General features: G+C 41.9%; 63 protein-coding genes, 10 tRNA genes, 2 pseudogenes and 1 other annotated feature (1 of these 76 running past the window's edge). Of the genes and pseudogenes, 10 read left to right on the top strand and 65 right to left on the bottom strand.

From position 1 onward, the window contains the following. The 13 genes from ileS to typA form a co-directional block, all read right to left on the bottom strand. Positions 1-644, bottom strand: partial view of an isoleucine--tRNA ligase gene (ileS, locus tag I2F76_RS00370; RefSeq protein WP_195487006.1) — the 5' portion only. It extends 2149 nt beyond the left edge of the window; only the first 644 of its 2793 coding nucleotides appear in the window; its start codon is at positions 642-644; the stop codon falls past the left edge of the window. Between the two features lie 253 nt (positions 645-897). After that, positions 898-1725 (bottom strand): DivIVA domain-containing protein, encoded by an 828-nt coding sequence (locus tag I2F76_RS00365; protein WP_024055399.1) that lies wholly within the window; start codon positions 1723-1725, stop codon positions 898-900. A 9-nt stretch (positions 1726-1734) separates the two neighbouring features. Continuing rightward, positions 1735-2526: an RNA-binding protein gene (locus I2F76_RS00360; RefSeq protein WP_195487005.1), complete on the bottom strand. Its 792-nt coding sequence runs from the start codon at positions 2524-2526 to the stop codon at positions 1735-1737. Between the two features lie 6 nt (positions 2527-2532). Next, positions 2533-2796 carry a YggT family protein gene (locus tag I2F76_RS00355; protein ID WP_195487004.1) on the bottom strand — a complete coding sequence of 88 codons (264 nt, stop codon included), beginning with the start codon at positions 2794-2796 and terminating at the stop codon, positions 2533-2535. A gap of 1 nt (position 2797) precedes the next feature. Beyond that, positions 2798-3427, bottom strand: coding sequence for a cell division protein SepF (locus tag I2F76_RS00350; protein WP_195487003.1), 630 nt, complete (start codon positions 3425-3427; stop codon positions 2798-2800). Positions 3428-3436: 9 nt separating this feature from the next. Beyond that, on the bottom strand, positions 3437-4105 hold the full coding sequence (locus tag I2F76_RS00345; RefSeq protein ID WP_195487002.1) for a YggS family pyridoxal phosphate-dependent enzyme: 669 nt from the start codon (positions 4103-4105) through the stop codon (positions 3437-3439). A 2-nt stretch (positions 4106-4107) separates the two neighbouring features. Beyond that, entirely contained in the window at positions 4108-5373 is a 1266-nt protein-coding gene (gene ftsZ, locus I2F76_RS00340) for a cell division protein FtsZ (protein WP_003005955.1), read from the bottom strand. Between the two features lie 15 nt (positions 5374-5388). Next, the gene (gene ftsA, locus I2F76_RS00335; RefSeq protein ID WP_070589620.1) at positions 5389-6777 is read right to left on the bottom strand and encodes a cell division protein FtsA; all 1389 of its coding nucleotides are present in this window, start codon (positions 6775-6777) and stop codon (positions 5389-5391) included. Positions 6778-6910: 133 nt separating this feature from the next. Continuing rightward, positions 6911-8134: a cell division protein FtsQ/DivIB gene (locus I2F76_RS00330; RefSeq protein WP_070589622.1), complete on the bottom strand. Its 1224-nt coding sequence runs from the start codon at positions 8132-8134 to the stop codon at positions 6911-6913. Continuing rightward, positions 8118-9200, bottom strand: a complete 1083-nt coding sequence (locus tag I2F76_RS00325) for a UDP-N-acetylglucosamine--N-acetylmuramyl-(pentapeptide) pyrophosphoryl-undecaprenol N-acetylglucosamine transferase (protein ID WP_070589624.1) — start codon at positions 9198-9200, stop codon at positions 8118-8120. The genes I2F76_RS00330 and I2F76_RS00325 overlap by 17 nt, the downstream gene beginning before the upstream one ends. Before the next feature lies 1 nt (position 9201). Then, on the bottom strand, positions 9202-10551 hold the full coding sequence (murD, locus tag I2F76_RS00320) for a UDP-N-acetylmuramoyl-L-alanine--D-glutamate ligase (protein WP_195487001.1): 1350 nt from the start codon (positions 10549-10551) through the stop codon (positions 9202-9204). Positions 10552-10641: 90 nt separating this feature from the next. Further along, positions 10642-10890: a DUF3165 family protein gene (locus I2F76_RS00315; protein WP_195487000.1), complete on the bottom strand. Its 249-nt coding sequence runs from the start codon at positions 10888-10890 to the stop codon at positions 10642-10644. 23 nt (positions 10891-10913) lie between these two features. After that, positions 10914-12761, bottom strand: coding sequence for a translational GTPase TypA (gene typA / locus I2F76_RS00310; RefSeq protein WP_003017941.1), 1848 nt, complete (start codon positions 12759-12761; stop codon positions 10914-10916). A gap of 178 nt (positions 12762-12939) precedes the next feature. Here typA and I2F76_RS00305 point away from each other — a divergent pair, with 178 nt between their 5' ends. Beyond that, on the top strand, positions 12940-13665 hold the full coding sequence (locus I2F76_RS00305) for a 16S rRNA pseudouridine(516) synthase (RefSeq protein WP_195486999.1): 726 nt from the start codon (positions 12940-12942) through the stop codon (positions 13663-13665). A gap of 44 nt (positions 13666-13709) precedes the next feature. Here I2F76_RS00305 and I2F76_RS00300 read toward each other — a convergent pair whose 3' ends face one another. Next, positions 13710-14093 (bottom strand): rhodanese-like domain-containing protein, encoded by a 384-nt coding sequence (locus I2F76_RS00300; protein ID WP_195486998.1) that lies wholly within the window; start codon positions 14091-14093, stop codon positions 13710-13712. Then, complete coding sequence (locus I2F76_RS00295; protein WP_003017930.1) at positions 14093-14311, bottom strand: YqgQ family protein; 219 nt, start codon at positions 14309-14311, stop codon at positions 14093-14095. The genes I2F76_RS00300 and I2F76_RS00295 overlap by 1 nt, the downstream gene beginning before the upstream one ends. An 87-nt stretch (positions 14312-14398) precedes the next feature. On the opposite strand from I2F76_RS00295, the gene I2F76_RS00290 reads away from it, so the two are divergent. After that, positions 14399-15058 carry a prepilin peptidase gene (locus I2F76_RS00290; protein ID WP_195486997.1) on the top strand — a complete coding sequence of 220 codons (660 nt, stop codon included), beginning with the start codon at positions 14399-14401 and terminating at the stop codon, positions 15056-15058. Between the two features lie 6 nt (positions 15059-15064). Here the strand turns inward: I2F76_RS00290 and trpB are convergent, their stop codons facing one another. The 16 genes from trpB to asnA form a co-directional block, all read right to left on the bottom strand. Beyond that, positions 15065-16252, bottom strand: coding sequence for a tryptophan synthase subunit beta (trpB, locus tag I2F76_RS00285; protein WP_195486996.1), 1188 nt, complete (start codon positions 16250-16252; stop codon positions 15065-15067). A 122-nt stretch (positions 16253-16374) separates the two neighbouring features. Then, positions 16375-16615, bottom strand: a binding site (T-box leader). Positions 16616-16677: 62 nt separating this feature from the next. Next, on the bottom strand, positions 16678-17205 hold the full coding sequence (locus I2F76_RS00280) for a VanZ family protein (RefSeq protein ID WP_195486995.1): 528 nt from the start codon (positions 17203-17205) through the stop codon (positions 16678-16680). Further along, on the bottom strand, positions 17192-18280 hold the full coding sequence (gene rlmN / locus I2F76_RS00275) for a 23S rRNA (adenine(2503)-C(2))-methyltransferase RlmN (RefSeq protein ID WP_003005918.1): 1089 nt from the start codon (positions 18278-18280) through the stop codon (positions 17192-17194). Before rlmN ends, I2F76_RS00280 begins: the two co-directional genes overlap by 14 nt. A gap of 6 nt (positions 18281-18286) precedes the next feature. Beyond that, positions 18287-18862 (bottom strand): YutD family protein, encoded by a 576-nt coding sequence (locus I2F76_RS00270; RefSeq protein WP_049483935.1) that lies wholly within the window; start codon positions 18860-18862, stop codon positions 18287-18289. 147 nt (positions 18863-19009) lie between these two features. Beyond that, the gene (locus tag I2F76_RS00265) at positions 19010-20722 is read right to left on the bottom strand and encodes a cache domain-containing sensor histidine kinase (RefSeq protein ID WP_195486994.1); all 1713 of its coding nucleotides are present in this window, start codon (positions 20720-20722) and stop codon (positions 19010-19012) included. After that, a complete protein-coding gene (locus I2F76_RS00260; RefSeq protein ID WP_195487221.1) occupies positions 20719-21453 on the bottom strand; it encodes a response regulator transcription factor in 735 nt (244 codons plus the stop codon). Before I2F76_RS00260 ends, I2F76_RS00265 begins: the two co-directional genes overlap by 4 nt. A 58-nt stretch (positions 21454-21511) precedes the next feature. Next, the gene (msrB, locus tag I2F76_RS00255; RefSeq protein ID WP_195486993.1) at positions 21512-22633 is read right to left on the bottom strand and encodes a peptide-methionine (R)-S-oxide reductase MsrB; all 1122 of its coding nucleotides are present in this window, start codon (positions 22631-22633) and stop codon (positions 21512-21514) included. A 12-nt stretch (positions 22634-22645) separates the two neighbouring features. After that, entirely contained in the window at positions 22646-23206 is a 561-nt protein-coding gene (locus I2F76_RS00250) for a redoxin family protein (protein WP_031575891.1), read from the bottom strand. Positions 23207-23265: 59 nt separating this feature from the next. Next, positions 23266-23586 carry a hypothetical protein gene (locus I2F76_RS00245; RefSeq protein ID WP_031575889.1) on the bottom strand — a complete coding sequence of 107 codons (321 nt, stop codon included), beginning with the start codon at positions 23584-23586 and terminating at the stop codon, positions 23266-23268. Between the two features lie 26 nt (positions 23587-23612). Beyond that, the gene (gene ccdA2 / locus I2F76_RS00240) at positions 23613-24323 is read right to left on the bottom strand and encodes a thiol-disulfide oxidoreductase-associated membrane protein CcdA2 (RefSeq protein ID WP_031575887.1); all 711 of its coding nucleotides are present in this window, start codon (positions 24321-24323) and stop codon (positions 23613-23615) included. 99 nt (positions 24324-24422) lie between these two features. Continuing rightward, positions 24423-25373 (bottom strand): hypothetical protein, encoded by a 951-nt coding sequence (locus tag I2F76_RS00235; protein ID WP_195486992.1) that lies wholly within the window; start codon positions 25371-25373, stop codon positions 24423-24425. 55 nt (positions 25374-25428) lie between these two features. Beyond that, positions 25429-25818 (bottom strand): insulin activator factor, encoded by a 390-nt coding sequence (locus I2F76_RS00230; protein ID WP_229097467.1) that lies wholly within the window; start codon positions 25816-25818, stop codon positions 25429-25431. A 62-nt stretch (positions 25819-25880) separates the two neighbouring features. After that, positions 25881-26963 (bottom strand): SepM family pheromone-processing serine protease, encoded by a 1083-nt coding sequence (locus tag I2F76_RS00225; protein WP_155198936.1) that lies wholly within the window; start codon positions 26961-26963, stop codon positions 25881-25883. Beyond that, positions 26947-27435, bottom strand: a complete 489-nt coding sequence (coaD, locus tag I2F76_RS00220; protein WP_155168794.1) for a pantetheine-phosphate adenylyltransferase — start codon at positions 27433-27435, stop codon at positions 26947-26949. The genes I2F76_RS00225 and coaD overlap by 17 nt, the downstream gene beginning before the upstream one ends. Further along, positions 27425-27964: a 16S rRNA (guanine(966)-N(2))-methyltransferase RsmD gene (gene rsmD, locus I2F76_RS00215; protein ID WP_031575882.1), complete on the bottom strand. Its 540-nt coding sequence runs from the start codon at positions 27962-27964 to the stop codon at positions 27425-27427. Before rsmD ends, coaD begins: the two co-directional genes overlap by 11 nt. A gap of 247 nt (positions 27965-28211) precedes the next feature. Beyond that, positions 28212-29204 carry an aspartate--ammonia ligase gene (asnA, locus tag I2F76_RS00210; protein ID WP_003005888.1) on the bottom strand — a complete coding sequence of 331 codons (993 nt, stop codon included), beginning with the start codon at positions 29202-29204 and terminating at the stop codon, positions 28212-28214. A gap of 160 nt (positions 29205-29364) precedes the next feature. Between asnA and I2F76_RS00205 the strand changes: the two genes are divergently transcribed. The 4 genes from I2F76_RS00205 to I2F76_RS00190 are packed head-to-tail and all read left to right on the top strand — an operon-like array spanning position 29365 to position 32132. Next, positions 29365-30042 carry a helix-turn-helix domain-containing protein gene (locus I2F76_RS00205; protein ID WP_003011690.1) on the top strand — a complete coding sequence of 226 codons (678 nt, stop codon included), beginning with the start codon at positions 29365-29367 and terminating at the stop codon, positions 30040-30042. 2 nt (positions 30043-30044) lie between these two features. After that, positions 30045-31457 carry a Y-family DNA polymerase gene (locus tag I2F76_RS00200; RefSeq protein WP_195486991.1) on the top strand — a complete coding sequence of 471 codons (1413 nt, stop codon included), beginning with the start codon at positions 30045-30047 and terminating at the stop codon, positions 31455-31457. Further along, the gene (locus I2F76_RS00195; RefSeq protein ID WP_195486990.1) at positions 31454-31825 is read left to right on the top strand and encodes a hypothetical protein; all 372 of its coding nucleotides are present in this window, start codon (positions 31454-31456) and stop codon (positions 31823-31825) included. The genes I2F76_RS00200 and I2F76_RS00195 overlap by 4 nt, the downstream gene beginning before the upstream one ends. Further along, positions 31806-32132: a DUF5960 family protein gene (locus tag I2F76_RS00190; protein WP_070594369.1), complete on the top strand. Its 327-nt coding sequence runs from the start codon at positions 31806-31808 to the stop codon at positions 32130-32132. Before I2F76_RS00195 ends, I2F76_RS00190 begins: the two co-directional genes overlap by 20 nt. A gap of 52 nt (positions 32133-32184) precedes the next feature. Here I2F76_RS00190 and I2F76_RS00185 read toward each other — a convergent pair whose 3' ends face one another. The 13 genes from I2F76_RS00185 to I2F76_RS00125 all read right to left on the bottom strand — a co-directional run bounded on the left by I2F76_RS00185 (position 32185) and on the right by I2F76_RS00125 (position 42052). Beyond that, positions 32185-32901: a YebC/PmpR family DNA-binding transcriptional regulator gene (locus I2F76_RS00185; RefSeq protein ID WP_003005873.1), complete on the bottom strand. Its 717-nt coding sequence runs from the start codon at positions 32899-32901 to the stop codon at positions 32185-32187. Between the two features lie 174 nt (positions 32902-33075). Then, positions 33076-33330, bottom strand: coding sequence for a Txe/YoeB family addiction module toxin (locus I2F76_RS00180; RefSeq protein WP_006595728.1), 255 nt, complete (start codon positions 33328-33330; stop codon positions 33076-33078). A gap of 3 nt (positions 33331-33333) precedes the next feature. Continuing rightward, complete coding sequence (locus I2F76_RS00175) at positions 33334-33588, bottom strand: type II toxin-antitoxin system Phd/YefM family antitoxin (protein ID WP_003014291.1); 255 nt, start codon at positions 33586-33588, stop codon at positions 33334-33336. Between the two features lie 239 nt (positions 33589-33827). Continuing rightward, entirely contained in the window at positions 33828-34922 is a 1095-nt protein-coding gene (locus I2F76_RS00170; RefSeq protein WP_195486989.1) for a nucleotidyltransferase, read from the bottom strand. 21 nt (positions 34923-34943) lie between these two features. Further along, positions 34944-36707 carry an ATP-dependent nuclease gene (locus I2F76_RS00165; protein ID WP_195486988.1) on the bottom strand — a complete coding sequence of 588 codons (1764 nt, stop codon included), beginning with the start codon at positions 36705-36707 and terminating at the stop codon, positions 34944-34946. 27 nt (positions 36708-36734) lie between these two features. Continuing rightward, complete coding sequence (locus I2F76_RS00160; RefSeq protein ID WP_324250400.1) at positions 36735-37481, bottom strand: class I SAM-dependent methyltransferase; 747 nt, start codon at positions 37479-37481, stop codon at positions 36735-36737. Positions 37482-37765: 284 nt separating this feature from the next. Beyond that, a complete protein-coding gene (gene rsfS, locus I2F76_RS00155) occupies positions 37766-38119 on the bottom strand; it encodes a ribosome silencing factor (RefSeq protein ID WP_003005865.1) in 354 nt (117 codons plus the stop codon). Positions 38120-38133: 14 nt separating this feature from the next. Continuing rightward, positions 38134-38634 carry a cysteine hydrolase family protein gene (locus tag I2F76_RS00150; protein ID WP_118396855.1) on the bottom strand — a complete coding sequence of 167 codons (501 nt, stop codon included), beginning with the start codon at positions 38632-38634 and terminating at the stop codon, positions 38134-38136. After that, on the bottom strand, positions 38635-39231 hold the full coding sequence (yqeK, locus tag I2F76_RS00145) for a bis(5'-nucleosyl)-tetraphosphatase (symmetrical) YqeK (RefSeq protein WP_195486986.1): 597 nt from the start codon (positions 39229-39231) through the stop codon (positions 38635-38637). Then, entirely contained in the window at positions 39228-39860 is a 633-nt protein-coding gene (locus I2F76_RS00140) for a nicotinate-nucleotide adenylyltransferase (protein ID WP_003012335.1), read from the bottom strand. Before I2F76_RS00140 ends, yqeK begins: the two co-directional genes overlap by 4 nt. A 21-nt stretch (positions 39861-39881) precedes the next feature. Then, on the bottom strand, positions 39882-40193 hold the full coding sequence (gene yhbY, locus I2F76_RS00135) for a ribosome assembly RNA-binding protein YhbY (protein WP_003005853.1): 312 nt from the start codon (positions 40191-40193) through the stop codon (positions 39882-39884). Positions 40194-40415: 222 nt separating this feature from the next. Next, complete coding sequence (gene yqeH, locus I2F76_RS00130; RefSeq protein WP_031575855.1) at positions 40416-41522, bottom strand: ribosome biogenesis GTPase YqeH; 1107 nt, start codon at positions 41520-41522, stop codon at positions 40416-40418. A gap of 2 nt (positions 41523-41524) precedes the next feature. Next, positions 41525-42052: a YqeG family HAD IIIA-type phosphatase gene (locus I2F76_RS00125; protein WP_118095844.1), complete on the bottom strand. Its 528-nt coding sequence runs from the start codon at positions 42050-42052 to the stop codon at positions 41525-41527. A 182-nt stretch (positions 42053-42234) separates the two neighbouring features. Between I2F76_RS00125 and I2F76_RS00120 the strand changes: the two genes are divergently transcribed. Continuing rightward, positions 42235-42849: a TVP38/TMEM64 family protein gene (locus I2F76_RS00120; RefSeq protein ID WP_155200247.1), complete on the top strand. Its 615-nt coding sequence runs from the start codon at positions 42235-42237 to the stop codon at positions 42847-42849. Positions 42850-43002: 153 nt separating this feature from the next. On the opposite strand, the gene I2F76_RS00115 is transcribed toward I2F76_RS00120, so the two are convergent. From I2F76_RS00115 to rlmD, 11 genes and pseudogenes are all read right to left on the bottom strand, one after another. After that, positions 43003-43758 (bottom strand): DUF3883 domain-containing protein, encoded by a 756-nt coding sequence (locus tag I2F76_RS00115; protein WP_173019418.1) that lies wholly within the window; start codon positions 43756-43758, stop codon positions 43003-43005. 70 nt (positions 43759-43828) lie between these two features. After that, complete coding sequence (locus tag I2F76_RS00110) at positions 43829-46480, bottom strand: valine--tRNA ligase (RefSeq protein WP_070594362.1); 2652 nt, start codon at positions 46478-46480, stop codon at positions 43829-43831. Continuing rightward, positions 46473-47051, bottom strand: coding sequence for an AAA family ATPase (locus I2F76_RS00105; protein ID WP_070594361.1), 579 nt, complete (start codon positions 47049-47051; stop codon positions 46473-46475). The genes I2F76_RS00110 and I2F76_RS00105 overlap by 8 nt, the downstream gene beginning before the upstream one ends. After that, on the bottom strand, positions 47051-47611 hold the full coding sequence (locus I2F76_RS00100; RefSeq protein ID WP_195486985.1) for a GNAT family N-acetyltransferase: 561 nt from the start codon (positions 47609-47611) through the stop codon (positions 47051-47053). Before I2F76_RS00100 ends, I2F76_RS00105 begins: the two co-directional genes overlap by 1 nt. Beyond that, positions 47589-48176, bottom strand: a complete 588-nt coding sequence (locus I2F76_RS00095; protein WP_195486984.1) for a flavin reductase family protein — start codon at positions 48174-48176, stop codon at positions 47589-47591. Before I2F76_RS00095 ends, I2F76_RS00100 begins: the two co-directional genes overlap by 23 nt. A gap of 266 nt (positions 48177-48442) precedes the next feature. Beyond that, complete coding sequence (locus tag I2F76_RS00090) at positions 48443-48790, bottom strand: helix-hairpin-helix domain-containing protein (RefSeq protein ID WP_003011968.1); 348 nt, start codon at positions 48788-48790, stop codon at positions 48443-48445. A gap of 179 nt (positions 48791-48969) precedes the next feature. Then, positions 48970-49224: a DUF1912 family protein gene (locus tag I2F76_RS00085; protein WP_003005817.1), complete on the bottom strand. Its 255-nt coding sequence runs from the start codon at positions 49222-49224 to the stop codon at positions 48970-48972. Positions 49225-49226: 2 nt separating this feature from the next. Then, positions 49227-49730, bottom strand: a pseudogene (locus tag I2F76_RS10715) (PAS domain-containing protein); the annotation flags it as partial. A gap of 65 nt (positions 49731-49795) precedes the next feature. After that, positions 49796-50573 (bottom strand): annotated as a pseudogene (locus I2F76_RS10710) (DUF438 domain-containing protein); the annotation flags it as partial. Next, positions 50573-50806 carry a DUF1858 domain-containing protein gene (locus I2F76_RS00075; RefSeq protein ID WP_195486982.1) on the bottom strand — a complete coding sequence of 78 codons (234 nt, stop codon included), beginning with the start codon at positions 50804-50806 and terminating at the stop codon, positions 50573-50575. The pseudogene I2F76_RS10710 and the gene I2F76_RS00075, both read right to left, overlap by 1 nt. 32 nt (positions 50807-50838) lie before the next feature. After that, complete coding sequence (gene rlmD, locus I2F76_RS00070) at positions 50839-52191, bottom strand: 23S rRNA (uracil(1939)-C(5))-methyltransferase RlmD (protein WP_195486981.1); 1353 nt, start codon at positions 52189-52191, stop codon at positions 50839-50841. A gap of 55 nt (positions 52192-52246) precedes the next feature. On the opposite strand from rlmD, the gene I2F76_RS00065 reads away from it, so the two are divergent. The 3 genes from I2F76_RS00065 to I2F76_RS00055 all read left to right on the top strand — a co-directional run bounded on the left by I2F76_RS00065 (position 52247) and on the right by I2F76_RS00055 (position 54459). Further along, on the top strand, positions 52247-53023 hold the full coding sequence (locus I2F76_RS00065) for an aminoglycoside 3'-phosphotransferase (protein WP_049498318.1): 777 nt from the start codon (positions 52247-52249) through the stop codon (positions 53021-53023). A gap of 10 nt (positions 53024-53033) precedes the next feature. Next, a complete protein-coding gene (recX, locus tag I2F76_RS00060; RefSeq protein WP_195486980.1) occupies positions 53034-53816 on the top strand; it encodes a recombination regulator RecX in 783 nt (260 codons plus the stop codon). Between the two features lie 109 nt (positions 53817-53925). After that, entirely contained in the window at positions 53926-54459 is a 534-nt protein-coding gene (locus I2F76_RS00055) for a DUF402 domain-containing protein (RefSeq protein ID WP_195486979.1), read from the top strand. A gap of 82 nt (positions 54460-54541) precedes the next feature. On the opposite strand, the gene I2F76_RS00050 is transcribed toward I2F76_RS00055, so the two are convergent. The 10 genes from I2F76_RS00050 to I2F76_RS00005 form a co-directional block, all read right to left on the bottom strand. Continuing rightward, a tRNA-Pro gene (locus I2F76_RS00050) sits at positions 54542-54615 on the bottom strand. Between the two features lie 19 nt (positions 54616-54634). After that, positions 54635-54708, bottom strand: a tRNA-Arg gene (locus tag I2F76_RS00045). Between the two features lie 36 nt (positions 54709-54744). Beyond that, a tRNA-Arg gene (locus I2F76_RS00040) sits at positions 54745-54818 on the bottom strand. Positions 54819-54837: 19 nt separating this feature from the next. Then, positions 54838-54923, bottom strand: a tRNA-Leu gene (locus I2F76_RS00035). A gap of 7 nt (positions 54924-54930) precedes the next feature. Then, positions 54931-55002: transfer RNA gene (locus I2F76_RS00030), tRNA-Gly, on the bottom strand. Positions 55003-55025: 23 nt separating this feature from the next. Then, positions 55026-55098 (bottom strand) — tRNA-Thr (locus I2F76_RS00025). Between the two features lie 17 nt (positions 55099-55115). Continuing rightward, positions 55116-55197, bottom strand: a tRNA-Leu gene (locus tag I2F76_RS00020). Between the two features lie 6 nt (positions 55198-55203). Further along, positions 55204-55276, bottom strand: a tRNA-Lys gene (locus I2F76_RS00015). Between the two features lie 24 nt (positions 55277-55300). Next, positions 55301-55373: transfer RNA gene (locus I2F76_RS00010), tRNA-Asp, on the bottom strand. A gap of 2 nt (positions 55374-55375) precedes the next feature. Continuing rightward, positions 55376-55448, bottom strand: a tRNA-Val gene (locus I2F76_RS00005). Positions 55449-55658: the final 210 nt, after the last annotated feature.

The raw sequence follows: 55658 nt of genomic DNA, 5'->3' as shown, positions 1-55658 counted from the left end.
TTAACTTTGTTCGCATAGTAAAGAGACGTTGAAACCAAATCATGGTATTCAATCTCTGCTTCAGCAAGGGCTGATTCAGAAGACCAAGACCAGTAAACTGGCTTAGCCCCACGGTAGATATAGCCTTTATTGGCCATTTCACCAAAGACACGGATTTGTGCTGCTTCATAGTCAGGCGTCAAGGTTACATAAGGGTGATCCCAATCACCTGAAACACCCAAACGTTTGAAGTCTTCGCGTTGTTTATCTACTTGAGAAAGAGCGTATTCACGGCAGAGTTTCAAGTACTCAACCAAGTCCATTTCTTTACGTTTGACACCTTGTTTAGCCAAGACTTGCTCAATTGGTAGACCATGGGTATCCCAACCTGGAATATAAGGGGCGTAAAAGCCTGACATAGACTTAGAACGAACAATGATATCTTTTGAGATCTTGTTCATGGCATGCCCTACGTGAATATTTCCGTTGGCATAGGGAGGGCCATCATGAAGGGTAAAATGCGGTTTTCCTTCATTCAACTCTTGACGGCGTTGATACAATTTTGCATCTTCCCATTCTTTTTGCCAAACTGGTTCCTTCGTTGGAAGCCCAGCCCGCATTGCAAAAGCTGTTTTCCCAAGATTCAATGTTTCTTTGAGTTTCATTATGTCTCCTTATTGATTTAAAAGCTATAAAAAAAACACGAGCATCCTAAAAAGGACGATTGCTCGTGGTACCACCTTTGTTCGAGAAGTCGCAAGCGACCTTCTCCTCTCATCCCGTAACGAGGGAAACGTCCGTTCTTACTCAAGGGTTCAGAACGAATACTGTAAAAGGATCATCCATTAAGAGGGAGTGCAGATCTTCCACCATCATCTGCTCGCTAGACCTATCATTAATGGACCTGTTTTTACAAAATTATAAAATATTGACAGATTCACGATTTGCATCATCTTCTGGTTGAACAGTTTCTTCAACCTCAACGACTTCCTCATTTTCATGACGAGCGTGCTCTGCTTCTTCTAAAGCGGATTGAACTTTTTCATTCAAACCTTCAAACGCTTGTGTTGCACCCAATTCTAAATTAGCAGCTTCGATGCGTTTTTGCAATTCTTCGATTTCAGCTGGAGAGAATTGACGAGTCAAATCAATGTTATCATCTTCTGCATGATGATGGTGAACTGATTCACCCAAAGCTTTCTCCACAATTTCACGGAAAGCTTCATCACTTGTTTGAATGTACATAGCTGTTGGACGAAGAATTTCATCCCATTCAGGTGTATCGATAATGCTCAATTGGCTTTCGATGGTTGATTTCAAACGTTGATGGAAGACGCGTGTCTTGTTCTTCAACTCCTCTGTTTCAACGGCAACCTTCTTGGCGTTATCCGTTGCATGACGAAGGATTTCATTTGCTTTTTGTTTTGCTTCATCTACTAAATGTTGTGCATCTTGTTCAGCTTGACGAACAATATTTTCAGAACGTTCGTTAGCTGCTTGTTTTACACGTTCAGCAGTATCTTGTGCAATCAAAACAGACTGACTCAATGAATCTTTCATTTCATCAAAATAGTTTAAGCGTTCTTCAAGAGCATGAATTTTTGCTTCTTGATCATGATTTAAACGAACAAGATCTTCATAATCGCGAACAACGATATCTAGAAATTCTTCTACTTCGTTCGCATCATATCCTCTAAATTTAACGCCAAAAGTTTTATCTTTAATTTCTAAAGCAGTAAGAGCCATAACTCCTCCTCATTTTTTACTCAAGAGTACTTCAACAGTTACTTTATATTTTCCACTCTTTGAAATACCATTTTCAGAAACAATTTTAAGACGCCCAAAGCGTCGAACACTGACTAAATCATTCAAACCTACAGCATAGCTAACATTGGAAGTTGTCGCATAATTAACTTTCACCAAGCCTGAACTAATCAACTGACTGGCTTGTGAGCGCGAAAGCCTGAAGGTCCCAGCAATCACCTTGTCTAACCGGAAACTCGACACGAGAATATCTCGCTGCTGGCTTTCTTCCTCTACAACAATCTGTTCAGATAGAGGAACTTCCCTAAGCTTAACAGGGACACGAGAAATTTTCTGGATGTGATCTATGAAATAGGGAACAAAACGCTGTTCAACAAATACTTGGATCTTTCCTTCACTCGTTAGAATATCTCCAAAAGACTTGCGCTCCACTCCTAATTGGTGAACAATGGTCCCCAGAACCTGGGAATGGGTCAAGTGATGAAATTTGGAAGCATAGGCCATCTCTATTAAGGCCAGATCAAAGTCACTTGGATCCAATTGATAATAATCCGGAGCCACAATGACCTTGGCATACTCCATTTTCTGCTCATCACTGGAAGCAAAGACCTGTAATTGATAACTTGCCGCAACATTTCGTAAAATAGCGACCTGATGAGGGTTTAAAAAACCCGTCACTTCAACAGAATAGCGTTCAATTACTCTTTCTGACAATTCAATACAACGATCAATAAATTCGTGATCTTCGCGATTGAAATGTTGATAAATCTCTTTCTGTCCCATCGTATTCTAACCAATCAAAAATAGAAACAACCGAGCTAATAGCTGATTCATTAGGTTCAAGACCAAAAGTGCTACAAGAACCGTAAAATCCAAGCCTCCAACCTGCAAGGGTAACTTTCTAAAAAGGCTCAAAAATGGTTCAACTAGGCGGTGAACCATTTTTCCAAGAGTACTCTGAGGTGCCCCAGGGAACCAAGAAAGTAAGGCATAGATGACAAGAATGATGGAATAGATTTGAATGATATTTGAAAGATACTGAAAAATAATCATCTTAGCGATTACGTTTCATATCATAGTCGAATTCTGTCACTTCCACATCATTAGGAAGGCGAATATCTTCCACATTAACGACTACATTAATTGGAGTCAACAAGTACATGGTGCTTGCAACACGGCGAAGATTTCCTGCCAAAACATAACGAGCCCCATCCAAATAATCCAAACAACGACGTGCTTGTACTTCTGTCATATATTGGAAGTCAATCAAGATACTCTCATTAGATAGTAATAGATCAACAATTTCAGTCGCTTCCTCGTATTTACGGGGATAGCGTACATCAATGGTAATCTTTTCATCTGTATTCGCACGATTAGCAGCCAATTCACGTTGACGTTCATGCAAGCGAGTAATATTTTCAGATGTATTTTTCGTTGTTGAAACAGGTTCCTTCACTGCCGCTGTAGACACTGGAGTCGTAACAGGTGCGACAGGAGTCGGTTTTGGTTTTACTGGTTCTCTTTGACTAATCTGTGGACGTGGAGATGTCACTTGAGGAGTCGGCTGTGGCTGTGGAACTGGTTGTGTTTCCGCCCCAGCTGCTTTTGCCTCGCGAACTTCTACTTCTTCACCGTCTTCTGTGAAGTAGTCAATAAAGTTGTTAAATTTATCTTTTAATGACATAGTTCTTTCCTATTTAAAAAATGATGTCCCAATTCTAACATAAGTCGCTCCGTTCGCAATGGCTACTTCAAAGTCACGACTCATACCCATACTTAGTTCTGAAAAAGGCATATTTTTTAATTGTTTCTTTTCTAGTTGTTTCTGAAGTTGGTGAGTTTTTGAAAAAATATCCTGCAACTCTTCTTGACTAGCCTCAAAAGGAGCCATCGTCATTAAACCAACAATTTCAATTTTGTCCAGCTGTGCGATTTCCGATAAAACATCATCCAGTTCATCGGGTGCAAATCCATGCTTACTTTCTTCACCAGAAATGTTCACTTGGAGGAAACACTTGATCGGGTGTTCTGCTCGCTTTTGAATTTCTTGAGCCAGCTTCACCGAATCCAAGGCATGAAAGTAATCGACGAGATTGATCACGTCTTTTACTTTCCGCCGTTGGAGGCTCCCAATCAAGTGCCAAGTGAGGTCATACTCTTTAAGAGCTTGATACTTTTCTAGAAATTTATCGACACGATTTTCACCGATATGTTGGATACCTGTTTTTACCAGTGCTTCTGTTGTGGTAACATCCACATACTTGGTGACAGCTATCACATTAACTTGATCTTGACGGTTAGCTTTGTTTCTTGCTGTTTCTACTTGTTGCCGAACAAGATCAGCATTCTCTACCAGATTCATGATTAACGATTCCGGAAGAATGGTGGTGTTTCCAATTCATCATCATCTGAAGATGAATCTACGTAACGATCAACTTGATGTGTTGATGTTGGTTCAGTTTGGCGAACGATATTCTCACGACGAATATCCCAATCACCAAAGGCTGAGCCACGGTTTGGTTCTACCGCTGGACGACTTGGAGTTGTTGGCAATTCAACATCTTGTTTCAAATCAAATTCACGGTCAAATGGTGCAGCTTGTGGGCGTTGTTCACGTGGTCCTGTTTTATAAGGACGTTGTGAGGAAGCAATTCCGCTAACGCGTTCTACCTTGTCTTGACGGACACCAGTTGCAACAACCGTCACACGGATTTCATCTTTAAGAGATTCATCAATAGATGTACCCAACCAGATGTTCACTCCGTGACCTGCAGCTTGGTTCACAATTTCTGAAGCTTCTTCAGCTTCGATCAATGTCATATCCAAACCACCTGTTACGTTGACGATCACGTCTTCTGCACCATCAATTGTAGTTTCAAGAAGTGGAGAGTAAATGGCTTTACGAGCCGCTTCGATAACGCGTTCTTCACCGCTACCAACACCAATACCCATGAGGGCATTCCCTTTGTTTTCCATAACAGTCTTCACGTCTGCAAAGTCAAGGTTGATCAATCCAGGACTTGTGATCAAGTCAGTGATCCCTTGAACACCTTGACGAAGAACGTTGTCAGCTTCACTCAACGCTTCAAGAAGCGGTGTCTTCTTGTCCACAATTTCAAGCAAGTTGTTATTAGAAATAATCAACAATGTATCTACATGTTCGCGAAGTTCATTAATCCCTTCAATAGCGAAGTTCCCACGTTTTGAACCTTCAAACCCGAATGGACGAGTAACAACTGCTACTGTCAAAGCACCAACTGCTTTAGCAATACGAGCGATGACTGGTGCAGCACCTGTACCAGATCCTCCACCCATCCCTGCAGTGATGAAGACCATGTCTGCACCTTGCAAAGCTTCTGTTAACACTTCTTCGCTTTCTTCAGCTGCCTTGCGACCAACTTCAGGTTGACCTCCAGCACCCAATCCACGAGTCAATTTTGGACCCAATTGGATAACTGTTTCAGCTTTTGCACTTGAAAGTGCTTGAACATCTGTATTAGCTGCGATGAATTCTACACCGGCAACGCCTTCGTCAATCATACGATTGATGGCGTTACCGCCACCGCCACCGACACCGATTACTTTAATTACTGCACCTTGTGCCGCTGCTGTGTCAAATGAAAATGTCATAAATACTTACACTCCTTAATCAAACATATTACCGATCAAATTTTTCATTCGGTCTGTGAATGTAGTTTTTGGTTCTTGTTTGCTATCATTACTTGCTGCTGGAATTTCTTGAGCATCCACTGGAGATTCAATCTTCTCAGCATTGTACGCAGGTACTACCGGTTGTGCTGGAGCAGCAGGTTGTGGTTGTACTTGTGGTTGCACAGGTCGATCAAATTGAATCGGTTGTTGACGCAAGACTTCGTCTCCACGAACCGCAGCTTGAGCAATAATATCCACATCTGTCAAATTGCCTGCATATTCAGACAAACTAATCACATGGGCAAAAGCTGGATTGCGAATTCCAATTTGATTTGGAACAAACAATTTCACATTTACACCAAAGACTTCTTGAGCCAATTCTTCAACACCAGGAAGGATTGCGCCTCCACCGATAATCACAACACCACCAGGAAGATCCAACAAATGTCTTCTCTCAAGGTCTTGCTTAATTTGCTCAAAGATGTGTTTGATACGTGCCGAAATGATTTCAGCCAAATACTTCTCAGTCACTTCAACTGGCTCAACTTCACCAATAACTTCTACATGGAATACTTCGTTTCCAGCAGATGGCACATAGGCTTCACCGTAGTTGAACTTCAAACCTTCTGCCAATTTTTGAGAAGTCTTCAAAACTTTAGAAATATCTTTGGTCACGTAATCGCCACCTTCTTGGTAGATATTTGTAAATTGAAGTTCTTGGCTACGAACAGATGCCACTGTGGTTTGGCCACCACCCATATCAATCACTGTTGCTCCGAATTCACGTTCGCCTTCGTTCAAGACTGTTTTGATCATCGCAAGTGGGGAAATGATGATGTTTTCTACTTGTAAGCCTGCACGTTCAACTGTTTTACGCAAATTGTGCAAGATTGTACGAGGTCCTGTATAAAGAAGACCACGCATTTCAAGTCGGATCCCCATCATTCCGCGTGGATCACGGATTCCTTGGAAACCATCTACTGTGAATTCTTCAGGAATGAAGGTGATCACTTCACGATCCGGTGTCATACTTTTTGTGAGTGCAGATTTGACAACATTTTCAACATCTGCATCTGTGATTTCTTTTGAATCACTTGTGACTGGAATCATTCCTTGAGTCGCTTCGATTTGTAGTAAGTTTGCAGGCAACCCAACATTGACTAGATTGATTGAAATCCCTGCTTTTTCTTCAGCTTGGCTGATTGCAGTTTTAATTGCATTTGAAGCAGCTTCGATATCTACTATAATTCCATCTTTGACGCCAGCACTTTTTGCATTGCTGACTCCAATTACATTCATTTCTCCATTGACATGTTCTGCCACCAATACTTTTATTGAACTAGTACCGATATCTAAACCTGTAAAAAAGCCGTCTCTAGCCATTACACCAGTCCTCTCTCTTTATTTGTTTTCACTTTACATCTATTTATAGCCCTTTTAGTTGGAACTATCCAAACTTCATTATATCACAAAGAAGCCTAAAATGGACATTTTTTCTTCAATTATTTGAGATAATTTATGGGCTTTGCTCATTACCAGAAGAATTTTCGCCTTCTGGATTCTGTTCTTGGCTGGCTTCCTCAGAATGTTCTTCTTGCTTTTCTGTACTTTCAGCCTTTTCTTTTTCAGCTTGCTCTTTGGCATCTGCGATGGATTGTTCGCTATAGCTGAAGACTCCAGCCTCCATATCAATGGTGGAATCATCGTCTAATTGCTTACTAATGGCCTTATAATAAGGAAGCTTGCGGGTAATTTGGGAAACAGGGACCAAGATTTTATTATCATTTTTCATGGTAATGGTCACTAGATCCTTCGTAACCTTGCTTGGTGTCAGATCAACCGAAACAATTTTATCCGTAATGGAAGGCGAAATGGATTTCATTTCTTGGACGAATTGTCTGACTAATTCCCTATCTGAGAATTTCAAGCTAATATAGGAGGATGGTAAGTCCGAAGCAGGCGTTACTGTCTCAACTACTTCTCCGTTTTCCAATACTGGATAGTGGTCTTCTCCCGTCACATAATAAGCAACCACTTTGTGTTCCACTACATTAACTTTAAAGGTCACTGGAAATTGATAATGCATGTGCACTTCTTTGATCCATGGACTAGCTGTTTTTATGTTTTGTTCATAGACCGACTTATGAAGGAAGGTCGTCAGAGTATAATCTTCTTCTTTAATACGGCTTTTTTCATACAATTTTTGCTGGTCAACCGCTTTATTCCCTGAAAATTCAATCACTTTCTGTGTAGACAAGGGACTTAAAAAATAGATCGAGAGAAGGGCGACAATCGAGCTGATTCCGATAACCGGAAGGGCACGATAGATATGGCGTTTTGCCACTGTCGGTTCCTTCTTTGTTTTTTTCGTCTTTAAGCGTTCAAAAAACGAAGGCTTTTTCTCTTGCTTCTCTGAAGGATCTAGCTCCTCTACAGCCGGACCGTTCTCTTCTCTTTCTGAACTTTCTCCATCCGCATCTGGATCCTCTTCGACCTCAGATTCATTTTCCTCTTCAGAATCTTCTATTTCTTCTTCAGATTCTTCCTCTGAGATAGAAGCCGATTCATTTTCTGAAAGATCTTCGTCTTCTTGTGCTTCTTTGCTTTCAGTTTCCTCTGTTTCAGCTTCTTCCGCTTTTTCAAGCGCCTTTTTTTCTAAATATTCTTTGTTTCTTTTTTGCCAGGCTGACAATTCTGTAATTTTGTCATCCGTTGGTGTTTTTTTATTGTCGTCCGTCATCTTTTCCCTTACTGATATCTTTTTGAAGCAGGCCATAAAAATCGTCTAGTGAAAGGAGTTCTGTCGATTTTTCCATTGCTTGGTGGTAAACTTGGCTTTGCTTCAACATTTCTTGAATGGTTTCATTAAAGGTTTCGAGGGTCAATTGATCTTCCTGCAATTGCTCTGCATAACCTTTATCCACAAAATATTGGGCATTTTCAATCTGATCGCCACGACTGGCTTCTTTTCCAAGCGGCACAATCAAATGGAGTTTGTTCATAGCCAAGAGTTCAAATAAGGTATTGGCTCCACCCCTAGTCACCACTAAATCAGCCTTCTGGAGCATAGGCAAATACTGATCGGTTACATAATCCACTCGATACAAGCCCCCCTCAGCCTGATTCAATGTTGAATCGCCCGTCAAATTGATGATATTGTAGTGCTGCAAGAGCTCTGCTTGATACTCTGTCACAAATTCATTAAAGACACGCGCACCGGCTGATCCTCCGACAAAGAGAAGGGTCGGCAACTCTTTTCGGAAACCTTTTGTTTTTTCTTCTAAAACTTCTGAAGTCGGCGGAATATGATCTGTGACTTTGGTTACCGCACCGATATGTTCACTCTTTGTCAAACCATGTGCTTGCTCAAAAGTCGTGTACATCTTGGTAGCAAATTTATAAGCAATTTTATTGGCCAATCCCATCGAGAGATCCGACTCATGGATATAGACAGGAACACGAGTGAGACGAGCCGCGATCACTGGTGGCACCGAGACAAATCCCCCTTTTGAGAAGAGAACTTGTGGACGCACACGGAGCAGAATCGCTATGGATTGGAGTGTTCCCCAAGCTACCTTGAAAACATCCATCATATTTTGGAAAGAGAAATAGCGTCGCAATTTCCCTGTTGCAATCGAATGGAATCGTACCTCTAATCCAGACTTTTTGATCTCTTGGTATTCGATTCCTTTTTTGTCCCCAATATAATGAACTTCCCATCCATCTTCGATAAATTTTGGAATCAAGAGGAGATTAAGGGTCACATGTCCCACGGTTCCCCCACCAGTAAACATTATTTTTTTCATTTTATTTCAACCCTTTTACTGTAGCAAGGAATTCATCCCCACGCACTTCAAAATTCGGATACATATCCCAGCTGGCATTGGCAGGACTTAAGAGCACAACATCTCCAGGGCTAGCCAAGTCGAAGGCTTTCTTTGCAGCATCTGCCACATCTGTCGCATCGACATAAGGGACGCCTGCTTTATCGGCTGCGCGTTTCACTCGTGGAGCTGATTCCCCGAGAATCACCATTTCCTTTAGACCAGCAATGTGGGGTACCAATTCATCAAATTCATTGCCACGATCGAGCCCTCCTGCAATCAAGATAACCTTGCTGTTATCAAAACCAGAAAGGGCTTTTTGTGTTGCTAAAATATTGGTCGATTTACTATCATTATAGAATTTGACACCTTGAATCTCATCCACATATTGAAGACGGTGTTTCACTCCTCCAAAGGCCGACAAGGTTTCTTTAATGACCTCATTCTCCACACCTCGGACTTTTGCAACAGCAATCGTTGCCAAGGCATTCTCTACATTGTGACTACCTGGAACGCCCAGTTCATCTGCACGCATGACAGCTTCTCCCTTAAACTTGAGAAGTCCATCTTCCAAATAAGCCCCATCCACTTTTTCAACCGTTGAAAATGGAAGGACCCTTGCCTTGGTTTTTGTAGCGAGTTCCTTGGCTAGGTCTTGGTTGAAGTTCAAGACAATGACATCTTTTTCTGTCATATTCTTTTGAAGATTCCATTTGGCAGCTACATAATTTTCAAAAGAACCATGATAGTCGATATGGGTCGGCATGAGGTTGGTAATCACTGCAATCTCTGGATGGAAGGCTTCAATTCCCATCAATTGGAAAGAAGACAATTCCATGACCAGAACATCCTTTTCTGTTGCTGTTTGTGCAACTTGACTAGCTGGAAAACCGATATTCCCAGACAATAAACCACCTTGGCCGGCAGCCGTCAAGACTTCCCCGATCATGGTTGTTGTCGTCGTTTTTCCGTTTGATCCTGTAATCCCAATAATTGGCGCATCCGAAATCAGATAAGCCAATTCCACTTCAGTGAGGACGGGAATGCCTTTTTCAAGCGCTTTTTCAACCATTGGATTGGAATAAGGGATTCCTGGATTTTTGACCATGACTGCAAAGTCTTCATCCAACAATTCCAGAGGGTGGCCTCCTGTCACAACTTTAATCCCTTCTTCCAGTAAACTTTGTGCTGCTGGATTTTCTTCAAAAGGTTTGCCATCATTGACGGTCACAATCGCTCCTAAGCGATCCAACAAACGGGCAGCTGACTCGCCTGACTTAGCCAAACCTAATACAAGAACCTTTTTATTTTCAAATTGTTTCACAAATTTCATGATTTCTTCGCTCCATTTTTATCACTCTCTATTTTACCTTTTTTTAGCAAAATTAAAAAGCCCAAAGGGCTTTAAAAATCAGGTCAGCGTTTATTTTTTCTGTTTGGTCGTCATTTTGGAAATATCTACCAAAGCCAGGTAGCCAACAAAGGCGAGAAAGGCACCGACAAAAAACTCAGACGATAATTGGAATATCTGAAAAATGGCGAGACAAGTCAGTACGATAATGGAGACGATCAAGACCACCATTGTGACACTGTTCAAGGTACCACGAATACTTTTTGGGGTCATAAAAAGGTAAAAAAGGAGAATCAAAATCCCTAAGATAAAATAGACCATTTTGTTTCTCCTTTCTTTCCGTATTATTCAGCAGCTGCTGATTTTTTCTTTTTATTTGCTTTTTCGCGTTCTGCTTTGTTCAAGATTTGTTTCCGCAAGCGGATAGATTCCGGTGTTACTTCCATGTACTCATCGTCGTTCAAGAACTCAAGAGATTCTTCCAAGGTCAAGATACGAGGAGTCTTGATAACCGCTGTTTGGTCCTTAGTAGCTGAACGAACGTTGGTCATTTGTTTTGCTTTCGTAATGTTTACGGTCAAGTCGTTCTCACGAGAGTTTTCCCCGATGATCATTCCTTCGTAAACTTCTGTACCTGGATTGACAAAGATCGTACCACGTTCTTCGATAGACATAATAGAGTAAGTGGTTGCTTTTCCGTTATCGATTGAAACAAGAGCACCACGGTGGCGTCCACCGATTTCTCCTGGAATCACTGGCAAGTATTGATCAAAGGTGTGGTTCATGATTCCGTAACCACGTGTCATTGACAAGAACTCAGTTGAGTACCCAATCAACCCACGCGCTGGAACAAGGAAGACCAAACGAGTTTGACCGTTACCAGTTGAGATCATATCCAACATTTCACCTTTACGTTCAGAAAGACTTTGGATAACAGATCCTTGGTATTCTTCTGGTGTATCGATTTGCACGCGTTCAAACGGTTCGCATTTGACACCATCAATTTCTTTGATGATAACTTCTGGACGAGATACTTGCAATTCGTATCCTTCACGACGCATGGTTTCGATCAAGATAGACAAGTGCAATTCCCCACGACCTGAAACTGTCCATTTATCAGGTGAATCAGTTGGGTCAACACGAAGAGAGACGTCGGTTTGCAATTCCGCTTGCAAACGTTCTTCGACTTTACGAGAGGTTACCCATTTTCCTTCGCGACCAGCAAATGGTGAGTTGTTGACCAAGAAGGTCATTTGAAGCGTTGGTTCATCGATGTGAAGGATTGGAAGAGCTTCAACTGCGTCTGTCGGTGTGATCGTTTCTCCAACGAAGATATCTTCCATACCAGAGATAGCGATCAAGTCACCCGCTTTAGCTTCTTGAATTTCACGACGTTCCAAACCAAAGAATCCAAAGAGTTTGGTAACACGGAAGTTCTTAGTCGTTCCATCCAATTTAGAAAGGGTTACTTGGTCCCCAACTTTTACAGTACCACGGAAGACACGTCCGATACCGATACGTCCAACGAAGTCGTTGTAATCAAGCAGGGATACTTGGAATTGAAGAGGCTCATCTGAGTTATCAACTGGAGCTGGGATGTGATCAATGATGGTATCAAAGATCGGTGCCATTGTGTGCTCTTGATCAGCTGGATCATCTGAAAGTGAAGAGGTTCCGTTGATCGCTGATGCATAAACAACTGGGAATTCCAATTGGTCATCATCCGCACCTAATTCGATGAAGAGTTCCAAGACTTCGTCTACAACTTCTTCTGGACGAGCAGATGGTTTATCGATTTTATTGACAACAACGATCGGAACAAGATCTTGTTCCAAGGCTTTTTTCAATACGAAACGAGTCTGAGGCATGGTTCCTTCGTAAGCATCTACGACCAATACAACCCCATCGACCATTTTCATGATCCGTTCCACTTCTCCACCGAAGTCCGCGTGTCCTGGTGTGTCCATGATATTGATTCGAGTTCCGTTATAAGCAACGGCTGTATTTTTAGCAAGAATGGTAATCCCACGTTCTTTTTCAAGATCGTTTGAGTCCATTGCACGTTCTTGCAATTCTTTACGTTCATCCAAGGTGTGCGATTGTTTCAACAATTCGTCTACCAAGGTTGTTTTACCATGGTCAACGTGGGCAATGATCGCAACGTTACGAATATCTTCTCTTAATTTTGTCATGATTTCCTCTATAAAATTTTAAATAATATTTCTAACTGAACAATTATACCACAGTCCTATCTAAAAAACACAGTTCAGCTAGTTGTAAATGTTTTCATCTTCATTTCTTTTCTCCGACTCGATTTCCTTTTCTTTTCATGATACACTGATGATAAGAATTTCAGAAAAAGAGGCTCCCATGAGATTAGATCAATTGATGGCAGACCATCAGTACGCTCGCAAAGACATCAAACAACTTCTGGCCCGAAGGCAAATCTTGGTCGATCACCTACCAGCTCAAAAGCTATCCCAAAACATCGACCCTGGACTCCAACAGATTCAAATCGGGGAACGAATCATTCAAAAACCACGTCACCACTACTACATGCTCCATAAACCAATCGGAGCCGTGACCGCCAAAAGAGACGCCCACCATCCAACGGTGATCGAGCTAGTGGATCCCCAGCAAGAGTACCCCGACCTCTATCCGCTTGGTCGCCTCGATCGCGACACCAGTGGTCTGCTCCTCATCACAGATAATGGTCCCTTAGGCTTTCAACTGCTCCATCCTCAATACCATGTGGATAAAACTTATCAAGTTGAAGTCAATGGACCGCTCTATGCAGCCCACATCGAGCAATTTCAGAATGGGATTTCATTCAAAGATGGCCCTATCTGCAAGCCCGCCTCCTTGACCATTCTAGAAAGTAACCCCAGCTACAGCAAGGCCCAGGTCCGGATCTCAGAAGGAAAATACCACCAAGTGAAAAAGATGTTTTTAGCCATAGGGGTCAAAGTAATGACCTTAAAACGCTTGTCTTTTGGTCCCTTCACCTTGGATCCTCAGTTAGCCCCTGGAGAAAGCAGGCCTTTAAATGAGGTGGAGCTCACATGGGTCAAAGACTACCTTGAAAAAACGAGATAAAAAAGCTCTAACCACACACTTTGTGCAGTTAGAGCTCTTTTTTATTAGGCGTCTTTTTTCACTTTCCCATTCCAAGAATCGAGACCATAAGACAAGACATAAATGTCTGTATAGCCCTGTTTCTTAAGGTAGAGAGCCGCATTGGTTACACGCGAACTACGGCTATTTTCATAGAGCAAAATTGGTTTGTCTTTGCGCAAGGCTGCAAGACTCAACTTCAACTGAGTAGAAGGAATGTTGCGTGCTCCTAAAATATGCTTGGCATGAAACTCAGCTGGCTCTCGCAAGTCAATCAACTGCCCTTTACGAATCAGCTCTTCAAAGGTTGCATTGTCCACAAATTTAGCAGCTTTACGGATGCGGAAATAATTAAACCCCATCCATCCAAATGCTCCTAAAATAGCCAACCAAACAATGATATTTCCCATCACTCTACCTCACTCTTTTTCAAAAATTCTAATTCTTGCTTGTGTTCTCTTCTTAAAACGGTATCGGCTTCTAAATAATCGAGCCGCTCCATCAGGCCTGCATCATAAAGACGTTGAAGCTCAATTTTCATCAATTCGATGTCATAGAGGCGCTTCCCTACGTAAATGATGATTCCAAAACGTTTTAAAAATTGTTGAACATCATACAGGTTTTTCATGTTCATTATTGTATCAAATTTAGAAAGGCTTTACAAGATTTTCAAGCAAATGATGAAATTTTCCGATTGCTTTACGAATAAATAAGTATGATCAACTTTTATTTTTTTACCATCGGTACTTGTATCGCCTCTTTTTTGGGGCTCGTTGTAGACCGTTTCCCAAACCAATCTATTCTCGCTCCTCGCAGTCATTGTGATCACTGCCAGCACGTCCTTGGCGTTTGGGATCTCATCCCCATTATCTCGCAACTACTCCATCGTTTTCGCTGCCACTATTGTCATCAGACCTACCCATTTTGGTACTGCCTTTTTGAGGTCTGGAGTGGCCTGCTCTTTTTGGCCTGTGCCAATGGTTTTCTTTCTCTGCCTCACCTTCTAACACTACTGGGAGCCGCCGTTTTAGCCATCTATGACCTTCGCTTTATGGAATACCCCTTGGTCATCTGGTGCTGTCTTCATGTCCTGGTCCTCTTTTTATCCGGTAGTAATCTCCTCATGCTGGTCTTTTTACTCCTTGCGATCGGAGCTCATTTTTTCTTTATCGGAATGGGAGCAGGAGATTTTCTCTTACTCGCCACCTTTTCGCTAAGCTTTTCTTCTACCCAGATCCTCATTCTCATTCAGATCGCATCCATCTTAGGCATTCTCGTCTTTGCTCTCAAAAAAGATAGAGACCTGATTCCCTTTGTTCCCTGTCTCTTTCTCAGTTATCACGCTTTACTGCTTTATACAATGTTTTGCAGATAAGATTGCTTATTTTGTAGCCTTCGCTTCTAGATAATCAGCGATGGCAGCTACGTCCTTGTCCCCACGTCCGGAAACATTGATGATGATGATCTTGTCTTTATCCAATTGTGGAGCACGTTTGACAGCTTCCGCAATCGCGTGTGAGCTTTCAATGGCTGGGAGGATCCCTTCTGTCTTACTGAGAAGAAGAAGAGCTTCTACTGCTTCATCATCTGTCGCCGCTACATATTCAACACGACCAGAATCTTTAAAGAAAGCATGCTCTGGACCAACCCCTGGGTAGTCCAAACCAGCAGAAATCGAGTAAACTGGCGCTACTTTTCCATCTTCGCCAAAAACAGCATATGTCTTCATACCATCGACAACTCCTACAGTCCCTTTGGTCATGGTAGCGGCGTGCTGATCGGTATCCAAGCCATGACCAGCTGCTTCTACCCCAATCAAGCCGACTTCCTCTTCTGCGACATATTCAGAAAAGGCACCGATGGCATTGGAGCCACCACCAACACAGGCAATCACATAGTCTGGCAAACGACCTTCTTTTTCCAAAATTTGACGTTTAGACTCTTCACTGATCACTTTTTGGAATTCATGCACAATGGTTGGGTAAGGGTGAGGGCCAACAGCAGAACCCAAAACATAAAAAGCATCAAGGTCTGCCATCCATGCTCCAAAAGCAGCATCAACGGCGTCTTTCAAGGTCTTGGTTCCTGTTTCAACCGCATGAACGGTTGCCCCCATCATTTCCATGCGGAAGACATTGAGACGTTGACGCTCCACGTCTTCTGCCCCCATGTAGACATCACAAGCCATACCAAATTTAGCTGCCGCAGCTGCTGTAGCGACACCGTGTTGACCTGCTCCTGTTTCAGCAATCACGCGCGTTTTGCCCATGCGCTTAGCCAATAGGATTTGCCCCAAGACGTTATTCAATTTGTGCGAACCTAGGTGATTCAAGTCTTCGCGCTTCAAATAAATTTTTGCCCCACCTAAATGCTCTGTTAAACTTTCTGCAAAGTAGAGTGGTGTTTCGCGTCCAGAATAGTCTTTCAGATAATGTTTGTATTCTGCGATAAATTCTGGGTCATTTTTATACTGTTCAAAGGTTGCCTCTAATTGATTGAGCAAGTTTTGAATGGGTTCTGGTACGAAAGATCCACCAAATTGTCCGAAATAGCCTTTTGTTTCTGTCATGATTGTGTCCTCTTTTCTATATCTTCAATCCTGTTTATGATCTTTTTTCTCTCGCTGGTCCTTTGAGCTGCAGTCTCACTGGATTCCTTTGAGATACAAAAAACCTCACACAGAAAAATCTGTGTGAGGACGATTCGATACCGCGGTGCCACCTCCATTGTAGGAAGATAGTCTTTCTCCTACATCTCTGACCTGTCTAACAACAGGGTGCACGATAAGGTGTGCTCACCGAATTTTTATTGTTTCAAATTCATCATCATAAACGCATCAGCCCATTTCAAGATTCACCACTGCTTGTTCACAATCACCACAAGCTCCCTGGAAGTGAGAAAAAACTCTACTTTTCTGATGCCTTGAAGCTATTATAGCTCCCGCTTCTGATTTTGTCAACAAAAATTTTAAAAAGGCGCTAAAATGTTCGGATTTTATATTTTTCCATCTTCTGCTAGCAATCGCGCTTGGAGATACTGAAAGCTTAGATAAGCCAAGTAAGCCCCTAAGGTATTGGTCCACAAATCATCTAGCTCAAAGACACGATTGGCATCAAACAAAAGATCTAAGAGCACTTGGCTAGATTCAATCCACAAGCTCATGGCAAAGCCGAAGAACAAGACCCGTTTGCGACTCCTCAACCAGGGCCATAGCCAGAGAAGTTGAAAGACCAGCGGGCTTAACAAAAAGACATTGGCTACGTTTTGGAGAATAACCTTAATGAGTTGGATGACACTGGTGATCTGGCCAAAATTCATCAACGAATTAAGTGGAACCAGTAGGACGACGATGCGACCAAAATGTTGAATTCCCGGTGTTTCCATACCCGGCTCTGGCTGTTGAGGCAAAAAGCACATCAGGCTCAAGAGGATAAAATAGAAGAAGCTGCCACTCTGTAACAGCCTTCTTCCTCTCTTTATTAGTTCTGTTTGATCCATCAGCCCTTGTTTAAGGTTGCGCATGTTCAACAATCGCTTTCTCCCGATCCCGTTTCATGGTATTTGAACGCAATTGACCACAGGCAGCATCAATATCTGTACCGTGCTCTTGACGCACCACACAGTTGACACCTTGTTTTTTCAAGGTATCATAGAAGGCCATAACCCGTTCTTTTGGACTCCGGCTATATTGGTCATGCTCACTGACAGGATTGTAAGGAATCAAGTTAACATAAGACAATTTCTTGATATTCTTGAGCAATTCTGCCAACTCTAAGGCTTGCTCGACCCCATCATTGACTTCATTGAGCATGATATACTCAAAGGTCACCCGACGGTTCGTAGTCTCAATATAGTATTCAATCGCTGCAAACAATTTTTCAATTGGGAAAGCTCGGTTGATTTTCATAATGCTAGAGCGCAAGTCATTGTTTGGTGCATGAAGAGACACTGCCAAATTGACCTGCACACCTTCATTTGCAAAATCACGAATTTTATGAGCCAAACCAGAAGTAGACACGGTAATATGACGAGCACCAATCGCTAATCCCTTGTCATCGTTGACCGTCCGGATAAATTTCAAGACATTGTTATAGTTGTCAAATGGTTCTCCAATCCCCATGACAACGATATGGCTGACTCGTTCATCTTGGCCACGTTCGTCAAAGTATTTTTGGACCAACATGATTTGAGACACGATTTCACCATTGTTCAAATCGCGTTGTTTTTTGATCAAACCAGAAGCACAGAAGGTACAACCGATATTGCATCCTACCTGAGTTGTTACACAGACAGATAAACCATAGTGCTGACGCATCAAGACGGTTTCAATCAACATGCCGTCTGGCAATTCAAAAAGATACTTAACCGTTCCATCTGCTGACTCTTGCACGATCCGTTGCTTGAGTGGGTTGACGACAAACTGATCATTCAACTTCGCAATCAAATCTTTGGATAGATTGGTCATTTCTTCGAAGGACTGGACGCGTTTGCGATAGAGCCATTCCCAGATTTGTGCTGCACGGAATTTCTTTTCGCCGTTTTCTTCCGCCCAATCAATCATATCCTGGCGTGTTAAACTATAAATGGATGGTTTCATTCTTTCTTACTCCTCTTTTTGTCGAATCACAAAATGACGTTTGTTGTCTGTCTTCGTTGTCTTTTTAGTCTCAGCAGACGGTCTTGTTTTTTTCGAGTTTTTGGCTGGTTGTCCCTTGTCGCGTTCTCGTTTTTGGAAACGATCTTTTTGTTTGCGATTGCGCGAACGCTTCTTAGGCTCTCTTTCTTCTGATTGAGCTTTTTTGACCGGTGATTTCTTATCAAAGGAAGCACGATGAGGTTCCTTATTTTCAAGGACAAAATAAGCACAACCATAGCTACAATATTCTAACAAATAATCGTCTAAGCGACTTAGTTTATCCATCGTTGCAACATCGCGCTCTTCCTTATAAAAGCCACGCAAGCGCAACTGCTCATTGCTCCAATCACCAACAATGTAATCAAACTTGGTTAAAATCTCAGAAAATCGCTGACCAAAAACGGTCGCATCAAATGCTTCCTTCTCATTTTTTAACAACTCAAAAGAGAGGTTTTCTGAAAGGATCTGGTCTCCTACCTGACGAAACACAGGTCCAGGAAATTTATTGTAATTATATAATTCAGGGTCAATCTCTTTTCGCATAGTGTTCCTTCATCAAAATCTATTTACTGTAACACTTTATTTTATCATAAATTTGATGACTTGCGTCAGATTTGACTAGAAAAGAGTTGAAATTCAACATTGAAAGTTTCCAAAAGGAAAAAGAGACAAAGAAGGCAATCTTTGTCTCTATACATGTTCATCAGATGATGAAAGGGGTAAAAATAGAGTAATTTTGGTATAGCTATTGGCCTTAGAATCGATCTCCATATGATAGGCTTCGCCAAATTGAAGACGCAATCGTTGGTCCACATTTTTCAAGCCAACACCTCCTAAACGAAGAAGGGTTTGGGCTGTTGATTCTGATCGGTCAAACCCTCGTCCATTGTCAAAAATCGATACGCAAGCGTAGTCTCCACTGACTTCAGTTGTCACTCGAATGAGACCAGGCCGATCGATCTCCTTAATACCATGGTAAATCGCATTTTCCACTAAGGGTTGAAGCACTAATTTGGGGAGCTGATAGTCGCTCAACCGTTTATCTTCTAGAATTTCATAGTTGAGCTTTTCTCCATAACGTTGCTTCTGAATGAAAAGATACTGGCGGACATGGTCAATTTCATCTCTCAGCAGGATTTGTTCCTGGCCTTGGTTGAGAGCCAGTCGAAAATATTGAGCCAAAGATTTGGTGATGTCAACCACGCGCCGACTATCATTAAACTCTGCCATCCAGACAATCGTATCCAAGGTATTGTAGAGAAAATGCGGATTAATCTGAGCCGAAAGTGCCCGCAGCTCGTAACGCCGTGCGTTCTGCTCCTCCTCCTTTACCTGTTGCATGAGATGATCGATTTGATCCAACATGGCATTAAAAGCTTGAGCGAGGTCCACCAATTCTGGAGATCCTTTGGCTACAGCCCTCACGTGAGCTTCTCCTGCTCCAATCCTCAAAATGATGGTCTGAAGGTCTCGTAAGGGTTTGATCCACAAACGCAGAACAAAGCCAAGCCCTATTAAACACATGATCAAGGCCAGTAATCCTAGACCAATGAAAGAGTATAGGAGTTGCGACTGAAGCATCTGAAGTCCTTCAAGTGATGCTACTCCAATCAAGGTCCAATCACTATCTGGAATCGGAACCTGATAGATAAAACTCTGTCCTCCTTTAGCATAGCCATCTGTCACAGCAATATAGGGCTGCATGGCCTGCATCTCTTGGCTGGAGGAATAGACCGCTTTTTTAGGATGGTAGACAAACTCATGCTTTTGATTAATGATAAAACTAAAGCCTTGTTTCCCTAGCTGAAGGTGATCCAAATAAGCCTGTAAGCTATCGTAGCCAATATCCAAACGTACTACTCCGAGATTTTGACCAGTCTGATCGACTACTTCTTGGGTAATAGAAACCACCCATTTTTCTTTTTCCGAGGTCAAGGATTCCTTTCGAGCTGGCGTCAAAACTGGCATGGCTCTTTCCTTAATCGCCTCTTGATACCAGCTTTCATTCATCATGTCTGAGGAAGTCTGCATGCTGATTTTGGAATCTGTCGCTACCAGACGTCCATCCTTGGTCACCAAGACCGCAGAGACCAAGTCCGGATCCGTTTCAATCATCGTTCGCATCAAGTGCTGAACCGTTTCTTGATCCGCACTCCTATCTTGGGCAAATTGTTGAACAGCCTGTTCCTTGCTAAGCACCGTTGTGGTCTGCTTTAATTTTTTTAGATAAGACGTAATAAACTGACTACTTTGGTCGATACTATTTCTTGTCGTCCGCTCCGTTAGCTGGCGAATCGTCCCTGAACTCGTTTGATAGTAAAGGCTACCGATGAGACCAAAAAGTAAGAGAATGAAGAGAAAAAAGTAGAGGACCAGCTGAATCAGCAAGGGATATCGTTTCATTCATGCTCTCCTTTTTTGTACTGCCTTGGCGTCACCCCAACAACCTGCTTAAAGCGTTGAGAAAAATAGTTCATATCTTCAAAACCAACCTGATCTGCAATCTCATAAATCTTTAAATCTGTCGTGAGAAGCAAGAGTTGAGCCTTCTTCATTCGCTCTTGGATGAGGTATTCTTGGAAAGGAAGTCCCAATTTTTTCTTGATCAATACACTTAGATAAGAGGAACTGAAGCCAAGTTGATAGGCCAAATCCTTCAGGGTTAACTGCGAATCTGCTAAACGAGCATGAATGGCTTCTTCCAACTCTGTCGAATAACCATGGCTGACCAAATCTTCGACTTGCGCCTTCTTTCGCTCTTTGTCTAGCTTTCCTTTCACCTTGGCTAACATCTCTTCAATATCATCTTTTGAAAAAGGCTTCAGCAAATAATCATCCGCACCTAACTTGATGGCTTTTCTCGCAAACTCAAAGTCATCATAACCTGTCAAAAAAATGATATGACAAGATGGTGATTGCTCTTTAACGAGATGGGCCAGATCCAAGCCATTCATTTGTGGCATGTTGATATCGGTTAGAAGGATATCGGCTGGTTGCTCTTGAAACTTCTCCCAGGCCTCACGGCCATTTTCTGCCTGGTTGATGACGGTCATTCCAAACTGTTCATAATCCACTAAGGAAGTCAGTCCCTGCCGGATAAGCTCTTCATCTTCCACAATCATGATCGCATACATGTCTTTCACCTACTTGTCTTTGCTATACTTATTATAGCAAATTATGGTTCCAAATGTCTCAGACGTAGTCCAATAAATAACCGTAGCCCTTTTCTTTCATTTCTGCTTTGGGAATGAAGGTAATAGACAAACTATTGATGCAATAGCGAAGGCCGCCTTTTTCCTTGGGACCATCGGTAAAAACATGGCCCAGATGAGAATTTCCTACACGGCTCCGAACTTCTGTCCGAGTCATATTGAAACTCTTATCCTCCTTATAGATGGCCACATCAGGACTAATAGGCCGACTGAAACTTGGCCAACCACAACCAGAATCAAATTTATCCTTAGAGGAAAAGAGCGGCTCACCGGTCACGACATCTACATAAATACCGGCATCAAACTGATCCCAGTAACGATTGGAGAAGGCCCGTTCGGTATCATTTTTTTGTGTCACCGCATACTCTTCAGGAGATAACTTCTTTTTGATTTCCTCATCGCTTGGCTTAGAGTAGCGACTAGCATCAATAACAGGATAAGAAGCCTGATTGACATCGATATGGCAGTACCCATTCGGATGTTTCTTTAGATAATCCTGGTGGTAGTCCTCAGCCTTGATGAAATTGGTCAGTGGCTCTTTTTCCACTGCTAACGGTTTGTCGTATTTTTTTGCTTCTTCTTCAAAGACTTGATTAATGGTTGGAAGGTCTTCTTGGGAAACATAATAGACACCTGTTCGGTATTGTGTTCCTTGATCATTTCCTTGTCGATTCTTCGACGTTGGGTCGATAATCCGGAAATAATGCAGGAGCAATTCTTTCAGAGATACCTTCTTGACATTGTAGGTGATGTGAACTGTTTCGGCATGGCCTGTTTGAGGGACTAATTCATACTTGGTCGTTTCTCCCTTTCCATTGGCATAGCCTGATACAGCATCAATCACACCTGGAACACGGGAGAAATATTCCTCTACGCCCCAGAAGCAACCACCAGCTAGATAGATTTCTCGTTGGTCTTCTGGATTGACTTTTTCTTCCTTCTTTTTGTTTGCTACTGGTGTCTGACTCATGGACGCTTTTTTGATCTGCTCAGTCGTCGCACCTGATGTATCCAAAGCCATGGATCCTTTGATAAGGAAAAAGATTCCAAAACAAAATAGCCCCACTAAAAGAATGGAAATGAGTTTCCATTTTGTTTCCATTTTATGTCCTCCTTACTTCATTTCTTTTAGAGTCTGGACGATGTCTTCCTTGCTCATATAACCGATATGGGTCTTAGCGAGAGTTCCATCGCTCGCAATAAAGAGAGCAGATGGATAAGAGCGAATCCCATACTCTTTGAGCAAGTCGCCCTTACTGTCCATCAAGACTGGGAAATCCTTGTAATCCAAAGACTGGTACCAGTTTTTGAAATCTGCTTCCGATTTTTCACCATTAAAGGTTGGAGCTACAACGGATAAGACCACATAATCCTTACCCTCCTCTGCCTTTGCTAAATCATTTGTGTCGCCTAATGTCGACAGGCAAATAGAGCACCAGGAAGCCCAAAATTTGAGGTAAACTTTCTTCCCTTTGTAATCGGATAATCGGTAGGTCTTGCCATCCACTCCTTGCAGGCTAACATCCTTCACTTTCTTGCCAGATGGTTGCCTATCTCCAGCCTTAGCTGTTTGTTGACTCATGTCTTTGGTGGAAGTGGCCATTCCTTGGCTTGAACAAGCGCCCAGGAGTCCAGCGCATACGAACCCAGTAGCTACTAAAGCTAATTTTTTCATCATTATCACCTCTTTAAACAAAGGGAAAGTCATCCTCAGATGACTTCTCCCTTCTTTCATTAGTTGTCTGATTTCATTTCCGATGATCCACTCTTTTCATCTTTCATTTCTGAATCGCTGGATTTCATCTCATCTTTTTTCATATCGTCCTTCATTTCAGAACTGCTGTCAGACATCATAGATGAATCTTTCATGTCTTCTTTTTTCATTTTATCATCGGACATGGATGAATCCTTCATGTCATCCTTCTTCATGTCATCCTTCTTCATCATACTACTATCGTCCATTTTTTTCATGTCTGAATCTGATTTCTGTCCAGAACAAGCTGCTAAAGTGACAAGGCTAAGCGTAGCAATGGTAAGTGTAAGAATTTTTTTCATGATTTTTCTCCTTTAATCATTCAAGATTAGTGAAACAGGGATGCGAGGCTATTAAGATTTCCTAGCATCAGCAAGATGCCCATCAAGATGATGAGGGCACCACCAATTTTTTTCAAGGTTCCCATATGGGGCTTGAGTTTAGCAAAATGTTGTAAAACCCAGCTAGAAGCAAGAGCCAAGACTAAGAAGGGTAGCGCCAATCCCAATGTATAGACCAGCATCAGGAAAGCGCCTTGTAAAGCACCATCTCCTCCAGAAGCGGCAATGGCTAGAACAGAACTTAAAACTGGTCCGACACAAGGGGTCCAACCAAAACTGAAGGTGACCCCTATCAGAAAAGCATTGAAGAATTCATTGCGTTTTTCGTCCTTCTTCAGTTGGATACTCTTTTGTTTTTGGAGTTGTCTCAGATTGATCACTTCCATTTGGTGAATCCCTAATAAGATCACAATCCCTCCTAGCAGATAGCGAAACCATGGAGCATAAAGCACCTGACCAAGGGCCCCTGCACCATAACCTAGGATGAGAAATACGGTTGATAGACCTGCGATAAAACAAAGAGTCTTCACCAAGCCGTACCAAGAAATGTCTCTTCCAAAAATCCGAACTGTCTTCACACGTTCAGAATCCAATAGAATCCCTACATAGACTGGCATCAGTGGCAAAATACATGGGGAGAAAAAGGATAGAACTCCCGCTAAGAATACTGAAATGGAAAACAAACTGGTTTGAATCATTTCACTACCTCCCTTTCTTTCTGATACCAGTATAAAGAAAAAATCCCTCTAAAAATAGAGAGATTGATAAGCAAAAACTTGAATTTGATTAGAAGGTGATTAATTCTTCGGATGGGTCTTTATCCATGAAACAAACTCGTCATACGAGTGAATTTGTGTTTTTTCCCCAGTTGTTTCATCTGTGGCATACAATTCCATGACTTCTTGACCTTCCGGCGCAAACCAATGAATGATTTTATCAAACCATTCGCGTTCATTGTATTGTTTAGGACGGAAATATAATCCACCTAGATATTTCATCTGTTTTTCTAACTCTGGATATAATTTGGCAAAGTTAGAACCAGAAATATTTATTTGAGACGGATTAAAATTCATTGGATAAATTAAATTTACGTTTCTTGAAAGATTATACTTTGCTAGATTATCGTCGATCTGTTCAGAGATCCCACCCCTATCCCAATCATATTTTTGGTTAAAATATAGTTTTTGTTCTCTGTCAATCTTCTCCATTTCACTTTCAGAAATATCTTTAACTTTCTCTCCGCTAGCAGAAACTAATACAGATCTAATATCATGACCTGCTATATCGTACATATTTAGTTTCTCCAAATTCAGTGTCAGGTAATCATCGTCATTTTGTAAATAACTATAAGGAATATTATGAACAGAACGGTATAAATTATTTTTCCCAAGTAATTCATATAAATTAAATTTAACAATTTTTCCTTTATCATGTACACTATAACTAATAATTTGGAAATATTCTTCACTCCCAATTGGAGGAGTTTTTTTTAAATTAGTAGTATCAAGCGTATGCGAAGAAAAAGTTGTAACATAATTCTGACCAAATAAAACAACACCGTCTAAATAGTTATCGACAGCCACAAAAACAAATTTATCATTGTCCAATAATTTTATTTCCCTAATTTTTGAAGGAGTTTCATTTCTATAAATTTTTTCTGAGGAATTTTTATATTTGAAAAAAATTATACTGCCAATAACAAGCATAATTAGGAATATGAGTAACCTAGCCTTATTTTTGTTTTGCATTATGAATTCTCCTACTTTTCTTTTACTTCACATCACCAAATACTTTTTTCAAAGCCTACTTCTTTTCATTTGATAACTGTTGATAATCGAATAGATATAACAAACTTGAAATGATTGCTAGCACACTAGTTAAAGACGATACAAAAGGAACGAAACCAACTATAGAAGCAACGAAGAGAATTTTATGACTTTTCTTATTTACTTTTGGATTTTCACTATAGTTGGCCATTGCAAGTATAGAGATAACAAGATACAAGAGACTGATTGTATTGATTACCAATCCCCAATCACCTTTTTCAACCAGCTCAGGAACAGCATGAACGAAAGTCCACTCCCACCGTTGAAAAGAGGCATAGCTGATTACGATTGCTCCTAAAATACCAATAATCCCATTCATTAGCAACATATTATATGATTTCATAAACTCATTACTTTTTTGACCCATAATCCTTCATAAAAATTAGAAATTGATTTTCTCTCATTTCATCACTTGTCCAACAGACTACTCTACTTCTTCTTCAAATAATCAATGGCGTCTTGAAGGGTTTTGACGGGGACAATTTTCATCTTCGAATGAATTTGTTTCGCTGCTTCTTTCGCTGTTTCATAGTTTGATTTGGCCTTGGGATTGGCTTTCTTTTCTTCTTTGGAAACTGGGTTATTAGGGGCAAAGAAAATTTCTGCTCCTTCTTTATCGGCTGCGACGACTTTCTTGTCAATCCCACCGATATCACCAACCGTTCCATCTTGGTTAATGGTTCCTGTCCCTGCAATATGGCGTCCCTGACGAAGATCTGGATCAGCCACTTGGGTGTAGATGGCTAGGCTAAACATCATGCCGGCACTTGGTCCACCAATTCCTTGGGTCGCAAACTGGACAGGAACATCGCCTTTGGCTTCAGTCCGGTCGATCAGGCTAATCCCGATTCCGTTTTTCCCGTTGGACAATTTGATGATTTTTCCGTCTGCGGTCTTTGTTTGTCCATCCTCAATATAGGTCACCGAAACGGGGTCGCCAATTTTTTGAGAACCAACATAATCAATCAATTCTTTGGAACTCTTAAAGGTCTTCCCATTCACACCGGTGACGGTATCCGCAATGTTCAAGATTCCCTTAAAGGTCGAATCATCTGCCACCTGCATGACATAAACACCTAGAAAGTCCATCTGGGTTTCTTTTCCAGCTGTCTTTAACCCTTGGTAGATGGCCATATTTTGCGAGGTTTCCATATAGAATTGGTTAATCCGCGTAAATTCTTGGCTCGAACTACCGCCTGTCATATCCTTGGCAGAGTAGATATCTGTAAAAGGTGTCGCCCAAGCATAGATCAAATCAGCCGGAGTCGCTTCTTTCACTGCTACGGTTACAAAGTCATAAGACCCTGACTTGGTATCCGCTTTTCCATCGACTGTCATGACCGATCGAATATCTTCTGCCGTTCCTGGCATCTCAATATAATAGGGAAGGCGAATCACAAAAGCAGCTAGCAAGAGGAGCAAGAAAAGAACGCCTGCAATCGGCCATCGGTATTCTTTCAATCGTCCTTTTTTCTTTTTTGTAGGCAAGCTTGGTTTATTCGCTTGTGTCATCTTTGATTTCCTCCATTACACTCTTTGGTACATAAGGTGAGATATCCTGCTGAAAAGCCAGCAACTCTCGAATACGGGTTGAACTAATGGCCTGGTAAGGAGGCTGGGCATAGAGATAAACCGTCTCCAATTCAGGCGCCAACTGGTGATTAAAATAATCCATATTGGCTTCGTATACCAGATCCTGTGCATTGCGCAAGCCCCGGATCAAGGTGACCACGCCAAGATTGCGCGCCACTGTCACAGCCAACTTTTGAGTCGACGTCACAATTTCAACATTTTCCAAATGAGCCAAGGCCCCTTTCACCATGCGCACACGCTGCTCAATGGAAAAGAGTCCGACTTTTTCCGAATTATAAAAAATTCCGACATAGACACGGTCAAACAAGCGACTAGCTCGCTCGATCAATTGCACATGCCCAATGGTAATCGGATCAAACGATCCTGTAAACAATCCACTTCTATCTGACATATACTGTTACCTTACTAATTCCATAGATTTTTTCTTTCCAGATTCCCACTTGTCCGATTTCCTCAGGAAGTTCTACGTGTTTATCGGTTTCGCACACAATCATGATCTCCTCTGACAAGAGTTGACGCTCGCACAAGGTTTCGATATCGCGAACAATCTCTTCCTTAGCATACGGAGGGTCTAAGAACACCAAATCAAAGGTGCCCGTTAAAAGCCCTAAGGCTTGCTTGGCCTCCATTTTTAGCAGTTGAAACCGTTCCTTTTCCTTGGTCATGGCAATATTGGCTGCTACAATCTCCTGCGCTCTACGATCTCTTTCCACTAGAACGGCCTCTGACATGCCTCGAGAAACTGCTTCGATAGAGAGCCCACCGCTTCCTGCATAGAGATCTAGCACTCTTCCACCATCAAAGTAAGGACCAATCATATTGAACATGGCCCCTCTGACCTTATCAGAAGTCGGCCTGGTTGTTTTTCCTTCAAGTGTTTTGAGGGGACGTCCCCCATAGGTTCCAGATACTATTTTCATAGGGACCATTATACCAAAAAAAATCAGAAAATTGCGATTTGATATGGTCAAGCGACAACTAAAAGAGGCTGGGACAAAAGTCCTAGCCTCTCAATTATTTTTGGATTGTCGAGTAAGACGCAGTGGTTGAGTGGGCTCTACTACGCTGATTTCATCAGCTTTTACAGCCCTACTCAACTGTGCGGAGGTGGGACGACGAAATCGAATTCTAACGAATTACCGATTTCTGTCCCACTCTCTTTCTTCCTTATAGGATATTTTCATATTCATCGCGGACAGATTGAGGCCAGACACTGGTTTGGACTTCACCGATATGTTTCTTACGAAGCAAGAACATAGCCAAACGAGATTGCCCAATCCCTCCACCAATCGTGAGTGGGAAGAGACCATTTAACAAAGCCTTGTGCCACTCTAATTGGAGACGATCCTCGTCCCCTGTGATCGCAACTTGACGGCGAAGCGTATCTTCATCGACACGGATCCCCATTGAAGACAGCTCAAAGGCTGAACCTAGAACGTCATTCCAGACGAGGATATCACCATTCAAGCCCTTGTAGCCATTTTCAGACTCTGTTGTCCAGTCATCGTAGTCAGGTGCACGTCCATCGTGTGGTTTGCCATCTGCAAGCTCTCCACCAATCCCGATCAAGAAAACGGCTCCGAATTCTTTGGCAATGGCATTTTCACGCTCTTTTGGAGTTAAATCTGGATAGCGTTCCACCAATTCTTCTGTGTGAACGAAGGTAATTTGTTTTGGAAGAACTGACTCAATATCATAGCGCGCTTCTACTGCTAGTTCTGTTAAACGAATCGCCTTGTAGATTTTTTCAACCGTTTCTTTGAGGTAGGCGATATTGCGTTGACCATTTGGGATGACTTTTTCCCAGTCCCATTGGTCTACATAAACAGAGTGGATAGCGTCTAGCGAATCTTCATCTGGACGAAGAGCCTTCATATGGACAAAGAGACCTTCTCCTTCGCCAAAACCAAAACGTGCCAAAGTATGGCGTTTCCATTTTGCGAGTGAATGCACGACTTCATAAGTCTCATCAGGAATTTGAAGGACCTTGACAGATACCGGATGTTCAATCCCAGAAAGGTTATCCTGCATCCCGTCTCCGACCTTGCTCAAAATTGGTCCTTGGACTTCAATGATGTCCAATTTATCTTTTAAATATTGTGTGAAAGTCGTTTTAACAAACGAAATTTCTTTTTGTTGATGGATAAAACTTTTTTTCATATAATTCCTCGTTGTTAGAAGTTGTAAAACTGATTATACTCCTTTTTCATTCAAAATCCAAGCCTTTTCATTCGTTTTCAACTGAATTTTTCTCTTGCAAAAAGGATTCATTTTTGATAAACTATATGTAACTTTTAAAACGTTACATAGGAGAAGCAACATGTTTGATGCAAAAAAACTAAAAGAAAGACGCCTGGAAAAAGGCTTGACCCAAGCAGATGTCTACGAGGATCTCAAGATTTCTCGCAAGACTTACTCCAGTTGGGAGAATGGCTTAGCGGAGCCACACGAAAAAAATCTCAGGAGGTTGGCCAAGCGCCTCTCCGTTAAAGAGGACTACTTTATTAACAAAGACTCCGCACTCTACACCTACCCTTTATTAACCCCACCTCATCAAAAGAAAGTCGACCAGTTGGCCAGCCAGTTATTTGAACAGCAGCAAAAAGTTGTTTCCTTGACTGCTTATAAGGTTCTTTCGATTGAGTTGGCAGCCGGTTTAGGACACACCTTTTATGACAACGAAACGGACTATGAAACTGTCTATTTTGACCAAGAGATCCAGCACGATTTCGCTTCTTGGGTATCAGGTGATTCGATGGAACCTCTCTATCCCAACGGCTCTGTTGCCCTCATGAAGCAGACTGGCTTTGACTATGATGGGGCTGTCTACGCCCTCATCTGGAATGGAAAAACCTACATCAAGAAAGTCTATCGGGAGGCTGAAGGCTTGCGCTTAGAATCCATCAACCCTGACTACGATGATTTATTCGCTCCCTATGAAGACGAGCCCAAAATCGTCGGCATTGTGGTCGGGCATTTTCTTCCACTCGAGGTTTAAATATGCTATTTGATTATTCACGTGAGCCTCATTCTGATATTGCTTTTGTGGATATGAAAAGTTTTTATGCCAGTTGTGAATGTGTCCGTCTGGGGCTCAATCCCTTGACGACTTCCCTTTGCGTCATGAGTCGGAGCGACAATTCAGCCGGCCTAATTTTGGCGAGCTCTCCCGTTTTCAAACAAGTCTTTGGCAAGAAAAATGTCAGCCGTAGCTACGACCTACCTTTTGACCTCAAAACCAGAAAATTTAATAGCTACGTCGCCAAAAAGCAAGGATTGCCTACAGATCCAGCTTTTATTGCATCCATTGAATCCTGGGCCAAGCGGACTCTGATTGTGCCTCCACGGATGAATGCCTACATTCAGGTCAATATGGAGATTCAAAAAGTTTTTCAGGAATTTGCAGCACCAGATGATATTTTCCCTTACTCGATTGACGAAGGCTTTATCGATCTGACCTCTTCCTTAAATTATTTTATTCCAGATCCCTCCCTCTCTCGAAAGGAGAAACTGGATCTCCTTTCTGCCAGAATTCAAAAAAGGATTTGGCAGGAAACTGGAATCTACTCTACCATCGGTCTCAGCAATGCCAATCCCCTTCTTGCCAAGCTAGCCTTGGACAATGAAGCCAAGCATTGCCGAAATATGCGCTCCAATTGGTCTTATGAAGATGTAGAAAGTAAGGTCTGGAAACTGCCCCAGCTCACTGATTTTTGGGGCATTGGACGTCGTACGGAAAAACGATTGCAAAAGATCGGGATCACGTCGATTGCCGAACTGGCCCAGGCTCACCCAGATCTCTTAAAGAAAGAATTCGGAGTCATGGGGCTGCAACTGTGGTTCCATGCTCATGGCATTGATGAAAGCAATGTCCACAAACCTTATCGTCCGAAATCGCGAGGCATTGGTAACTCTCAAATCTTGCCCTATGACTACCATCTACAAGCTGATATTGAACTGGTGTTTCGGGAGATGGCTGAGCAGGTGGCTATTCGCTTGCGACGGAAAAAAAAGAAGACCCAGCTGGTCTCCATTCATGCCTCCTACTCCAAAATCGAGGGGCTTCCGTCCATTCACTGCCAGCAAAAGATTGAGCCCACCCAATCCACCAAGGTTTTATCCGATACGGTTCTGCGGCTCTTTCGCTCCAAGTACGAAGGAGGCGCCATTCGCCAGATCGGTGTTTTTTATGGAGAACTTGTCGAGGAGTCTCTTCAACTCTTTTCTCTCTTTGAAGATCCAGTAGCCTTGGAAAAAGAGGAGAAACTCCAGCAGACGATTGACCGCATTCGGGACCAATTTGGCTTCGCCTCTCTTCAGAAAGGCTCCTCACTACTAGAAAACTCACGCGCCATTGCACGCAGTAAATTAACAGGCGGACATTCCGCAGGAGGCTTAGATGGATTAACATGATCGACCGTTCTTATCTCCCTTATCAATCTGCCCGCGAATTTCAAGATCGTGGCATGGCCAAATGGGCCGGCTTCTTTTTATCCGAGCACACAACTGCCCTGCATACAAAAGAAATTGACCGCAGTCAGCTCACAATTCTTCCACTTGCTGAACAGATCCAGCTCCTGGAGCAGGCCTTTCAACAACAAACGACGATCTCGATCACAATTCTAGAGGGGAATCAATTTGCAACCTACACAGGTTTGATTCACACCTTATCTGCTTCTGAGCTTCTTCTCAAAAGCGATGGCCACTACCACCGTCTCCTCGTAGACTCTATCATTTTTATTGAATCTGAGGAAACACCCTATGAAACCTATTCAGACTAAACACGAATTACAATTTGATTATTTTTCGGAGAATTACCACCAATTTGAGACGGACTTTTACAAGTGGGCCGCTACTTCTACACCGCTTGTCTTTTTAGAAGACGATATTCTCCACTCTATGGCAGCAGGCCAGCGAAACTACTTTCGTCTTCACCACACCAAAAGTCGGGATCATCGAGACCATTATTTCTATTTTAAGGTTTCCACACTCTCCCAATCACCACTGACCCGTATTTACGCTTATACAGGACATCACTTACAAAAGATAGTTCCTCATCAAACAGAGAAAAAGGATAGCTTGATCTAAGAAGCTATCCTTTTTCTTGATTTATGGGATTCACTACAGTCCTTACGAGTGATTAGAATCCATCTACGTTGGTGTAGATTTTTTGTACGTCCTCGTCGTCTTCAAGAACGCTGTAAAGTTTTTCAAATGTTTCCAAATCTTCACCTGACAACTCAACTTCTGATTGAGGAATCATTTCCAATTCTGTTACTTGGAATTCTTCGACACCTGATTCACGCAAAGCAACGATTGCTTTGTGAAGATCAGTTGGAGCAGTGTAGACTGTGATCGTTCCTTCTTCTGCTTCGACATCATCTACATCAACATCTGCTTCAAGCAAAAGCTCAAAGATGGCATCGGCATCATCACCAGCAAAGACGATAACACCTTTGTTGTCAAAGAGGTAAGATACAGAACCGGAAGCTCCCATGTTCCCACCGTTTTTACCAAAAGCAGCACGGACATTGGCAGCTGTACGGTTAACGTTTGAAGTCAAAGTATCAACGATCAACATCGAACCATTTGGTCCAAATCCTTCGTAACGTCCTTCTGTAAAGGTTTCGTCAGTGTTTCCTTTTGCCTTATCGATCGCTTTATCAATTACGTGTTTTGGCACTTGCGCTTGTTTCGCACGGTCAATAACGAATCTCAAAGCAGTATTTAGTTCTGGATCTGGTTCACCCTTTTTAGCAGCTACATAGATCTCCACACCAAATTTAGCATATACTTTTGAGTTGGCACCATCTTTGGCAGTTTTCTTGGCAACAATATTGGCCCATTTACGTCCCATGAGGATTCTCCTTAAATTTTTTCAAATTATTTTCAATCTTTAACATTATATCACAAATCATCGAAGTTAGACTAGATTTTTCTATTTTTAGAAAGGGGATTTTATAGGAATTTTCTTCGAGTTGGGAATTTTAAATAGCTATCCTAACTATCAAAAAGATCCTCTTTTAAAGACTTAATAATGATCTTTAAAAGAGAGGAAAGCGACACCGGACTCATCTAGCATATAAATCAGGCGATTCTCTGCATCAATCCGTCTTGACCATGCTCCTTGAAAGTCATATTTCAAAGGCTCAGGCTTACCAATCCCTGCAAATGGATCCCTTTGGATCTCCTTAATCAGGCTATTGATTCGCTTCAGTGTTTTTTTGTCCTGACTTTGCCAGTAACAATAATCCTTCCAGGCATCTTCTGTAAACTTGAGTAACATCTGTTACCCCTCAATCTCATGGAGTTGAACCTGACCAGCTCGGACTTCTGCCATGCCCCGCAAGACCTTATCTGACAATTCCTTGTTCTGAGCTAGTCTCAGGGTTTCTTGTAGGCTATCCCACTCGCTCTTAGAGATGACCACAATATCTTCGTCTGGATTCTTATTCACGACCGTCAAAGGCTCAAACTCATCATTCACCTTCTTCATATAATCCTTCAAATGATTGCGGAATGTTGAATAAACGACTGCTTCCATTGCCATACCTCATTCTACCTCTTTTCTTTTATTATACATGAAAAAGAAAAACTTGTCAGGAACTTGTACAAGTTTTTCCCTCTTCACTTAATTATTCGTAAAAAGTTTCTAAATTTGGTAAAAACAAAAAAATCCAATGTCTAAAAAGATTTTTTAGACATTGGATAAACACTGTTTCCGTGCATCATAAACTTCTTGCCTTACGTGAATGTGGGCAGAGAAAATTTACGTCAGACCTTTTATTCTTCCACTCTCACTGGCACTCGACCCCAGATCTGTTCTGGCAATTGGGGATGGCCTAGCTGATACACCTGATCGGCTTGCTGGGTCAAGTCATCCCAAGGCTCCTTACCGATTCGAGTCACGATTTCTACTGATTTTTTCAAGCCTTTGAGGTGAGCTTGTCCCTTTGCGGAAAATCCTAAGACATGAATGGCATCGGGAAGAGCTTGATCCATCGCCCCTACCAAGATGTAGGTCAAGATGCGGCGCACACGTGCCTTGGTATAGCGCTTGGTTGCGACTTTCTCCACCAGGTCTTCCACAGAACTAGCACTTCGAATCGCATCCTTTATCCGATTGGCTATTTCTTCATTGACTTGAAAAATCTGTGTCAGATCCGGATGGGTTAGGATTTGATAACGGAGCAGTTGGTCATAATCCTCCCAAGATACCTGTGGAGCCGACTGAAAGAGTTGGCTATTAGGTATGAATTTAGCGACAAAGTCCTGATCTTCCTTGTGTAGGCGTAGACTAGTGGCAGAAGCATAAGCCACTTCTTTTTCTTCTGAATGGTAGCCTGCACCTTGCCGTTGGATAGCCTTAAGCGAAATCCCCTTCCCAGCACAAGCCTTGGCATAAGCCAGCCCCAGAATATGATTGGGAGTATCCCCTGTGAACTCCACTCCAGCAAAGGTTTCCCACATTTTTTGGGTCTTTTGTGGATAGGATAAATCATCCGGAAGGCTTCGCAGGAAAGCTTCCATTTCCGCCTCATTCTCCGAGTAGACTGTCGCAATCGCTTGGTAATCTAAGACTTCTTCTGTCCCAAAGGTCAATTGGTCGATTCCTAGACGGGACAAGATTTCTACCGCTCCCTTGGCAAAATGATCAGCCGACTGAACAGCCACGAGAAAGGGGAGCTCGACTACTAGATCCGCTCCATTTTCCATAGCCATCTGCGCACGTGTCCACTTGTCAACAATGGCAGGCTCGCCACGTTGAACAAAATTCCCAGACATGGCCACAATCTTCAGCCCTTCTGCCTGTTTGAGCAGGTACTTGTGACCATTGTGAAAGGGATTAAATTCTGCAATAATACCTGTGATGATCATGATACCCTCCTATTATTGTACCTATATTTCTATACCATTAATAATATCTAAAAATAAATTCTCAATATCTTTATGTACTTCCTCTCTATTTATTTCTTTAAATATTATTCCATCTGTGCAATTTTGATGATACTCTTTATTAATAAATTTATAAATTTCACTTTTTAAATCTTTACCATTAATCATAGACATCTTATTTTCTAAACTAACTTTCCATCGATTATCAAATAATTCCTGACATTTAGAATACTTCTTTGATGCTTCCCACTTAGAATCTAATTCTTTACCATCCCCCGTTCCATGAGAAATCATCTTATCAAAAAATTTTCCTAATGTCTCTTCTCGAAAAGTTTCACAGATATCTTCTAATTCTTGATAAAACTTATCTCTATTTTGTCCTTTTGATATCCTAAATAAAACCTCCGGAATCAAAATATAACTTTCTATTTCTTTTTTAGCCCAAATATGTAACTTTAGACGATTTTTATCTTCTGCTCTTTCTTTTATTGAACTCAAATACGAATCTGGATAATAATCTCTATCCAATACTCCAATTATATTAATCTCACTATCAATACTATTTAAAAAATCAGCTACTTTAAAGTATTTTTCAAGATTCGAAAAACCTTTTATTTTTATAGAAAATATATGATCAATTGAAAAATCACTCTCCGGATATAACTTATCAAAAAACTTCTTCAAATACCACATATCATCACCTTCAAGAAATAGTAATTTCTTATAAGTAAACAAACGTATCAAAGACATATTTTGAATACTTCCGATTTCATCTACCACTTTTTGAACAGCAGGTAACTCATTTGTGTACTTCAAATTTTTCTTTTTATTACTAACATTCAGAATATTCTCTGAATCAACTTCAGAAATAATTTCTATAGAATGAGTCGCAATAATCACTTGTTGAAAATTTCTACGAACATATTTCAATAATTTTCGTTGCAAATCGGGGTGCATATATACATCTGGCTCATCTAAAATAACCGTCGTTATACCTTGGTTTTTTGATTTAGTAACAAACCACATCATTTGTAACCACATTTGAAGTCCATTACCAACATATCCTAATTCTGTCATAAAGTCATTCTCTCCTACAACTAAAGAGACCAAAGTATTATCTGAAGAGTATTCAAGTTTTGGAGGATTTATTTGCAGATTTTTCCATGTTTGCTTTATTAATGAAGAAAATTCATTAAATACTTTTTCATCATTAGTCATTTCCAAATAAATCTCGTTTCTGAAGTGCAATGATGATAAATATGTATCTTTATCTTTCCTTACTGTTTCTTCCGACAAATATTTTTCAATTTTTCTTAATGGACCTATTTGAGGTAAAATATTTAACTTAGGAAATCCAGAATTATTAAAAGTAGCTTTATTAGTAATAATTTTACCGTTCGAGTCATAAATAAGTGCAAATATTAAATCATCATGGAAGTGAACTATTATTTTATAACCATCATAAAATCCTGCAGTGAGTTTTGGTTTAGAATCTTCCTCATAGTTATGTGGAATCGTACTAGTATTGATTTTTAACATCTTACCATTGACAATAATACATTTAGCTTTTCTAGGAAAATCAAGAACCAAACTCTCAGGAATATTTTTAAAAATTGGTTTGGATAGAGCATAAGAAATTATTCTTAATGCTTCAATAATAGTAGATTTTCCTGCATTATTTTTTCCAACTGCAATTGTTAAATCCTTAAACTCTAGTTTTGTATCTTTAAAGCAACGATAATCTTCTAAATGTAAAAATTTAAGCATCTAATTAGCATCTCCCTTTTCAAATTTTTAAAATAATTTATTACATACGAAGAACCATCGTTTGCTGGTCTTTGTTGGCTCTTTATCTTCAAAGTCCGCGTACAATTTGAAAGATTTAAAGCCAGCCTGCTCCAATAAGATGTCATAGGTTAAAACTTCATAGGTGCGTTCCTCATGGACTTCATCGTGCCGACTAAAGCTGCCATCCTCTTCTTGCACAAAGAAGGTCAGCTCATGGACAATCGAGTGAGGGGCCGCATCCTCATAGGTATCCCAGAGCATGGCAAAGTCTTCGGCATTTTCGTGGTAGGAATAGCCTGGGAAAACCTCATCCGTCTGATAGGTCGAATGGACATCAAAGATAAAAACACCATCTTCATTAAGGGCATTATAGACTTCTCTGAAGACATCCCCTACTTCTACCTCGTCCTGCATATAGCAGATAGAATCCGAGTAGCAGGTCACGAAATCATAAGTGCCTGCTTGCGACAGGTCCAGCATATTGCCCTCGATAAAATCAATCTTCTGCTTAGCTGAAGCAGCTCTTTTTTCAGCAATTTTCAGCATATCAGCACTCAAGTCTAATCCTGTTACGTCAAAGCCAGCTTGGGAAAAGCGGACAGACTGAATCCCTGTCCCACAAGCCAATTCCAGTAATTTTTTCCGATTCTTACTTTTAGGGAGATGCCGGAGAGAAAAATCCGTCCACAAATCATACAGACTATCATCCATGACCGCATCATAGACCGCTGCAAACGTTTCATAAGTCGCCATATTCATGATACCAAGTCCGCCCGAAATCCGATAGAAAATTAGGAGCACGACGATGGAGCTAAGCTCCAAGGAGAGCTATCTATTTTCCGAGGATTACAGGACGGGTTCAAATCCTTTCTAAGATACCAAGAGCATTAAAAACATGGAGAAAATAACAACTTTGCCCATAGTTTTTAGCTCGTGTTCCGTTACCAAACTAACTTAACACGAGGCCCTATCCTTTCTTTCCATAGAATTTCAATTTAACCAACAAAACTCAGTTGCTACCAACTGAGTTTACCTGCTTATGCTAGGGCTGCTGAAAGATCGACAGCACTTGCTTCGTGCCATAGCTTTTCTAGGTTATAGTGGGCACGCATTTCTTCTGAGAAGACATGGACCACCACACTACCTAAGTCAAGAAGGACCCAACCTCCAGCTGAATCACCTTCGACGTGGCTGGCATTGCCACCAGCTTCAACGACCTTCTCGCGAATATTTTCAGCGATAGCCTCCAATTGGCGGCTGTTCATAGAGCTTGCGATGACAAAGTAATCTGTCACGCTGGTTAAGCTTTGAACATCCAAAGCTACAATGTCTTCTGCACGCTTTTCATCTGCTGCTTTGACAACTAGTTCAAGTAGTTCTTTTTCTTTCATGTAATCCTCTTTCCTTAAAAAATTGATTTGTAATCTAAGACATCCGCAAAACGTTCTGCCCAAATATTTTCATAAAATTCATTAAGCGTTTCTGCCGGAATATCCTCTCCATCAAAGGTTGTGACAGCTCCTTCTGGAATGACCAGCTTGTAGCCATATTCAAATCCCACTTTGACGGATGTATCGACACAATATTCTGTCTGCATACCACACAGGACCAGTTGTTCAATCTCTTGTTGATCCAAGTATTCTTTTAATCCTGTCTCTTTAAATATGCTATTGTATCGCTTCTGAAACACCTTTTCATTCTCCTGTCTTTTCAACAGAGGAGATAATTGCCAATCTTCCGAAGTTAAAGCCTCAGGCGTTTCAATATGCTGCATGTAGATAATTTCAATCTGCTCTTTTCTAGCCTGATCTTGCAAATAAGCGATCTTCTCTAAGAGCTTTTCTGTCTCAAAACCTGTTTCCACTAAGATATTTTGTACATCAATAATGATAAAAGCTGTCTTCACTCACTGCTCCTCTTTCAAATACTTCACAAAGGCATTATAGGTTTCGATGGTTTGGGGATAAATGGGCAGTCCTTGGTGGGCCAAGTGTTCGACTGTGCGAGCCGTCTCATAGGCCACCGCACGATCCAAGGAGACTTGGGCGATTTCACGAGCTTGATCTACCCCTGGAAAGGCCCGGTTATGCTCAATATAATCTGCCACATAGACAATCTTGTCTAAGGTTGACATCTGTCCACTCCCAACCGTATGAATCTCAATACTGCGAAGAATGGCTGGATCTGTCAGTCCTAGATCTTCTTGGATCTTATAAATCCCGACCATCCCATGCCAGACATTGTTACCCCAGTTTTTTAATGCTGGATCCAGCTCATAGCGATCAATCAAGTCCAGAAATTCCTGATCTGATAATTTCTTGGCGTAGTCATGTAAGAGACCTGCTAGGCCAGCCTGCTCTTCGTCAGCCCCATAGCGTTTGGCCAAGTCACGCGCAGCCTTCTCAACCCCTAAACAGTGGGTTAGCCGCTTTTCTGGCAGGATTTGACGCATTTTTTCAAGCAAGACCTCACGAGAAAAGCCTAGATAGTTTTCATAGGTCATTGATACAATCCTTCTTTCTTGATGTAGTCCAAGACTGGTTTTGGCAACATAAAATTCGGCGTCCGGCCTTTGGCTACAAAATCACGTACCATACTAGAGGAGATGTCCATGAGAGGAACATCCACCCAGATCACCGGATAAGAAGTTCCTGCCTTATAGCGTGGTCGCTGTACTCCGACAAATTGCACAATCTCCACCAATTCATCGATGCGGTGCCATTTTGGTAAATAATCTACCATATCTGCACCAATGATGAAGTAATAATCTGTGTCTGGATCGCGTTCATTGAGCAAGAGCATGGTGTCGTAGGTATAGGAAATCCCTTTCCGCTCGAGTTCAATCGTCTCGATCTCCAGACCTTCAATGCCTTCAATCGCTAATTCCAGCATCTTAAGGCGATGGTGCTCTGCAATCGTCCCCTTGGCATCGACATGCGGCGGCTCATACTCAGGCATCAAGAGCACCTTATCTAACCCTAATTGTTGGCGCACTTGATCCGCAACGACCAAATGGGCATTATGGACCGGATTGAAATTTCCACCCAAAATACCAACTTGTTTGCGTTTCTTGTCTTTGATCTCTGGCTCTAACTCTACCTTGGTAAAGGGAGTCAATAGTTCAATTGCCATAGGTTTGCTCTCCTCGATGTCCTAAATTTCTTTTACCTTCGCTGAAATTTTACGATTTTCTTTTTTGCTCGATTGTTTGAACAAGATGAGAATCCGACCAATCTTTTGGACAGTTTCCACACCGATTTCCTCTTCCAAGATTTCGGCTACTTCATGGATATTCTCATCCGTATTTTGAAGAAGGGTCACTTTGATCAGTTCGCGCGCATCAAGCGCTTGGCGCACACTGGTTTTGATTTGGTCATTGAGCCCATTCTTCCCGATTTGGATAATGGGCTTGAGGCTGTGGGCTTGGCTATTGAGGAAAGCCCGTTGTTTAGATGTTAATGTCATATTTTTACTTCCTTTTTTTGATCGTTATTTTAAGTGGTGGGGACGGCCGGAACTAATTTTTCAAAGATCTCATCTTTGAAAAATGGATTTCCTCACCTCAAAATGGAGCCTTGGTCTCCATTTTGCCCTTGCCAATCGATCGATTGGCAACTACACCACGACAATAACGATCTCTTTATGAGCTCACTTTGTTCGCTCTTCAGATATATTTTTTCCTGTTTTTTAAATAATAGCTTTGCGGGTAACGACGGCGACGCCTTCTGGTGCCCAGACGGCTACTTTGGCTTCTCCATTGACGCGGATCCAGCCGAGTCCTGAGATGACCAGGTCTGTCTTGTCCTTGATGGTAAACTCATGGGAAATCAAAGGCGGGAATTCTTCTTTTTCCTTGCTATTGGGTGGAGTTAATAGGCCGCCGACATGCTTGTCATAAAAGGCGGTCGCGCCCTCTAGCTTGGTTCGGTGAAGCTTGAGTTCGTTATCAAAGAAAGCGGTGAAACCTTGCTTTTCCCCCTTAATAAAGTCAAAACGTCCTAGACCACCCAAGAAGAGGGTTTGCTCTGGATTAAGCTGATAAGTCTTAGGCTTGATTTCCTTTTTAGGGCTGACATACTTGAGATTTTTTGCTGTCAAGTAATGAGCCATCTGGTGGCGATGGATAATCCCTGGGGTATCGTAGATGTAGGATCCATCGTCCAATGGGATTTCGATCTTGTCCAGTGTCGTCCCTGGGAAGCGAGAGGTCGTGATGATATCCTTGTCTCCAGTGATTTCTTGGATGATTGCATTGATGAGGGTCGATTTCCCTACGTTGGTCACACCCACCACATAGACGTCACGGCCCTTACGGTACTGCTCGATCTTTTCCATCAAGTCCTTGATCGCACTCTTATTTTGAGCAGAGGTGAGGACCACATCAACAGGACGCATGCCTTCTTCGTGGGCCCGTTCCATCAACCAGTGGGTCACCTTGCTATCCTTGACAGACTTGGGCAAGATGTCTTTTTTGTTTCCGACCAAGAGGACATCATTTCCTGCTACAAAGCGTGGTAGGCCAGGGATAACGGATCCATTAAAATCAAAAATATCCACTACATTGACCACGAGAGCATCACTATCTCCTACTTCGTGAAGGAGTTTTAGGAAATCATCATCTGTCAGATGCACATCTGTGATTTCATTATAGTGACGCAGACGGAAACAGCGTTGGCAGTATACTTCGCCTGTTTCCAAGCCCTTTTCAAGAGCTGATTGGGGAGTATAGCCTAGCCCCTCTTTGTTTTCTGTCTGAATGGGGGCTCCACAGCCAATACAGAATAATTCTTCCATTCTTAAATTCCTTTTTTGTATACAATCGGACCATATTTCTCGGCCATTTGCTTCATGACTCGGCGTTCACGCGCCCGGTTGATCTGGGTCTTAATCGAGTCATGCTCAACCAAAGGCTTGACCAAAATCGAACGAATGCCTGCACGATGGGCAGCCCGGATATCGGTCATCAGTTGATCCCCGACCATGACCACTTCATTTTTCTCATAGTGGAAACGTTTGAGGGCACGATCAATCCCAAAGGTAAAGGGCTTGAGCGACCAAGCTTCATAGTCAATATCAAATTTCTCAACAGCTCGCTTGACCCGTTTGGGACTATTATTAGACACCACGATAACCCGAATCCCTCCATCACGAAGGTCATGCAACCACTGGCGCATCTCGGGAGTCCCATCCGGATTATTCCAAGCAATCAAGGTATTATCCAAATCCACAAGGACCGCCTTAATACCTTGTTTTTTCAAGTCTGTAACGGTGAGATCATAGGCTGCTTCCACCGCAAAATCTGGTTTGTAATTTTCGATTGACACGTTTTTCTCCATTTTTTATACTCCTTTCATTGTAGCATAAAAAGACCCATTTTGCACTCGCTTCACGACTAAAACAACGACAGACTCCTATCAGGTCAATTTCACTGCTCAAAAAATAGACAAAATCCTTACAAAGTTCCAAAAACATGATATAGTAGAAGAAAAAGAACTCGGAATTTTTTATGAAACAAACAAACTTAAAAGAGGTCTCTCCTCTTCTCCAGCGTATCATTAATTGGTCGTCCATCATTGGAGCTCTTGGGACCTTGGCCTTTTGTATCTGGGCCTACTTTGCTGGCATTCTCCAATCCAAGGAAACCCTGTCTGCTTTTATTCTCCAAGCAGGCATCTTTGGACCACCTCTCTTTATCTTTCTTCAGATCCTTCAGACAGTGGTCCCTATTATTCCCGGTGCCCTGACATCTGTAGCAGGTGTTTTCATCTACGGTCACATCATTGGGACTATCTACAATTACATCGGTATCGTGATCGGCTGTGCCATTATTTTCCACCTTGCGAGAATGTACGGACCTAAGTTCGTCCAATCCATGGTCAGTCAGAAGACCTATGACAAGTACATTGGCTGGCTTAATGAAGGCAAGCGGTTCGATCGCTTCTTTATCTTCATGATGATCTGGCCCGTTAGTCCTGCCGACTTCATCTGTATGCTGGCAGGTCTGACCAATATGACTTTCAAACGCTACATGACCATTATCATCCTCTGCAAACCCATCACCCTGGTCATCTACACCTACGGCCTAACCTATATCATTGATTATTTCTGGAAAATGGTCTAAAGCATGACACCACCTCCTAAAGACTAGGAGGTGGTGTTTTTGTAAAAAAGAGAAACTTAACCAATTTTTTAAAATTACTCTATCTATGGTTATCCCATTCCATCTATGAGCTCATATCAGTAAGTGTAGTAAGCGCTGATACGTTTACATTCATTAATATAAATCTTCCAAACTTCTATATTCAACGACTTCATTTTTAATAACATTTTTTTCAAATTCAAAATGGTTAAGTGGATTATCAATCAATACCAATCTTGGAATATCGTCGAGATTAGTGACTAGAGATAGAATAAAATCTGATTGATATTCCTTAGCTTTCTCAAATTCTTTGGAGGTCAAACGAATACGTCCTTTAGGTTTTCGGATACCTTTAACCTCAGCAAGGTATGAATGTTCTTGAACATCTACTTGGAAATCATATCCATCCCCATAAAGACGGGCATCAGTCAATTGGCCACCTTGAAATTTTTCTTCCTTATCAAAATGGTGTATGAAATAATTCTCTGCTTCCATTCCAGTTTCTTGTAGGCGTTTGAATTTCGTACGAACGATTGGCTTTTCAACGATGGTTATACCTGTTTTCTTCCCTTCACTTGCAAGCAGCATTTTGACTATTTCTGCAAAACCGTGAACATCCTCATTTCCAAACATCGTGTCAATTAAATCTTTTCGAAAACGGTAGACTTCAGCTTTTTGCCACCAACCTTTTCGATTGTTATCAAAATAGGGGTCGAATAAATCCATTCTATTTTTGACGACACCCGTTGTTTCTGCAACGCCTAAAGAAACTATGTAACGATAAAACTCGGATTTACTAGAGCATTGAAATTCCTTTATAAAAGTATCATCAAACTTAGCAAGACCATAGCCAATCAAGTTTAACAATTCATAGTGAGGGTGTTTAGACATAACTTTCTCCATCAATAGATATTGATTTCATTATACCAAAAAAACACGGCATACCGCCGTGTTTCTAGGTTTATTTCACCAACTTCTTCATCTCATCGATACGTGCGACTGTCGCGTCGTACTTCGCTTGGTAGTCGGCTTGTTTGTCGCGTTCTTTTTGGACGACTTCTGGTTTGGCATTGGCTACGAAGCGTTCGTTGCTAAGTTTCTTACCAACCATGTCGAGTTCTTTTTGCCATTTGGCTAATTCTTTTTCAAGGCGAGCCAATTCTTCTTCGACATTAAGAAGATCAGCGAGTGGTAAGTAGATTTCTGCGCCTGTGATGATACTTGACATAACCAAGTCAGGAACTTCTACATCTGCTGCAATTTCCAAGTGTTCTGGGTTTGTGAAGCGTTTGATGTAGTTGACATTATCATTAAAGAAAGCATCGAGCTTGCTGTCGCTTGTCTTGATCAAGATAGTGATCGGCTTACTTGGCGCTACGTTCACTTCTGCACGTGAGTTACGAACGGAGCGAATCACATCTTTGAGAGCTTCAACGCCAGCTGCTGCTTCCTCGTTTTCAAACTCTGGACGAACCACTGGGTATTCAGCAGTCACGATCGTTCCTTCAGAGATTTGGCCGTAGATTTCCTCAGTTACGAATGGCATGATTGGGTGAAGGAGACGCAAGATTTGATCCAAGGTGTAAAGAAGAACCGAACGAGTGATGACTTTTTCGTCCTCATTGTCGCTGTAAAGCACTTCCTTAGTCAACTCAACATACCAGTCCGCAAACTCATCCCAGATGAAGTTGTAGAGGATGTGACCAGCCACACCAAATTCGAACTTGTCAAAGTTCTCAGTAACTTTTCCAATGGTTTCATTGAGGTTGTGGAGAATCCAACGGTCTGTGACATTACCTGCTTGACCAGCAGCCACTTTAGCTACATTTTCACGCGCCACATCCAAGGTCAAACCTTCATTGTTCATAAGGATATAGCGAGAGATGTTCCAAATCTTGTTAATGAAGTTCCATGAAGCATCCATTTTCTCATAAGAGAAGCGCACGTCTTGCCCTGGTGCAGAACCGTTTGAAAGGAACCAACGAAGGGCATCAGCACCGTATTTCTCGATAACATCCATTGGGTCGATACCGTTACCAAGAGATTTCGACATCTTGCGTCCTTGCTCGTCACGAATGAGACCGTGGATAAGGACATTTTGGAATGGCTGACGACCTGTGAATTCCAATGATTGGAATATCATACGGGACACCCAGAAGAAGATGATGTCGTAACCTGTAACCAAGGTTGACGTTGGGAAGTAACGTTTGAAGTCTTCTGAGTCGACATCCGGCCAGCCCATAGTTGAGAATGGCCAAAGGGCAGAACTGAACCAAGTGTCCAAGACGTCTTCATCCTGTTTCCATCCGTCACCTTCTGGGGCTTCTTCGCCGACGTACATTTCACCCTCAGCATTGTACCAGGCAGGGATTTGGTGACCCCACCAGAGCTGACGAGAAATAACCCAATCGTGGACATTTTCCATCCATTGAAGGAAGGTATCGTTGAAACGAGGTGGGTAGAATTCTACTTTGTCGTCTGTATCTTGGTTTGCGATAGCATTTTTCGCCAATTGGTCCATCTTCACGAACCATTGCGTAGACAAGCGTGGCTCAACCATAACTCCAGTACGCTCTGAGTGACCAACTGAGTGGGTCATCTTCTCAATCTTAACAAGCGCACCGATTTCTTCTAACTTCTTGATAACAGCCTTACGAGCTTCAAAGCGGTCCATGCCGTTGAATTCACCAGCCAATTCATTCATGGTACCATCATCGTTCATAACGTTCACTTGCGGAAGATTATGACGTTGACCAACCAAGAAGTCATTCGGGTCGTGGGCAGGAGTGATTTTCACCACACCAGTACCGAATTCAGGGTCTGCGTGTTCGTCTCCAACAATTGGGATTGGCTTGTTCAAGATTGGCAAGATAACATTTTTACCAATCAAATCTTTATAACGGTCATCATTTGGGTTAACCGCTACGGCTGTATCCCCAAACATAGTTTCAGGGCGTGTTGTTGCTACTTCAAGGGCACGTGAACCGTCTTCCAACATGTAGTTCATGTGGTAGAAGGCACCTTCCACATCCTTGTGAATAACCTCGATATCAGAAAGGGCTGTACGAGCTTTTGGATCCCAGTTGATGATAAATTCACCACGGTAGATCCAGCCCTTCTTGTAGAGCTCTACAAAGACCTTACGAACGGCTTTTGACAACCCTTCATCAAGGGTGAAACGCTCACGAGAATAGTCTACAGAGAGCCCCATCTTGCCCCATTGTTCCTTGATAGTCGTCGCATATTCGTCTTTCCATTCCCAGACTTTCTCAAGGAATTTTTCACGGCCCAGGTCATAACGAGAGATGCCATCTTCAGCCAAACGCGCTTCTACTTTAGCTTGAGTGGCAATCCCAGCATGGTCCATACCAGGAAGCCAAAGCGTGTCGAAACCTTGCATCCGTTTTTGACGGATGATGATATCTTGCAAAGTAGTATCCCAAGCGTGACCAAGGTGAAGCTTACCAGTTACGTTTGGCGGTGGAATAACGATTGAGTAAGGCTTAGCCTTTTTATCGCCTGAAGGCTTGAAAACATCCTCATCAAGCCATTTTTGGTAACGACCAGCCTCAACCTCGGCTGGATTATATTTAGGTGAAAGTTCTTTAGACATGTGTGTGTCCTTTCTCTATTGTTTTCATTTTTTCTTGAATCTGCTTTGCAACTTCTTCTGCGGACAGATTCGTATTATCAATTTTAAGGTAGTGGTAAAGACCACTCGGTTGCTTTTGGGAATTAAGTTGATCCGTTTTATCAGTCTCTAAAATCTCTCTTTCAGATACCTCAACATACCGTTTCAAGGGTTTGTATTTCAACCGATTCTCTGTCCGATTTCGACGTAATCGCTCCTCCAGAGACGTTTCTAATTCAACAAAAAGAATCTGCTGATGATACTCATTTAACAAATCTTGAATGTCCTTCAAATACATCAAATGGTATTGATTTGAAAAATCAGTTACGCCTGTTAAAATCACCGACCGATGATGCCTGGCGCTTGTTCCAAGAAAAGAAAAGTTAACGCTACGAACAAATTCCCACATTTCTTCCGTAAAATCCTGATAGATTTCGAGTGCGAAATCAATTGGTTGATGGTTGAAAAAGAGAGTCGCACCGGTGAGTTTCGAAAGTTCCTGACCAATGGTCATTTTCCCTGAAGCTGGAGCTCCAATGATGAAAATATGCATCAATCCACCTCCCACTCACTCTTCAGCAATCCATATATCAGACTGTCACAGCGGTTACCTTGAGCATCTTTGCGGTCTCGGATACGAGCTTCAAGGGTAAAGCCAAGCTTTTCCGCGACTCGTTGACTTTGAAGGTTGTAACCAAAGCAAGACAATTCTATCTTGTGAAGGTTCAATTCTTTAAAAGCTAGATCAATCAAAGCACGCGCTGCTTCGGGTACATAACCCCGGCCCCAATAGTCTGGGTGCAAGGTATAGCCAATCTCCAGCACATCGTCTTCGTGGCGATGGTTGAAGTCAACAGAGCCAATGATTTTATCGGTTCCTTTGACCACAATGCCGTAACCAGCTGGAAGATTTTCTTTTTGATTGCGCTCGGGAAGGATATGCTCTAGATAATAAATCTCATCTTCCAAGGTCTTGACGGGTGGGAAGCCTGCTGGGTAAGAGACTTCTGGAAGACTGGCGTAGGCATGGATGTCCTCAGCATCCGCCACTGTTCGGACTCGTAAGACTAGACGCTCCGTTTCGATTCGTTCAGGTAATGTTGCTCTTGTCATTCTTTTTCCTCGCTTTCTTCATAAAGCTTCCCATGGGGTCGACTCGGTCATCTAGATAACGGTAAACGAGCTGATGTCCGTCCCCCATAAAGTAAGTCGGCGCAAAACGGTCATTTTTAAAATGCCCCTTGTCATCTAAGAGCTCTGTATCAGCCAGTCTCTCAAGAATCTTAGCAAAGATATGGCAGATGCCATCTTCCTCGATAATTCGATCTACCTGGCAATCCAAAACGACTGGACAAGCCTCTAAAATCGGAGCCTGGGTCCGTTCAGAAATCTCGTAGTCAAGCCCCAGGTGTTTCAATTTCTCCCGATGACTGATAAAGCCAGCCTGTTCCGTCTCAAGCATGAGATTTTCATCAGGGATGTTGACAGTGAACTGTTGATAATGCTTAATCTGGTCAGCCGCATTTTCCTCACTACCAACCCCGATGACCAGCCAATCGCCCAAGCTATAAGAGGAACTGCAGGTCGTGATATTATGTCCAAAGTTCTTGTCCTGATACCCCAGGATGAAGATAGGAAAGCCATAGTAGAGTTTACTGGTGTTAAAAGATTGTTTCATGACAAGCTCCTTCAGCTAGGGGGATAAAATAAAAATCGTCCCTGTCATTAATCTGACAGGGACGAATGTGTTGATCCGCGGTACCACCCAATTTCGGGCAATGCCCGCAACTTTGTTTATTTCATTTTCATCCATTAGCAACCAGTTTTGACACATTTGTGGACTTCTCAGCACCGCCACTTTCTGTAAAATGTGGGATTCAAAACACCTCTAATAGGTTCATTTTAGCAAGTTTTCCTGGAAATAGCAAGAAATCACAAAAGCGATTATTTAAATTTAACGCCGAGTTCTTTCAATTTCTTGATTGTAGCTGGGCCGATTCCTTTAAGGGCCAACAACTCTTTTTCTGTCCAGTTTGCGAAGTCCGCAACAGAGCGAATACCTTCATCATAGAATGTTTGCGCACGATCAAGTGCCACACCTTCCAAACTTGCAGCAAATTCTTCCACTGAAGAAGCCGCTTGTTTCACTTCTTTCGCCACTGCTTTTGTAGCTTTCTCAACCTTTTTAGGTGCTTCTTTCACAGCTGCAGTTACAGTTGCGACAGCTTTTTTCAAAAGATGTCTATTTTGATGCTTGTATTGTTTCGCACGGTTTACGTTCTTCTTTGCCATTTTTCCTCCTAAATTCAGTGATCAATTCCTAAGGCAACAAGGTTTCATCACTATCATTCCATTCAAAAATCCGTTGATGTCATTTCAACTTTTTTATTGTATCACAATCCCCTAAAAAATCAAGTCATTGCTTAATTTTCAGGTAAATCTAGCTAGTAAAACGCCTTCAATAAGGCCATTTAATATTTTCTTTCACCAAAGAGGCCATCTGGTAAATCATGAAATCCTTTTCCAGCATGGAAATTTTCAAACTTCCTTTGCAAGAACTGATAAGCGTCCAAACGGCTTTCATAGCGAATCATAGCGATTTTAGCTCGTTCATCCTGGTCTTCATCAAAAACTTTTTTACTTTCTTCAAGAGCCATTTCATTGATCATGACTTGGGTCTTGATCCACTCCTCAAACTCCTTCATAAACTCTGTTTCGTAACTCATCTTTACTCCATTCCTCTATAAAAATCCGTATCGATCTCTCGATAAGGTTGAATGTCCTGAACATATTCCAAGACACCTTGGAAGTCTCCAGCTTCATCACGCACAGCTGCATAGGTGACATGGACAAATTTCCCACGCGATTCTGATTTGAACCACATTTCATACTTGTCTTTTTTCCCTTCACGAAGCCCTTGCATGATGGCTTTGACCTTCTCCAAGTATTTTGGCGGGTGACACAGCTCGACATTGCGTCCTACCTGCGACGGCGTCCTCTTAAAAATCATTTCCTCAAAAGGCGCAGCATCGTTGTAATATTGGAAAATATCATCCTTATTGACAAAGGTGATCTCCATCGGTAACTGGTTCAAGATCAAATTCGCTTGCTCCACAGATAGAAAGCCATTTCCAAAAGCTTGTGGCTGCTGGCGATCGAAACTCTCTTCTTTTTTCTTAGGCGTGAAGGTAATCGTCAACTGCCCATCAGGAGTCTCAATGACCTGACGGTGCTCGCCTCCATTTGAAGAAGGAAGGGCCTCACCTGAACCTTCTGACTCTCTTGCTCCGTCTTCCTTGAAGTCCACGCGTTTGGGCACCCACTTTTCACTGGGGAGAATAATGGCATAACCATAAGCATCACTTTCTTCTGCAATGGAAAGCCAATCGTCCTGGGTAAAGGCCTCCAGCAAAATCATCAAGAGGATCGACTCTTCCTTGAAGATCATGCCCTCAAACTCTTGTGCAAATGCTTCAAAATACTCTTTGACTTCTAAGATACCAGAATCCGGTAGTTCCTTGGCCACGTCCAAGGCTTTCGCAAAGAGTTCCCGAATCTGGTCATCCACCCCCCACATGACTTTAGGAGGAGAATCATGCCCATAGCGTTCCATAATCGGAAACATCAGTTCTTCCTTACGACGGTAATGCCGATCAAATTGACCCACTAAGCCAAGCTGACGTAAGAGGCCTTTGTGAATCTCCTGGATCATCTCAGGATTCTCTGTCGTCTCATAATTATCCAGCAAGCGACGGACCCGCATCATAGCGGCACGAAGGGCTAGATTCTCCTGTTTAAAGATCTGAACAGGATGACCTGGATGGTCAGTATCTGCCACTTCGACCCCTTGAACAGCATTCTTAAAGAGATTCGCATGGACATCACAAAGCTCCATAACATCTTCAAAAGTAACACCTGCATCTGAATTCATCAGTTCATGCTCCATGAGAGAGATCTCAATCGCAGAAACCCCCGCAAAGGTCGCATCAAATCGTTCTTGGACCGACTCAGGAGATGCTCCATGATGCAGGTCTAATAAGATGTCTCTCAAGACATGAATTCGTTCATCGCTCATTAGTCTAACCCCACTACTTCATAGCCATTAGCTTCTAGCGTTCGCACAATCTTCTCCATGGGGGTACCTTCTAATTTTGATCCTTGTTTCAAGGAAACCTTGCGCCCAACTGTATTGCGCATGATGGGGTTGGCTAAAGGTTTAAAGCCCAACTTCACCAACAAATCCAATACTTCCGGATGTTGATCAATGACTTGAGCCACTGGAATCGATACATCAATAACATTGTCCATTTTCCTATTTCCTTCACTCATTCTGTTCATTTTCACTTCTTCACTAACTTCACGACAGCCTCTGTCCTTGCCGTATGTGGAAACATGTCCACTGATTGAATGTATTCAACCTGATAAACCTCTGTCAAAGCTACCAAATCCCGTGCCAAAGTCGATACATTACAAGAGATATAGACCATCTTTTCAGGTGCATAGTGCAATAAGGTCTCGATCAATTTCGCCCCTAAACCCGTACGGGGTGGATCCACAATGACTGCATCTGCTCGATAGCCTTCTTTGTACCAACGAGGAATAATTTCCTCAGCCGTCCCAGCTTCATAGTGGGTATTATCAAATCCCATCCGTTTAGCATTGTATTTGGCATCTTCAATCGCTTCAGGAATGATATCCATCCCCCGAACACTTTTCACTCTATTCGCAAAAGCAAACCCAATCGTTCCAACCCCACAGTAGGCATCTATCAAGTGATCCTCTGGGGAAACATCTAGAGCCTTAACCGCCTCACTATACAACACTTGAGTCTGCTCTGGATTCAGTTGATAAAAGGCTCGAGGAGACAGGGAAAATTCATAATCCAAAACGCCTTCCAAAATGGCCTCTTCTCCCCAAATAATCTGCGTTTGTTCGCCATAGATTTCACTGGAGCGAGACGTATTTTTATTAACAGCAACGGTGACAATCTCAGGGTGTTTCTTAACCAAGTCTTCCACTAAATCCTTTAAATTAATCTGCCGACTGGTGACCACAATGATCTGAACCTGACCGGACTTCCGAGCTCGTCGAACCATCATAGTTCTGACACCCAGTTCTTTACGCTCATCAGCAATTGGAATCTGATAGTAAGTCAATAAATCCGCAAAATCATTGGCAATCGCTTGAATAACCTGATCTTGAACCAAACAATCTTTTAATTCTACCAAATAATGTGAATTTTGAGCATAGAGACCCGCCTTGACCTGGCCTTTAAATTTCCTTGTTTGAAATTGCAATTTGGCCCGATAGTAAAGAGGCTCCTGCATTCCGATTGTTGGCCGAATGTCATACTGTTCAAAGCCTTCAGGTGAGAACTTTTTCAAGGCTTGTTGCAATAAATCTGTTTTAAACTCCAGCTGCTTGTCATACTTCAAATGCATGATTTGACAGCCCCCACAGGTCTCATAGATATCACACATGGGTGTCACCCGATACTTAGACGCTTTATTCACAGATAAGAGTTTGGCTTCCGCAAAATTTTTCTTGACACTTGTAATTTGGCAGAAGATATCTTCACCCTTGAGGGCTCCTGGAACAAAAACAAGGGTTTTCTGGAAAAATCCGATACCTTCCCCGTTTATCCCCATACGCTTGATTTTTAATGGAATTTTTTGTTTGACTTTAAGACTCATAAGTCTATTATACCACGTAGTTTCTCAATGGTTAAGAATATGTTACAATAAAACCATGAATACAAAGACATCTCATTTCTCCCCATTGGATTTTCCTGAGCAATTACGAACTTATATAGAGGGAGCAACTCTTTCTGATAGCTCTTCTCATTCAGGCGCAAGGGTTCTCTATCTTGATTCAGGTTACTACTTGAAAATAGATCAAAAGGGAAGATTAGAGCGAGAAGCTAGCATTGCAAGGTGGTTTGAAACCAAAGGACTGGGAACTCCAGTTATCGAATATCTATCTAAAGATAAAGACTACCTCCTGACTAAAGAGGCTATTGGCCATGATGCTCTCGCTTTTTTAGACCAGCCAGAAAAAATCTGCCGTACCATGGCAGAGGCTCTTAAAAAGCTTCACAGCTTAAATCCGAAAAATTTTCCATCAGATAATCATTTACAAGCCTATAAAGAAAGAGCCTTGAAAAACTATGAAAAAGGTGAGTTCTATGCCAAGGCGCTCCTACCCCAATTCCAAATCAACAGTCGCGAAGAGGCCTTCCAACTCATCCAAGAACATGGGCACCTTTTAAAGACAGATGCCTTTATTCACGGGGATGCCTGTCTACCGAACTTTATTCTAAAAGATGCTGACCAATTCTCTTGCTTTATTGATCTTGGTTTGGCTGATTTCAGTGACCGGCATATCGACCTCTTTTGGGCAGTTTGGTCCCTCAACTATAACCTACAAGATCCTAAATACGCTGAACTATTTCTTGACTATTATGGAAGAGATCAGGTCGATATACATAAACTTCGACTCGTTGCTGCCTTTGAAGCGTTTGGATAAAAGAAAAAATATGAAAATTACAAAACTAGAAAAGAAAAAAAGACTCTACCTTCTTGAATTAGACAATGATCAAAAACTTTACATCACAGAAGATACCATCGTCAAATATTTTCTTTCCAAAGAGAAAGAAATCAGTGAAGAAGAGCTAAAAGAAATCCAAGAGTTTGCACAATACTCCTATGGTAAAAACCTGGCCCTTTACCATCTTTCCTTTAAAGCTCGAACAACAAAAGAAGTCCGAGACTACCTTACAAAATATGAGATTGATACTGAGATTATTGATAAAGTTGTCCAACAGCTAAAAGAAGAAAAGTGGTTAGATGATCGTCAATATGCCAGAAACCTGATAGAGGCCAACCTCCTCAGTGGCGATAAAGGCCCTGTCTTATTACAACAAAAAATTCAACAAAAAGGGGTCCCAAAATCTATCCTTCAAGAAATACTAGCGGTCTATGATTTTACAGAAGTTATCAGCCGTACCGCAATAAAACTCCAAAAGAAATACCAAGGAAAATACCCATTAAAAGCCATTGAAACGAAAATCATCCAAGGACTCATTTCAAAAGGTTTTGCATACAATCAAGCAAAGATTGCATTCCAAAATCTTGAACTAGAAGCAGATGAAGAAACAACCAATGAGCTCATCCTAAAAGAGTTAGAAAAACAATACCGTAAATACAGTAAAAAATATGAAGGCTATGACCTAAAACAACGTTTAACCCAAGCACTAGCCAGAAAAGGGTACGATTATAGTGATATAACATCATCCATTAGAGAATTTTTAGATTCATAAATTCCCATTCAAAAATCAAATTGAAAATAAAATAGAAAAATAAGAAAAAAATTAAAAAAATATGTTACAATATAGAGGATATACTTAGATTGTAGAAAGTTGGTAAGTTATGAAACTACCTAAAGAAGGCGACTTTATTACAATTCAAAGTTATAAACATGATGGCAGTTTACACCGTACATGGCGTGACACCATGGTATTAAAGATAACCGAAAATGCAATTATCGGAGTAAATGATCATACACTTGTTACAGAAAGTGATGGTAGACGTTGGATTACACGTGAACCAGCGATCGTATATTTCCATAAAAAATATTGGTTTAACATCATCGCCATGATCCGTGACAATGGTGTGTCTTACTACTGTAACCTAGCAAGTCCTTTTCACATTGACCAAGAAGCCTTAAAATATATCGATTATGACCTCGATGTCAAGGTCTTTACGAATGGTGAAAAAAAATTGTTAGATGTTGAAGAATATGAACAGCATAAAAAAAAAATGCACTATTCAGATGACATCGACTATATTTTAAAGGAAAATGTTAAGGTTCTAGTAGATTGGATAAACCAAAACAAAGGTCCTTTTTCTGAGGAATATATCAAAATTTGGTATAACCGTTATGTTGAACTGCGAAATAAATAAAGTTGGAAAGAGCGCAAGCTCTTTTTTCTTGTAAATTATAAAAAAAAATCTAATGATATCATTAGACTCTTTTAATATACTATCGGGAAGACAGGATTCGAACCTGCGACACCTTGGTCCCAAACCAAGTACTCTACCAAGCTGAGCTACTTCCCGATCTAAAGCTTACGCTTTATGCACCCTAGAGGAGTCGAACCTCTAACCGCCTGATTCGTAGTCAGGTACTCTATCCAGTTGAGCTAAGGGTGCTCTTTCCTATTTAATTCTTACATAGCCTTGCGACCATGCACCCTAGAGGAGTCGAACCTCTAACCGCCTGATTCGTAGTCAGGTACTCTATCCAGTTGAGCTAAGGGTGCTTCTTTCAACCTTTATCTATGCCGAGGACCGGAATCGAACCGGTACGATCGTTACCAATCGCAGGATTTTAAGTCCTGTGCGTCTGCCAGTTCCGCCACCCCGGCCTCCTCAAGCGAACGACGGGATTCGAACCCGCGACCCCCACCTTGGCAAGGTGGTGTTCTACCACTGAACTACGTTCGCATTGCTTTCTTTATATAAAAAAATGCCGGCTACATGACTTGAACACGCGACCCTCTGATTACAAATCAGATGCTCTACCAACTGAGCTAAGCCGGCTCATTATTATTCTTCTATGCGGGTTAAGGGACTTGAACCCCCACGCCGTAAAGCGCCAGATCCTAAATCTGGTGCGTCTGCCAATTCCGCCAAACCCGCAAAATATGACCCGTACTGGGCTCGAACCAGTGACCCATTGATTAAAAGTCAATTGCTCTACCAACTGAGCTAACGAGTCTTAAAATAATTTTCATTATCTTAACGGTCCCGACGGGAATCGAACCCGCGATCTTCGCCGTGACAGGGCGACGTGATAACCGCTACACTACGGGACCTATGGGAGTTAACGGGATCGAACCGCTGACCCTCTGCTTGTAAGGCAGATGCTCTCCCAGCTGAGCTAAACTCCCAGATGGTCGTTTAACTCAGCCAACGGTGAGAAACTACGTTTCTCTTATCCGCCGATTGGAATCTCGAATACCTCTCGATTCCAACTAAGCTAAACTCCCAAATGAGCCTAGAATTAACTAGGCTCAATCTCTTGCTAAGCGACTACCTTATCTCACAGGGGGCAACCCCCAACTACTTCCGGCGTTCTAGGGCTTAACTGCTGTGTTCGG

Origin of the sequence: Streptococcus parasanguinis, assembly GCF_015557775.1 — a bacterium.
GTDB classification, from domain to species: domain Bacteria; phylum Bacillota; class Bacilli; order Lactobacillales; family Streptococcaceae; genus Streptococcus; species Streptococcus parasanguinis_AA.
This window is presented reverse-complemented; position numbering and strand designations above follow the sequence as displayed.

Excerpts from the sequence above, each read along its gene's own strand:
- I2F76_RS00365 (WP_024055399.1), bottom strand. The coding sequence starts at position 1,725 with ATGGCTCTTACTGCTTTAGAAATTAAAGATAAAACTTTTGGCGTTAAA.
- I2F76_RS00360 (WP_195487005.1), bottom strand. The coding sequence starts at position 2,526 with ATGGGACAGAAAGAGATTTATCAACATTTCAATCGCGAAGATCACGAA.
- I2F76_RS00355 (WP_195487004.1), bottom strand. The coding sequence starts at position 2,796 with ATGATTATTTTTCAGTATCTTTCAAATATCATTCAAATCTATTCCATC.
- I2F76_RS00350 (WP_195487003.1), bottom strand. The coding sequence starts at position 3,427 with ATGTCATTAAAAGATAAATTTAACAACTTTATTGACTACTTCACAGAA.
- I2F76_RS00345 (WP_195487002.1), bottom strand. The coding sequence starts at position 4,105 with ATGAATCTGGTAGAGAATGCTGATCTTGTTCGGCAACAAGTAGAAACA.
- ftsZ (WP_003005955.1), bottom strand. The coding sequence starts at position 5,373 with ATGACATTTTCATTTGACACAGCAGCGGCACAAGGTGCAGTAATTAAA.
- ftsA (WP_070589620.1), bottom strand. The coding sequence starts at position 6,777 with ATGGCTAGAGACGGCTTTTTTACAGGTTTAGATATCGGTACTAGTTCA.
- I2F76_RS00330 (WP_070589622.1), bottom strand. The coding sequence starts at position 8,134 with ATGACGGACGACAATAAAAAAACACCAACGGATGACAAAATTACAGAA.
- I2F76_RS00325 (WP_070589624.1), bottom strand. The coding sequence starts at position 9,200 with ATGAAAAAAATAATGTTTACTGGTGGGGGAACCGTGGGACATGTGACC.
- murD (WP_195487001.1), bottom strand. The coding sequence starts at position 10,551 with ATGAAATTTGTGAAACAATTTGAAAATAAAAAGGTTCTTGTATTAGGT.
- I2F76_RS00315 (WP_195487000.1), bottom strand. The coding sequence starts at position 10,890 with ATGGTCTATTTTATCTTAGGGATTTTGATTCTCCTTTTTTACCTTTTT.
- typA (WP_003017941.1), bottom strand. The coding sequence starts at position 12,761 with ATGACAAAATTAAGAGAAGATATTCGTAACGTTGCGATCATTGCCCAC.
- I2F76_RS00305 (WP_195486999.1), top strand. The coding sequence starts at position 12,940 with ATGAGATTAGATCAATTGATGGCAGACCATCAGTACGCTCGCAAAGAC.
- I2F76_RS00300 (WP_195486998.1), bottom strand. The coding sequence starts at position 14,093 with ATGGGAAATATCATTGTTTGGTTGGCTATTTTAGGAGCATTTGGATGG.
- I2F76_RS00295 (WP_003017930.1), bottom strand. The coding sequence starts at position 14,311 with ATGAAAAACCTGTATGATGTTCAACAATTTTTAAAACGTTTTGGAATC.
- I2F76_RS00290 (WP_195486997.1), top strand. The coding sequence starts at position 14,399 with ATGATCAACTTTTATTTTTTTACCATCGGTACTTGTATCGCCTCTTTT.
- trpB (WP_195486996.1), bottom strand. The coding sequence starts at position 16,252 with ATGACAGAAACAAAAGGCTATTTCGGACAATTTGGTGGATCTTTCGTA.
- I2F76_RS00280 (WP_195486995.1), bottom strand. The coding sequence starts at position 17,205 with ATGCGCAACCTTAAACAAGGGCTGATGGATCAAACAGAACTAATAAAG.
- rlmN (WP_003005918.1), bottom strand. The coding sequence starts at position 18,280 with ATGAAACCATCCATTTATAGTTTAACACGCCAGGATATGATTGATTGG.
- I2F76_RS00270 (WP_049483935.1), bottom strand. The coding sequence starts at position 18,862 with ATGCGAAAAGAGATTGACCCTGAATTATATAATTACAATAAATTTCCT.
- I2F76_RS00265 (WP_195486994.1), bottom strand. The coding sequence starts at position 20,722 with ATGAAACGATATCCCTTGCTGATTCAGCTGGTCCTCTACTTTTTTCTC.
- I2F76_RS00260 (WP_195487221.1), bottom strand. The coding sequence starts at position 21,453 with ATGTATGCGATCATGATTGTGGAAGATGAAGAGCTTATCCGGCAGGGA.
- msrB (WP_195486993.1), bottom strand. The coding sequence starts at position 22,633 with ATGGAAACAAAATGGAAACTCATTTCCATTCTTTTAGTGGGGCTATTT.
- I2F76_RS00250 (WP_031575891.1), bottom strand. The coding sequence starts at position 23,206 with ATGAAAAAATTAGCTTTAGTAGCTACTGGGTTCGTATGCGCTGGACTC.
- I2F76_RS00245 (WP_031575889.1), bottom strand. The coding sequence starts at position 23,586 with ATGAAAAAAATTCTTACACTTACCATTGCTACGCTTAGCCTTGTCACT.
- ccdA2 (WP_031575887.1), bottom strand. The coding sequence starts at position 24,323 with ATGATTCAAACCAGTTTGTTTTCCATTTCAGTATTCTTAGCGGGAGTT.
- I2F76_RS00235 (WP_195486992.1), bottom strand. The coding sequence starts at position 25,373 with ATGCAAAACAAAAATAAGGCTAGGTTACTCATATTCCTAATTATGCTT.
- I2F76_RS00230 (WP_229097467.1), bottom strand. The coding sequence starts at position 25,818 with ATGGGTCAAAAAAGTAATGAGTTTATGAAATCATATAATATGTTGCTA.
- I2F76_RS00225 (WP_155198936.1), bottom strand. The coding sequence starts at position 26,963 with ATGACACAAGCGAATAAACCAAGCTTGCCTACAAAAAAGAAAAAAGGA.
- coaD (WP_155168794.1), bottom strand. The coding sequence starts at position 27,435 with ATGTCAGATAGAAGTGGATTGTTTACAGGATCGTTTGATCCGATTACC.
- rsmD (WP_031575882.1), bottom strand. The coding sequence starts at position 27,964 with ATGAAAATAGTATCTGGAACCTATGGGGGACGTCCCCTCAAAACACTT.
- asnA (WP_003005888.1), bottom strand. The coding sequence starts at position 29,204 with ATGAAAAAAAGTTTTATCCATCAACAAAAAGAAATTTCGTTTGTTAAA.
- I2F76_RS00205 (WP_003011690.1), top strand. The coding sequence starts at position 29,365 with ATGTTTGATGCAAAAAAACTAAAAGAAAGACGCCTGGAAAAAGGCTTG.
- I2F76_RS00200 (WP_195486991.1), top strand. The coding sequence starts at position 30,045 with ATGCTATTTGATTATTCACGTGAGCCTCATTCTGATATTGCTTTTGTG.
- I2F76_RS00195 (WP_195486990.1), top strand. The coding sequence starts at position 31,454 with ATGATCGACCGTTCTTATCTCCCTTATCAATCTGCCCGCGAATTTCAA.
- I2F76_RS00190 (WP_070594369.1), top strand. The coding sequence starts at position 31,806 with ATGAAACCTATTCAGACTAAACACGAATTACAATTTGATTATTTTTCG.
- I2F76_RS00185 (WP_003005873.1), bottom strand. The coding sequence starts at position 32,901 with ATGGGACGTAAATGGGCCAATATTGTTGCCAAGAAAACTGCCAAAGAT.
- I2F76_RS00180 (WP_006595728.1), bottom strand. The coding sequence starts at position 33,330 with ATGTTACTCAAGTTTACAGAAGATGCCTGGAAGGATTATTGTTACTGG.
- I2F76_RS00175 (WP_003014291.1), bottom strand. The coding sequence starts at position 33,588 with ATGGAAGCAGTCGTTTATTCAACATTCCGCAATCATTTGAAGGATTAT.
- I2F76_RS00170 (WP_195486989.1), bottom strand. The coding sequence starts at position 34,922 with ATGATCATCACAGGTATTATTGCAGAATTTAATCCCTTTCACAATGGT.
- I2F76_RS00165 (WP_195486988.1), bottom strand. The coding sequence starts at position 36,707 with ATGCTTAAATTTTTACATTTAGAAGATTATCGTTGCTTTAAAGATACA.
- I2F76_RS00160 (WP_324250400.1), bottom strand. The coding sequence starts at position 37,481 with ATGGCGACTTATGAAACGTTTGCAGCGGTCTATGATGCGGTCATGGAT.
- rsfS (WP_003005865.1), bottom strand. The coding sequence starts at position 38,119 with ATGAAAGAAAAAGAACTACTTGAACTAGTTGTCAAAGCAGCAGATGAA.
- yqeK (WP_195486986.1), bottom strand. The coding sequence starts at position 39,231 with ATGACCTATGAAAACTATCTAGGCTTTTCTCGTGAGGTCTTGCTTGAA.
- I2F76_RS00140 (WP_003012335.1), bottom strand. The coding sequence starts at position 39,860 with ATGGCAATTGAACTATTGACTCCCTTTACCAAGGTAGAGTTAGAGCCA.
- yhbY (WP_003005853.1), bottom strand. The coding sequence starts at position 40,193 with ATGACATTAACATCTAAACAACGGGCTTTCCTCAATAGCCAAGCCCAC.
- yqeH (WP_031575855.1), bottom strand. The coding sequence starts at position 41,522 with ATGGAAGAATTATTCTGTATTGGCTGTGGAGCCCCCATTCAGACAGAA.
- I2F76_RS00120 (WP_155200247.1), top strand. The coding sequence starts at position 42,235 with ATGAAACAAACAAACTTAAAAGAGGTCTCTCCTCTTCTCCAGCGTATC.
- I2F76_RS00115 (WP_173019418.1), bottom strand. The coding sequence starts at position 43,758 with ATGTCTAAACACCCTCACTATGAATTGTTAAACTTGATTGGCTATGGT.
- I2F76_RS00110 (WP_070594362.1), bottom strand. The coding sequence starts at position 46,480 with ATGTCTAAAGAACTTTCACCTAAATATAATCCAGCCGAGGTTGAGGCT.
- I2F76_RS00105 (WP_070594361.1), bottom strand. The coding sequence starts at position 47,051 with ATGCATATTTTCATCATTGGAGCTCCAGCTTCAGGGAAAATGACCATT.
- I2F76_RS00100 (WP_195486985.1), bottom strand. The coding sequence starts at position 47,611 with ATGACAAGAGCAACATTACCTGAACGAATCGAAACGGAGCGTCTAGTC.
- I2F76_RS00095 (WP_195486984.1), bottom strand. The coding sequence starts at position 48,176 with ATGAAACAATCTTTTAACACCAGTAAACTCTACTATGGCTTTCCTATC.
- I2F76_RS00090 (WP_003011968.1), bottom strand. The coding sequence starts at position 48,790 with ATGGCAAAGAAGAACGTAAACCGTGCGAAACAATACAAGCATCAAAAT.
- I2F76_RS00085 (WP_003005817.1), bottom strand. The coding sequence starts at position 49,224 with ATGAGTTACGAAACAGAGTTTATGAAGGAGTTTGAGGAGTGGATCAAG.
- I2F76_RS00075 (WP_195486982.1), bottom strand. The coding sequence starts at position 50,806 with ATGGACAATGTTATTGATGTATCGATTCCAGTGGCTCAAGTCATTGAT.
- rlmD (WP_195486981.1), bottom strand. The coding sequence starts at position 52,191 with ATGAGTCTTAAAGTCAAACAAAAAATTCCATTAAAAATCAAGCGTATG.
- I2F76_RS00065 (WP_049498318.1), top strand. The coding sequence starts at position 52,247 with ATGAATACAAAGACATCTCATTTCTCCCCATTGGATTTTCCTGAGCAA.
- recX (WP_195486980.1), top strand. The coding sequence starts at position 53,034 with ATGAAAATTACAAAACTAGAAAAGAAAAAAAGACTCTACCTTCTTGAA.
- I2F76_RS00055 (WP_195486979.1), top strand. The coding sequence starts at position 53,926 with ATGAAACTACCTAAAGAAGGCGACTTTATTACAATTCAAAGTTATAAA.